This is a genomic window from Herbaspirillum sp. YR522 (assembly GCF_000282575.1).
GTDB lineage: Bacteria > Pseudomonadota > Gammaproteobacteria > Burkholderiales > Burkholderiaceae_D > Herbaspirillum.
The window spans coordinates 1-57,671 of record NZ_AKJA01000134.1 but is presented as its reverse complement, the minus strand read 5'-3'; the positions used below and the strand labels follow the sequence as shown (position 1 = coordinate 57,671).

The 57,671-nt window shown below is 65.8% G+C and carries 49 protein-coding genes (1 of these 49 running past the window's edge); 32 read left to right on the top strand and 17 right to left on the bottom strand.

From position 1 onward, the window contains the following. The 4 genes in view from PMI40_RS19300 to PMI40_RS19285 are tightly spaced (at most 40 nt apart) and all read left to right on the top strand, a layout consistent with a single transcriptional unit that may run on beyond the window. Nucleotides 1-840, top strand: partial view of a HAMP domain-containing protein gene (locus PMI40_RS19300; RefSeq protein ID WP_008118831.1) — the final stretch only. It extends 1,581 nt beyond the left edge of the window; only the last 840 of its 2,421 coding nucleotides appear in the window; its start codon lies beyond the left edge, outside the window; it ends in the stop codon at nt 838-840. A gap of 24 nt (nt 841-864) precedes the next feature. Beyond that, entirely contained in the window at nt 865-1,584 is a 720-nt protein-coding gene (locus PMI40_RS24580; RefSeq protein ID WP_008118829.1) for a methyl-accepting chemotaxis protein, read from the top strand. Continuing rightward, nucleotides 1,581-2,144 carry a hypothetical protein gene (locus tag PMI40_RS19290; protein ID WP_008118827.1) on the top strand — a complete coding sequence of 188 codons (564 nt, stop codon included), beginning with the start codon at nt 1,581-1,583 and terminating at the stop codon, nt 2,142-2,144. The genes PMI40_RS24580 and PMI40_RS19290 overlap by 4 nt, the downstream gene beginning before the upstream one ends. 40 nt (nt 2,145-2,184) lie before the next feature. Then, on the top strand, nt 2,185-2,553 hold the full coding sequence (locus tag PMI40_RS19285; RefSeq protein ID WP_008118824.1) for a response regulator: 369 nt from the start codon (nt 2,185-2,187) through the stop codon (nt 2,551-2,553). Between the two features lie 9 nt (nt 2,554-2,562). Here the strand turns inward: PMI40_RS19285 and PMI40_RS19280 are convergent, their stop codons facing one another. Continuing rightward, nucleotides 2,563-3,501, bottom strand: coding sequence for a PCC domain-containing protein (locus PMI40_RS19280; protein ID WP_008118823.1), 939 nt, complete (start codon nt 3,499-3,501; stop codon nt 2,563-2,565). Nucleotides 3,502-3,737: 236 nt separating this feature from the next. Between PMI40_RS19280 and bla the strand changes: the two genes are divergently transcribed. Then, nucleotides 3,738-4,634 (top strand): class A beta-lactamase, encoded by an 897-nt coding sequence (gene bla, locus PMI40_RS19275; protein WP_008118821.1) that lies wholly within the window; start codon nt 3,738-3,740, stop codon nt 4,632-4,634. Between the two features lie 12 nt (nt 4,635-4,646). Further along, entirely contained in the window at nt 4,647-5,756 is a 1,110-nt protein-coding gene (locus tag PMI40_RS19270; RefSeq protein WP_008118819.1) for a putative zinc-binding metallopeptidase, read from the top strand. Here the strand turns inward: PMI40_RS19270 and PMI40_RS19265 are convergent. Together PMI40_RS19265 and PMI40_RS19260 are read right to left on the bottom strand one after the other, a co-directional pair. After that, a complete protein-coding gene (locus tag PMI40_RS19265; protein ID WP_157221618.1) occupies nt 5,750-6,247 on the bottom strand; it encodes a spore coat U domain-containing protein in 498 nt (165 codons plus the stop codon). The two genes, PMI40_RS19270 and PMI40_RS19265, sit on opposite strands and share 7 nt — an antisense overlap. A gap of 233 nt (nt 6,248-6,480) precedes the next feature. Then, complete coding sequence (locus PMI40_RS19260; RefSeq protein WP_008118815.1) at nt 6,481-7,821, bottom strand: MFS transporter; 1,341 nt, start codon at nt 7,819-7,821, stop codon at nt 6,481-6,483. Between the two features lie 154 nt (nt 7,822-7,975). Here PMI40_RS19260 and cyoA point away from each other — a divergent pair, with 154 nt between their 5' ends. The 11 genes from cyoA to PMI40_RS19205 all read left to right on the top strand — a co-directional run bounded on the left by cyoA (nt 7,976) and on the right by PMI40_RS19205 (nt 20,698). Further along, a complete protein-coding gene (gene cyoA, locus PMI40_RS19255) occupies nt 7,976-8,905 on the top strand; it encodes a ubiquinol oxidase subunit II (protein WP_040502443.1) in 930 nt (309 codons plus the stop codon). Nucleotides 8,906-8,992: 87 nt separating this feature from the next. Continuing rightward, nucleotides 8,993-10,996, top strand: a complete 2,004-nt coding sequence (gene cyoB, locus PMI40_RS19250) for a cytochrome o ubiquinol oxidase subunit I (RefSeq protein WP_008118810.1) — start codon at nt 8,993-8,995, stop codon at nt 10,994-10,996. Beyond that, on the top strand, nt 10,989-11,615 hold the full coding sequence (gene cyoC / locus PMI40_RS19245) for a cytochrome o ubiquinol oxidase subunit III (RefSeq protein WP_008118807.1): 627 nt from the start codon (nt 10,989-10,991) through the stop codon (nt 11,613-11,615). Before cyoB ends, cyoC begins: the two co-directional genes overlap by 8 nt. Beyond that, nucleotides 11,612-12,097, top strand: coding sequence for a cytochrome o ubiquinol oxidase subunit IV (gene cyoD, locus PMI40_RS19240; protein ID WP_008118805.1), 486 nt, complete (start codon nt 11,612-11,614; stop codon nt 12,095-12,097). The genes cyoC and cyoD overlap by 4 nt, the downstream gene beginning before the upstream one ends. Continuing rightward, a complete protein-coding gene (locus tag PMI40_RS19235; RefSeq protein ID WP_008118803.1) occupies nt 12,094-12,921 on the top strand; it encodes an SURF1 family protein in 828 nt (275 codons plus the stop codon). The genes cyoD and PMI40_RS19235 overlap by 4 nt, the downstream gene beginning before the upstream one ends. Then, the gene (locus tag PMI40_RS19230; RefSeq protein ID WP_008118801.1) at nt 12,918-14,300 is read left to right on the top strand and encodes an ATP-binding protein; all 1,383 of its coding nucleotides are present in this window, start codon (nt 12,918-12,920) and stop codon (nt 14,298-14,300) included. The genes PMI40_RS19235 and PMI40_RS19230 overlap by 4 nt, the downstream gene beginning before the upstream one ends. Nucleotides 14,301-14,398: 98 nt before the next feature. Further along, complete coding sequence (locus PMI40_RS19225) at nt 14,399-14,935, top strand: response regulator transcription factor (RefSeq protein ID WP_008118799.1); 537 nt, start codon at nt 14,399-14,401, stop codon at nt 14,933-14,935. 150 nt (nt 14,936-15,085) lie between these two features. Further along, complete coding sequence (locus tag PMI40_RS19220; protein WP_081496496.1) at nt 15,086-16,243, top strand: ABC transporter substrate-binding protein; 1,158 nt, start codon at nt 15,086-15,088, stop codon at nt 16,241-16,243. A gap of 13 nt (nt 16,244-16,256) precedes the next feature. Then, nucleotides 16,257-18,140 carry an ABC transporter permease gene (locus PMI40_RS19215; RefSeq protein WP_008118794.1) on the top strand — a complete coding sequence of 628 codons (1,884 nt, stop codon included), beginning with the start codon at nt 16,257-16,259 and terminating at the stop codon, nt 18,138-18,140. After that, the gene (locus tag PMI40_RS19210; protein ID WP_008118792.1) at nt 18,137-18,907 is read left to right on the top strand and encodes an ABC transporter ATP-binding protein; all 771 of its coding nucleotides are present in this window, start codon (nt 18,137-18,139) and stop codon (nt 18,905-18,907) included. Before PMI40_RS19215 ends, PMI40_RS19210 begins: the two co-directional genes overlap by 4 nt. A 228-nt stretch (nt 18,908-19,135) precedes the next feature. Further along, entirely contained in the window at nt 19,136-20,698 is a 1,563-nt protein-coding gene (locus PMI40_RS19205) for a histidine kinase famiy protein (protein WP_051001851.1), read from the top strand. A gap of 25 nt (nt 20,699-20,723) precedes the next feature. Here the strand turns inward: PMI40_RS19205 and PMI40_RS19200 are convergent, their stop codons facing one another. Further along, on the bottom strand, nt 20,724-21,617 hold the full coding sequence (locus PMI40_RS19200) for a hypothetical protein (RefSeq protein ID WP_008118787.1): 894 nt from the start codon (nt 21,615-21,617) through the stop codon (nt 20,724-20,726). A 322-nt stretch (nt 21,618-21,939) separates the two neighbouring features. Between PMI40_RS19200 and PMI40_RS19195 the strand changes: the two genes are divergently transcribed. Next, nucleotides 21,940-23,325: a PLP-dependent aminotransferase family protein gene (locus tag PMI40_RS19195; RefSeq protein WP_008118784.1), complete on the top strand. Its 1,386-nt coding sequence runs from the start codon at nt 21,940-21,942 to the stop codon at nt 23,323-23,325. A 90-nt stretch (nt 23,326-23,415) separates the two neighbouring features. Here PMI40_RS19195 and PMI40_RS19190 read toward each other — a convergent pair whose 3' ends face one another. Both PMI40_RS19190 and PMI40_RS19185 read right to left on the bottom strand, forming a co-directional pair. Next, nucleotides 23,416-23,622 carry a hypothetical protein gene (locus PMI40_RS19190; RefSeq protein WP_008118782.1) on the bottom strand — a complete coding sequence of 69 codons (207 nt, stop codon included), beginning with the start codon at nt 23,620-23,622 and terminating at the stop codon, nt 23,416-23,418. Between the two features lie 128 nt (nt 23,623-23,750). Continuing rightward, entirely contained in the window at nt 23,751-24,539 is a 789-nt protein-coding gene (locus PMI40_RS19185; protein WP_008118780.1) for a lysozyme inhibitor LprI family protein, read from the bottom strand. A 208-nt stretch (nt 24,540-24,747) separates the two neighbouring features. Here PMI40_RS19185 and PMI40_RS19180 point away from each other — a divergent pair, with 208 nt between their 5' ends. After that, a complete protein-coding gene (locus PMI40_RS19180) occupies nt 24,748-27,186 on the top strand; it encodes a DNA polymerase II (protein ID WP_008118778.1) in 2,439 nt (812 codons plus the stop codon). 96 nt (nt 27,187-27,282) lie between these two features. On the opposite strand, the gene PMI40_RS19175 is transcribed toward PMI40_RS19180, so the two are convergent. Continuing rightward, nucleotides 27,283-27,465: a hypothetical protein gene (locus PMI40_RS19175; protein WP_008118776.1), complete on the bottom strand. Its 183-nt coding sequence runs from the start codon at nt 27,463-27,465 to the stop codon at nt 27,283-27,285. A 210-nt stretch (nt 27,466-27,675) separates the two neighbouring features. Beyond that, nucleotides 27,676-29,232, bottom strand: a complete 1,557-nt coding sequence (locus tag PMI40_RS19170; protein ID WP_008118775.1) for a M81 family metallopeptidase — start codon at nt 29,230-29,232, stop codon at nt 27,676-27,678. Nucleotides 29,233-29,429: 197 nt separating this feature from the next. Here PMI40_RS19170 and PMI40_RS19165 point away from each other — a divergent pair, with 197 nt between their 5' ends. From PMI40_RS19165 to PMI40_RS19140, 6 genes are read left to right on the top strand one after another with little or no spacing between them, the layout of a single operon-like run. Beyond that, nucleotides 29,430-31,538: a hydantoinase/oxoprolinase family protein gene (locus tag PMI40_RS19165; RefSeq protein ID WP_008118773.1), complete on the top strand. Its 2,109-nt coding sequence runs from the start codon at nt 29,430-29,432 to the stop codon at nt 31,536-31,538. Next, nucleotides 31,535-33,550 (top strand): hydantoinase B/oxoprolinase family protein, encoded by a 2,016-nt coding sequence (locus PMI40_RS19160; protein WP_008118771.1) that lies wholly within the window; start codon nt 31,535-31,537, stop codon nt 33,548-33,550. Before PMI40_RS19165 ends, PMI40_RS19160 begins: the two co-directional genes overlap by 4 nt. 44 nt (nt 33,551-33,594) lie before the next feature. Further along, nucleotides 33,595-34,713, top strand: coding sequence for an ABC transporter substrate-binding protein (locus PMI40_RS19155; RefSeq protein ID WP_008118769.1), 1,119 nt, complete (start codon nt 33,595-33,597; stop codon nt 34,711-34,713). After that, nucleotides 34,710-35,801 (top strand): ABC transporter ATP-binding protein, encoded by a 1,092-nt coding sequence (locus PMI40_RS19150; protein ID WP_008118767.1) that lies wholly within the window; start codon nt 34,710-34,712, stop codon nt 35,799-35,801. Before PMI40_RS19155 ends, PMI40_RS19150 begins: the two co-directional genes overlap by 4 nt. Then, a complete protein-coding gene (locus PMI40_RS19145; protein ID WP_008118764.1) occupies nt 35,798-36,673 on the top strand; it encodes an ABC transporter permease in 876 nt (291 codons plus the stop codon). The genes PMI40_RS19150 and PMI40_RS19145 overlap by 4 nt, the downstream gene beginning before the upstream one ends. Beyond that, nucleotides 36,663-37,481: an ABC transporter permease gene (locus PMI40_RS19140; RefSeq protein ID WP_008118763.1), complete on the top strand. Its 819-nt coding sequence runs from the start codon at nt 36,663-36,665 to the stop codon at nt 37,479-37,481. The genes PMI40_RS19145 and PMI40_RS19140 overlap by 11 nt, the downstream gene beginning before the upstream one ends. A gap of 62 nt (nt 37,482-37,543) precedes the next feature. Here PMI40_RS19140 and PMI40_RS19135 read toward each other — a convergent pair whose 3' ends face one another. The 7 genes from PMI40_RS19135 to PMI40_RS19105 all read right to left on the bottom strand — a co-directional run bounded on the left by PMI40_RS19135 (nt 37,544) and on the right by PMI40_RS19105 (nt 48,116). Further along, the gene (locus PMI40_RS19135; protein ID WP_008118760.1) at nt 37,544-38,587 is read right to left on the bottom strand and encodes a two-component system response regulator; all 1,044 of its coding nucleotides are present in this window, start codon (nt 38,585-38,587) and stop codon (nt 37,544-37,546) included. Next, complete coding sequence (locus tag PMI40_RS23450) at nt 38,584-41,529, bottom strand: MHYT domain-containing protein (protein ID WP_008118758.1); 2,946 nt, start codon at nt 41,527-41,529, stop codon at nt 38,584-38,586. The genes PMI40_RS19135 and PMI40_RS23450 overlap by 4 nt, the downstream gene beginning before the upstream one ends. 302 nt (nt 41,530-41,831) lie before the next feature. Further along, nucleotides 41,832-42,893, bottom strand: coding sequence for a porin (locus PMI40_RS19125; protein ID WP_008118756.1), 1,062 nt, complete (start codon nt 42,891-42,893; stop codon nt 41,832-41,834). Nucleotides 42,894-42,927: 34 nt separating this feature from the next. After that, the gene (locus tag PMI40_RS19120; protein ID WP_008118752.1) at nt 42,928-44,007 is read right to left on the bottom strand and encodes an ABC transporter ATP-binding protein; all 1,080 of its coding nucleotides are present in this window, start codon (nt 44,005-44,007) and stop codon (nt 42,928-42,930) included. Between the two features lie 14 nt (nt 44,008-44,021). Further along, on the bottom strand, nt 44,022-45,833 hold the full coding sequence (locus tag PMI40_RS19115) for an iron ABC transporter permease (RefSeq protein WP_008118749.1): 1,812 nt from the start codon (nt 45,831-45,833) through the stop codon (nt 44,022-44,024). Nucleotides 45,834-45,997: 164 nt separating this feature from the next. After that, the gene (locus tag PMI40_RS19110; RefSeq protein WP_008118746.1) at nt 45,998-47,104 is read right to left on the bottom strand and encodes an ABC transporter substrate-binding protein; all 1,107 of its coding nucleotides are present in this window, start codon (nt 47,102-47,104) and stop codon (nt 45,998-46,000) included. Nucleotides 47,105-47,147: 43 nt separating this feature from the next. After that, nucleotides 47,148-48,116: a tripartite tricarboxylate transporter substrate binding protein gene (locus PMI40_RS19105; protein ID WP_008118744.1), complete on the bottom strand. Its 969-nt coding sequence runs from the start codon at nt 48,114-48,116 to the stop codon at nt 47,148-47,150. Nucleotides 48,117-48,479: 363 nt separating this feature from the next. Here PMI40_RS19105 and PMI40_RS19100 point away from each other — a divergent pair, with 363 nt between their 5' ends. The 3 genes from PMI40_RS19100 (at nt 48,480) to PMI40_RS19090 (ending at nt 52,324) form a co-directional block, all read left to right on the top strand. Next, nucleotides 48,480-49,154, top strand: coding sequence for a response regulator (locus tag PMI40_RS19100; RefSeq protein WP_040502447.1), 675 nt, complete (start codon nt 48,480-48,482; stop codon nt 49,152-49,154). Next, complete coding sequence (locus PMI40_RS19095; protein ID WP_008118737.1) at nt 49,154-50,620, top strand: sensor histidine kinase; 1,467 nt, start codon at nt 49,154-49,156, stop codon at nt 50,618-50,620. The genes PMI40_RS19100 and PMI40_RS19095 overlap by 1 nt, the downstream gene beginning before the upstream one ends. Nucleotides 50,621-50,818: 198 nt before the next feature. Further along, the gene (locus PMI40_RS19090; protein ID WP_008118735.1) at nt 50,819-52,324 is read left to right on the top strand and encodes a DASS family sodium-coupled anion symporter; all 1,506 of its coding nucleotides are present in this window, start codon (nt 50,819-50,821) and stop codon (nt 52,322-52,324) included. Here PMI40_RS19090 and PMI40_RS19085 read toward each other — a convergent pair. After that, a complete protein-coding gene (locus PMI40_RS19085; protein WP_008118733.1) occupies nt 52,315-52,665 on the bottom strand; it encodes a hypothetical protein in 351 nt (116 codons plus the stop codon). The genes PMI40_RS19090 and PMI40_RS19085 overlap by 10 nt on opposite strands. Nucleotides 52,666-52,740: 75 nt before the next feature. Further along, complete coding sequence (locus PMI40_RS24450; RefSeq protein ID WP_238540986.1) at nt 52,741-53,175, bottom strand: hypothetical protein; 435 nt, start codon at nt 53,173-53,175, stop codon at nt 52,741-52,743. Here PMI40_RS24450 and PMI40_RS19075 point away from each other — a divergent pair. From PMI40_RS19075 to PMI40_RS19060, 4 genes are all read left to right on the top strand, one after another. After that, a complete protein-coding gene (locus PMI40_RS19075; protein ID WP_008118729.1) occupies nt 53,142-54,740 on the top strand; it encodes an ABC transporter substrate-binding protein in 1,599 nt (532 codons plus the stop codon). The genes PMI40_RS24450 and PMI40_RS19075 overlap by 34 nt on opposite strands. Nucleotides 54,741-54,751: 11 nt before the next feature. Continuing rightward, on the top strand, nt 54,752-55,729 hold the full coding sequence (locus tag PMI40_RS19070) for an ABC transporter permease (RefSeq protein ID WP_008118727.1): 978 nt from the start codon (nt 54,752-54,754) through the stop codon (nt 55,727-55,729). A 23-nt stretch (nt 55,730-55,752) separates the two neighbouring features. Next, nucleotides 55,753-56,583, top strand: coding sequence for an ABC transporter permease (locus PMI40_RS19065; RefSeq protein WP_008118726.1), 831 nt, complete (start codon nt 55,753-55,755; stop codon nt 56,581-56,583). Next, nucleotides 56,580-57,671: ABC transporter ATP-binding protein (locus PMI40_RS19060; RefSeq protein WP_008118723.1), on the top strand; the 1,092-nt coding region annotated here is incomplete at its 3' end. The genes PMI40_RS19065 and PMI40_RS19060, both read left to right, overlap by 4 nt.

The window sequence follows — 57,671 nt, the reverse complement described above, 5'->3', positions numbered from 1 at the left end:
ACGGCGGGCGAGGTGGTCGACGGCCGGACGCGTCACACCTTGCTGGTGGACCGGCGGCACATCCACGAAAGCCTGCAACGGCTGGAAAATGTCAATACCGCCAACCTGCATGAGCTGGTGGCGGTGCGCAATGCGGTGCGCCAGACCTTGCGCCTGCTGGGCACCGAGACCATGCAGCAGGTGCTGGCGCCGGTGACCGAGTCGTTGCCCCGGCTGGCGGCCGAGCTGGGCAAGACCACGCCGCGGGTAGAGTTGGAGGATAACGGTTATGTGGTGCACGGCTATGCCGCACCGATGCTGCAGAACGTGTTCATGCACCTGATTCGCAATGCGGTCGACCATGGCCTGGAACAGCCCGACGCGCGCGCTGCGGCCGGCAAGCCCGAAGCTGGCGTGATCCGCATCGAGATGGGAGTGATGGATGACATGCTGCACCTGGCCCTGTCGGACGATGGTCGAGGCCTGGCGATGCAGCAGGTGCGCCGCATCGGCATCGAGAAGAACCTGATCACGGTCGACCAGGCCTTGAGCGACGCCGAGATCGCGCGCCTGATATTGCAGCCAGGCTTCTCGACGCGTAGCGAGGTCAGCGAGGTGTCTGGCCGTGGCGTGGGCATGGATGCCGTGGTGGATTTCGTCACCCGCGAGCAGGGCCGCATCGAGCTGCGCTTTACCGACCATGCCGAGGGCGCGGCCTGGCGCAGCTTCCAGGTGGTGGTGATGCTGCCGCACAGCATTGCGGTAGAAGTCGACGGTATCGATGTTCCCTATCCGGTGGGCGAGGCCGACGCCATGGCCGAGTTGCCGTTGCCATCGGGCACCACGCCCCGGGTGGCGTGAGCCACGACCAGCGAGCAGATGATGATGATTGAAGTGGGTCTAGTCGTGTCGGGGATGTTGCTGGGGGCGGCGCCGCTGGCCTTGCTGCTGCGGCGTCAGCGCCGCCGCAGCGCCGGCCTGGTCGAACCTGAGCAGGTCGAGCAATGGCGGCACCAGGCCCAGGCCGCGCTGGAGCAACAGCAGCAGGTGAGCGCCCAGCGCGACGCGCTGGCCCAGCAGCTGCTGCAGCACGAACAGCGACTGCAGCAGATCCGGGTGGAAGGGCAGCAGGCGATGCTGCAGCTGGGCCGTGACAATGCCGGGCAACTGGCGCGCATGATGGAAAACTGCGATGCCTCGCACGACATCATCGGCCGCCTCTTGGGGTTGATGCGTACATTCGAGCGCTGGCACGACGACATGAACGTGCTGATCGCCCACAATTGCGAGATGCATCGCAAGAACGACGAATTTGCGCTGATCGTCAGCCAGGTGGTCATCGTCGCGCTCAACGCATCCATCGAGGCCGCCCGCGCCGGTGCCCATGGGCGCGGCTTCGCGGTGGTGGCCTCCGAGGTGCGCGAGCTGGCGCAGCGGGCCGAGAAGCTGTCCAAGAGCTATCGCGCCAACCTGTACCAGAACGACCTCATCACCACCACCACCTTCCAGGACCTGCAGGCCGGCGGCAAGATGATCGTCGGTGCCGTCATCGGACTGGAGCAGATCAATCGTCGCACGCGCGACAGCCTGGTGCAGGCGGCATGAGCCCGGCCGTACTCAGCCAGTCGGCGCAGGACGGCTTCGACCTGCTGCTGGGCCAGGCCTTGCGCGCCAGCCTGGTGCCGCCCGGGCAGGCGGCCGAGCTGACGGTGCTGTCCGACCTGGCCGGGATCGACGAGCGCCAGATGGTGGTGCTGACGGTGTCGTCGTATCTGTTTCGGGTCATGCTGATGTTCCATTTCACGCCTGACGTCGCCACCCGCGCCCACTTCGCGCGCCTGAACCAGGTCGCCCCGGGCGAGCTGGGTGACCAGGCCTTCATGGATGCCATCGCCGAATGCGGCAACCTGTGCTGCGGGGTGCTCAATCGCGACCTGGGCAACTTCTTCCCGCACCTGGGCATGTCGACCCCGAACGTGATCGACAGCCGTTGCGCGGCTTACCTGCAGGCATTGAATGCGACCCACGTGCGGCACCTGGCGGTGGACATACCGGATACCCGCCGTTTTCATGTGTCGTTGTGCATCTCGGCCCATGCCGACATGGACTTTGCGGTGTCGGCGCAGGAAATCGAAGTCGATACCGGCGAGCTCGAGCTGTTCTGAGCCGCCCACCCCCTACAACCGAACCGAAAGAGACAGGCCCATGGCACAGATACTGGTAGTGGATGATTCGAGCACGGTGCGCACCGAAGTGGGCGACTTCCTGAAGAAGAATGGCCTCGACGTGGCGCTGGCCGTGGACGGGCGCGATGGCCTGGCCAAGCTCAAGGCTGACCCCGGTATCAAGCTGGTGGTATCGGACGTCAACATGCCCAATATGGATGGCCTGACCATGGCCGAGAAGATCCGCGGCGAATTGGGGAACGCGGCGGTCAATATCATCATGCTGACCACCGAGAACTCGCCCATCATGAAGGAGCGCGGCAAGGCCGCCGGCATCAAGGGCTGGATCGTCAAGCCATTCAAGGGCGAGGCGGTATTGCCGACCTTCAGGAAACTGGTCGGCGCCTGAGGCCCGGCGTCACTGCTCCTCGAGCACCAGCTCGAAGCAGATCAGCACCGGGTTGCGCCCGCGTGCCAGCACGCCTTCCCATACCTGCCCGGCGGGGTTGACCAGCCCGATATCGAGGCGCGCGCGCAAGCCGTGGTCGGTGCGCACGACTTCGCCGGCGCGCACCAGGATCTCGGTGGCGCGATCGTCCAGCACGCGTCCATCCTCAAATTCGGCGCCGATGATGCTGCCCACGCTGCCGCGCACGATGGCGCGCTCGACGCCGTGCGCCTGGCAGGCCTGCTCGACGGCCATGGTCAGGTCCTGGTCGGGGCGGATACGCGCCAGTATCACCCGCGCGCCGGCATCCCCGTTGACCGGGCCGGCATCGCCACCGGCGTCCAGGCGGGTAGGGTAGAACAGAGTGAAATTGGTTTCGGGATCGTAGCGGGTAAGCATGGTGGCATCGGCCAGGCCCCATGCGCGCGCGCTGCAGTCGGCCCCGACGATGGTCTGGTCGGTCATCAGGTGGCCGCCCTGGCGCTGGCCGTCGCGACCGCGCCAGATGGCGTGGCAATGGACGAATGGCTCACCGTCGCGCCGGCCGTAGGTGGCGCAGCCGTACTCGATGAGCGTTCCCTGTTCGATCGCATGCGGGGCGCTGTAGAAGGCCGCATGCTGGTCGTCCACCGGCAGCGCCGGCATCAGGAAGTGATGCGCGCTCACGGCCAGGTTCTCGAAGCGTACCGTAGCGCCTTCGATGCCGGCATCGGCCAGCGCGGTGGCGATGGCGTCACGCAGCGACAGCCCTGCTGGCAGGGTGAATTCCAGTGTGCGCGCCGGGCCGGCCAGGCTGACCACGCGCTCGGGTTCGGGCGGGCCGGGATGGCGCACCGAACGGGAAAAACCAGGCTGCGGGGCGGATGAATCGGCGGGCAGGCGGGCTGCGGCGTGGGCAAGCGTTGGCATGGCGGTCTCCTGAGGCGATCGATTGGTCTTGTTTTTGTATTGAGAGGGCGTATTGTCGCAGTTTCGCGCCTGCCTGGCGGGCGTGCCGGGATGAATGTTTTTCAGGCGTCTCCCCGGCTGTCAGCGCAATGCTGATTTTTGCGCGCCGATGGAACTAAAAGGGCATCGCCGCGACTGACACGGGGTCGCGCCGCCCGGCCCGTCCCTCCAAGACCAACAAGACAAAGAAATCGAACATGACGCACTCTTCCAACCGCCGTACCCTGCTTATCGCCGGCGGCCTGTCGACCCTGCTGAACGCCTGCGCCGTGGGCGCTCCCAAGCCGGACAACAATACCGTGATCGCCCAGAAACTGGCCGAGCTCGAGAAGAAATCCGGCGGCCGGCTGGGCGTGATGGCCATCGACAATGCCGGCGGCGCATCCTCGGACCGTGTGGGGTACCGCCAGAGCGAGCGGTTCCCGTTTTGCAGTACCTTCAAGATCGTGCTGGTGGGCGCGGTGCTCAACCGCAGCCTGGAAGATTCGACCCTGCTGCAGCGCCGCCTGCGCTTCGGCGCCCGCGACCTGGTCAGCTATTCGCCGGTGACCGAGAAGGCGGTGGGCGCCGGCATGACCGTGTCGGGCCTGTGTGCGGCGGCGCTGCAATACAGCGACAACACTGCCGCCAACCTGCTCATTGCCGAGCTCGGCGGCATCGGTGCGGTCAATGACTATGCCCGCCGCATCGGCGACACCGAGTTCCGGCTGGACCGCACCGAGACCGCATTGAACAGCGCCGTCCCCGGGGACCCGCGTGACACCACGACCCCCCAGGCGATGGCGCAGACCATGCAAAAGCTGACGCTGGGCGAGTTGCTGCCCGCCTTGCAGCGGCGCATGCTGATCGATTGGTTGCGTGGCAACACCACCGGGGGCGCCCGCATCCGCGCCGCCGTAACGCGCGACTGGCAGGTGGGCGACAAGACCGGGTCGGGTGACTACGGCACCACCAACGACGTGGCCGTGATCTGGCCGACCAATGCATCGCCGGTGGTCCTGGTGATCTACTTCACCCAGACTGCCGAGAATGCGCCGATGCGCAACGACGTGGTGGCAGATGCCGCCCGTATCGTGATCGAACACTTCATCTGAAACGGCCATCCCGTGAAAACCTTCCATTGCGACAATTGTGACGCCCAGGTGTTCTTCGAGAACACCTTTTGCGGCAGCTGCGGCTGGATGCTGGGTTACCAGCCCGAACTGCAGGCCATCAACAGCTATTTGCCGGTGGAGCAGGAGCAAGAGCAGGAGCAGCCGGCGCAGTCGGCGCCGGCCAGCCAGCGCTGGCGCAGCGTGCGCAAGGTCAACGAGGGGCGGGTGTTTCGCCAATGCGTCAATTACTGGCGCGAGAACATCTGCAACTGGATGATCGACGAACAGGACCCCAACGAACTGTGTGCCTCGTGCCGCCTCACGCGTGTGATCCCGTCGCTGGAAGACGAGCGCAACCGGGTGCTGTGGGGGCGTCTGGAAACGGCCAAGCGGCGGCTGCTGCATTCGATGTGGACGCTGCGCCTGCAGCCGGTGCCCAAGGTCGACGACCAGGAAACCGGCCTGGCCTTCGAGTTCTTGCAGGACATGCCGCATGGCGAGCGGGTCTTGACCGGCCACGCCGACGGCGTCATCACGATCAACATCGCCGAGGCCGATCCCGCCTATCGGGAACGGGCCCGCGAACAGATGGCCGAACCTTATCGCACCTTGCTCGGCCATTTCCGGCATGAAAGCGGGCATTACTATTTCGATCGGCTGGTGGCCGGCACCGGCTGGCTGGAGCCGTTTCGGGCCTTGTTCGGCGACGAGCGCCAGGACTATGGCGAAAGCCTGCAACGCCACTATGACCAGGGCCCGCCCGAGCAGTGGAACGAGCAATTCGTCAGTTCCTATGCCAGCAGCCATCCGTGGGAAGACTGGGCCGAGACCTGGGCCCATTACCTGCACATGTTCGATACCCTGGAAACGGCGTTTGCCTGCGGCATGCAACTGCGCCCGCGCAAGGCGTCCGAGCAGTCCCTGGAGATCGCCCGTCCGCCGGCCGAAACCCGTTCCTTCGATGAACTGGCCAGCGAGTGGTTTGCGCTGACCTATGTCCTCAATAGCCTCAATCGCAGCATCGGCATGCCGGATTCGTATCCCTTCACGTTATCGACCCCGGTGCTCGACAAGCTGCGCTTCGTGCATGACGTGGTCACGCAGCCGGCGCCGGCTCAATAGGTCAGGGTGATGGTGACGGTGTCGGTGTAGATATCGGGCGCGGGCGCCTGGCCGGCGGCAATGCGGCCATAGACGGTATGGCTCTGCAGCAGGCCGGTGGCGGTGGCGGCCAGGGTATCGGTGCCAATGCTCGATCCCCACAGGTTGGTGCGCCCGGAATTGCGGTAGAGCGCATAGTCGAGGTGCCCGCCGCCAAGACCGGTGAGCTTGCGCACGGCGGTCGTGGCGCCGATGCCACTGCCGGCGTCCAGGCCGACGTTGTAGCTGGTGCCGAACGTACAGATCACGGTGATATTGCCGCTCTGGTCGACCTGGCTACTTGAATAGGCGCCGAAGGCGATCACCGAACCCACCACCAGGCAGGCCGAGATCACGGTCGATGCGACGTTGATATTGCCCAGGCCGCTGGCTGCGCTGGCCGGCTGGGTGCCGCTGAGCGCCATGACAAACACCAGTGGCATGCACAATGCCCTGAACTTGCTGTTTTTCATTTTTCGTTTCCCCTGGTCCTGCCACTGGCATCATTGCCGCGCTGGTCGTCGCCAGCGCTTTGCCCGGACAACTCGACTGTAGAGCCGGGGGCGGGGGGCAAGAATCAGGGTTTCTCCTAGCTGCGCGGCAATCAGGATCAGGGTTCTCCTGATTCGGCGCTAAAAACAACAGCACCAAAGAAAAACCCGAGGCACGGGCCTCGGGTTTTTGCCGGGTGCGAAGAAGACCGGCGTCAGTCGCGGGCCTCCAGCGCGCGGTTCAGGCTCAGCGCGGCCAGCGAGCCGACTGCCCCCGAAAGCAGGTAGAAGCTGACGTAGGCCATGCCGAAGTGTGCCGACAGTCCCAAGGCCACCAGCGGTGCGAAGCCGGCGCCCACCAGCCAGGCCAGGTCCTGGGTCAGGGCCGCGCCGGTGTAGCGGAAGCGGCGCTGGAAGTTGGCCGTCACGGCGCCGGCTGCCTGGCCATACGACAGGCCCAGCAAGGCGAAGCCCAGCAGGATGAAGGTGTTCTGGCCATGCTCGCCACCGTTCATCAGGGTCGGCACGAAGGCACTCAACACGGCGATGAGCAAGGCGAGCGTGCCCAGCGTGGTGCGCCGGCCGAAGCGGTCGGCCACCAGGCCCGACACCACGATACCGATGGCCATGATGAAGCCACCGAAGATCTGCACCGTCAGGAAGCCGGCCAGTTCACGCAGCGAATACAACTTGATCCACGATAACGGGAACACGGTCACCAGGTGGAACAGCGCATAGCTGGCCAGTGCGGCCAAAGCGCCGATGACGATATTGCGACCCTGGGTGCGGGTCAGCTCGCCGATGCTGGCCGGTTCCAGTTCGCGCTCGTCGAGCAGCTTGGCGTATTCGGGTGTGGAGACCAGGCGCAGGCGGGCGAACAGGGCCACCACGTTGATCGCGAAGGCAACATAAAAAGGATAGCGCCAGCCCCAGTCCAGGAAATCTTCCGTGGTAAGATTTGCCAGCATGTAGGCGAACAGGCTGGCGGCGACGATGAATCCGATCGGCGCACCAAGCTGGCCCAGCGCGGCATACCAGCCGCGCTTGTTTTCGGGGGCGTTCAGGGCCAGCAACGAAGGCAAGCCGTCCCAGGCGCCGCCCAGCGCGACACCCTGGCCCACGCGCAACAGCGACAGCAGTACGATGGCCCACACGCCTATATGATCGTAAGTTGGCAGCAAGGCAATACCGGCCGTTGAAAGACCCAGCAGGAACAGCGCCAGCGTCAGCTTGACCTCACGTCCGTACGCCCGCTGTATCGCCATGAAAATCACCGTGCCGAAGGGCCGGGCGAGGAACGCGAACGCAAAGATCACGAAGGCGTAGAGCGTGCCCTCGAGCTTCTGTTCGAAAGGAAAGAAGATGGCCGGGAACACCACCACCGACGCTAGCGCGTATACAAAGAAGTCGAAATACTCGGACGCTCGTCCGATCACTACACCAACGGCGATTTCGCCGGGCTCGATGACCGCATGATCGCGGCTCGATGGGGGGATGTCGGAATGCGGCTTGAATTCGCCGGAAACTTGACCGTTGTGGATACTGGTGCTTGCCATGGCTTGTCTCCCACTGTTAGAGGTTCAGTCGCAGTACGAAAATCCCATCCTGGCTGTGGCTATATGACAGGGTGGGACAAAACGTCCAATCGCCAACACACTTTATTGCCGTTACATTAGCATGCTCTGCTACATACGACTGGACTTTTCCTCCATGGTTTCTCAAAAACTGCGTCGCGGTTTGCTTCTGCTGCCGGCCCTGCTGTTGACAGGGTGCAACACCGTCGTGTTGAACCCGTCTGGCGACATCGCTTCCCAACAGGGACGCCTGATCGTCATTTCCACCATCCTGATGCTGCTCATCATCGTTCCGGTGATCGCGCTGGTCGTGCTGTTCGCCTGGCGTTATCGCAAGAGCAACACCGCCGCGCCCTACGAGCCGGAATGGGATCATTCGACCAAGCTCGAACTGGTGATCTGGGGCGCGCCCCTGCTGATCATCATCGCCCTGGGCCTGCTGACCTGGATCACCACCCACACGCTGGACCCGTATCGTCCGCTGTCGCGCATCGATTCGGCCCGTCCGGTCACGCCGCAGACCAAGACCCTCAAGGTCGAGGTGGTGGCGCTGGACTGGAAATGGCTATTCATCTATCCGGAACAGGGCATCGCCACCGTCAACCAACTGGCCGCGCCGGTCGACGTGCCGATCGAGTTCAAGATCACCGCATCGAACGTGATGAACTCGTTCTTCATCCCGGCACTGGCTGGCCAGATCTACGCCATGCCGAGCATGGAAACCAAGTTGCACGCCGTCATCAACAAGCCCGGCGAGTACGAAGGCTTCTCTGCCAACTACAGCGGTGCGGGCTTCTCGCACATGCGCTTCAAGTTCCACGGCCTGGACCAGCAAGGTTTCGACGACTGGGTCAAGAAGGCCAAGGCCGAGAGCGCCACCATGAAGCGCGCCGACTACCTGCAACTGGAAAAACCCAGCGAACGTGAACCAGCGCGCCTGTTCGGCACCGTCGACGCCGGTTTGTTCCACGATATCGTCAATCGCTGCGTCGCGCCCGACACGGTCTGCCTGAACAAGCAGATGTCCATGGACTTGAACGTGAAGCCCGGCCAGAAGCATGAGTGAGTGTCGTGAACCTGGTGTTCGCACTGGCGGCAATGGCGTGGCAACACGCCGCCGCGCCGAATTTTCCTTTTTCCCCGGGAAGTAAAGATGTCTGACAATTTTGACTTGATAAAGCTGATCTTCGGCCGTCTCAGTCTGGAAGCGATTCCACTGCACGAGCCGATCCTGCTAGTAACCTTCGCCATGGTCGCCATTGGCGGCGTCGTGGTGCTGGGTCTGCTGACCAAATATCGCCTGTGGGGCATGTTGTGGCGCGACTGGTTCACCAGTATCGACCACAAGCGCATCGGGATCATGTACATCATCCTGGCCATCATCATGCTGCTGCGCGGCTTCGCCGACGCGTTGATGATGCGTGCCCAGCAAGCGGTCGCCTTCGGTGACAATCCCGGCTTCCTGCCGCCGCATCACTACGACCAGGTCTTCACCGCCCACGGCGTGATCATGATCTTCTTCGTGGCCATGCCGCTGGTGACGGGGCTGATGAACTACGTCATCCCGCTGCAGATCGGTGCGCGCGACGTGGCTTTCCCGTTCCTCAACAACTTCAGCTTCTGGATGACCACCTTCGGCGCGCTGCTGGTGATGGCCTCGCTGTTCGTGGGTGAATTCGCCCGCACCGGCTGGTTGGCCTATCCGCCGCTGTCGGGCATCCTGTTCAGTCCGGATGTGGGGGTCGACTACTATATCTGGGCGTTGCAGGTGGCCGGGGTAGGGACCTTGCTCTCCGGCATCAACCTGGTGGTGACCATCGTCAAGATGCGCGCCCCGGGCATGAACATGATGAAGATGCCGGTCTTCACCTGGACCTCGCTGTGCACCAACGTGTTGATCGTGGCCGCCTTCCCGGTGCTGACCGCCGTGCTGGCCATGCTGTCGATGGACCGCGTCTTCGGCACCAACTTCTTCACCAACGACATGGGCGGCAACGCCATGATGTACGTGAACCTGATCTGGATCTGGGGCCACCCCGAGGTCTACATCCTGGTGCTGCCGGCGTTCGGCATCTTCTCCGAAATCGTCTCGACCTTCAGCGGCAAGCGCCTGTTCGGCTATACCTCGATGGTCTACGCCACCGTGGTCATCACCATCCTGTCGTACCTGGTCTGGCTGCACCACTTCTTCACCATGGGTTCGGGTGCCAGCGTCAACTCGTTCTTCGGCATCACCACGATGATCATCTCGATCCCGACTGGCGCCAAGATCTTCAACTGGCTGTTTACGATGTATCGCGGTCGCATCCGCTTCGAAGTGCCGATGCTGTGGACCATCGGTTTCATGATCACCTTCGTCATCGGTGGCATGACCGGCGTGCTGCTGGCGGTGCCGCCAGCCGACTTCGTGCTGCACAACAGCCTGTTCCTGATCGCTCACTTCCACAACGTGATCATCGGTGGCGTCGTGTTCGGCATGTTCGCCGGCATCAACTTCTGGTTCCCGAAGGCCTTCGGCTTCAAGCTCAACGATTTCTGGGGCCGTTGCTCGTTCTGGTTCTGGCTGGTCGGTTTCTACCTGGCCTTCATGCCGCTGTACGTGCTGGGCCTGATGGGCGTGACCCGTCGCCTGAGCCACTTCGACGACCCATCGCTGCAGATCTGGTTCGTTGCCGCCGCCCTGGGCGCTGGCCTGATCGCGCTCGGTATCGCCTCGTTCATCATCCAGATCGCCGTGTCCATCCGCGACCGCAAGAAACTGGCCGATGTCACCGGCGACCCATGGGATGCCCGTACGCTGGAATGGTCGACTTCGTCGCCGCCACCGGCCTACAACTTCGCGTTCACCCCGGTGGTGCACGACAACGACGCCTGGACCGACATGAAGAAGCACGGCTATCAGCGTCCGCTGGGTGAATTCGTGGACATCCACATGCCCAAGAACACCGGCGCCGGTTTCATCATCGCCGCCCTGGCAGCAGTGATCGGTTTCACCCTGATCTGGCACATGTGGCTGCCTGCGGCAGTGTTCTTCGCCGCGTTGGTGGTGGCCACTATCGTCCATACCTTCAATTACAACCGCGACTACTACATTCCGGCCGACGAAGTCGTCCGTGTGGAAGCAGAACGCACTCGCCTGTTGAGCAGCCATGTCTGAAGCCATCAATACCACGGCCGGCGCGACGCCAAGCTCGCGCTATTTCACCCGCCATCACCATCCTGAGAACGGCACCCTGCTGGGCTTCTGGATCTACCTGATGAGCGATTGCCTGATCTTCGCCTGCCTGTTTGCGACCTATGCCGTACTGGGCCGCAACTATGCAGGCGGCCCGACCGGCGCCGAACTGTTCGACCTGCCGCTGGTGGCGCTCAACACCGCGCTGCTGCTGCTGTCGTCGATCACCTACGGTTTCGCCATGCTGGCGATGCAAGCCAAGAAGAAGCAGAACACGCTGGTCTGGCTGGCCATCACCGGCCTGCTGGGCGCGGGCTTCATCTACTTCGAACTGTACGAGTTCCTGCACCTGATCCACGAAGGCGCCGGCCCGGCCCGCAGCGGTTTCCTGACCTCGTTCTTCGCCCTGGTCGGCACCCACGGCCTGCACGTCTCGTTCGGCATCATCTGGCTCATCGTGCTGCTGTTCCAGATCAACAAGCATGGCCTGACACCCGAAAACGGTCGTCGCCTGATGTGCCTGTCGATGTTCTGGCACTTCCTGGACGTGGTCTGGATCGGCGTCTTCACCTTTGTTTATCTGATGGGAGTCCTGCCATGAGTCGCGGCCACCAAGAACACCCGGCCCGCCCGATGGGCCACCATGACGAGGATCATCACGGCCACGAGGATCATACCGCCCACGGTTCGATGAAGGACTATGTCATCGGTTTCGTGCTGGCGGTGGTGCTCACGGCCATCCCGTTCTGGCTGGTGATGACCAAGGCGATCGAAAGCTCGGCCACGCTGGGCCTGGTACTGCTGGCGTTTGCGGCGGTCCAGATCGTGGTCCACATCGTGTACTTCCTGCACATGAACAGCAAGTCCGAGGGCGGCTGGAACATGCTGGCGCTGATCTTCACCGTGGTCATCGTCGGTATCACCCTGGCCGGTTCGCTGTGGGTCATGTACCACATGAACCACAACATGATGCCAACCATGTCGCCTGAACACATGGGCAATGAAACCGTTCCGCAATCGATGCAGCAGCAGATGCAGGACATGCCCGGCATGCAGCACGGCGCGGTAGCGCCCGCAAAATGAGCCAGGCGCCAACTAATGGCGTGCAGCAAGGCAAACAGCCCGCGCAAGCGGGCCTGAAATCCCGCTCAAGGACCAGCCTGGTTTTGCTGGCGCTTTGCGCGGGATTTTTGTTTGTCGTGTTCGCCGCGCTGGGAACTTGGCAGGTCTATCGCCTGCAATGGAAGCTGGACCTGATCGCCAAGGTCGATGCCCGGGTGCATGCCGCGCCCACCCCCGCACCTGGGCCGGCACAATGGCCGCAGGTGTCGGCCGCCAGCGACGAGTACCGGCGCGTGGCGCTCAGCGGCCGCTATCTCTACAGCAAGACCGTCGCGGTCCAGGCCACCACCGAGCTGGGTAGCGGCTCATGGTTGCTGACCCCGTTGCAGACCGAGACCGGCGAGCTGGTGCTGGTGAACCGCGGCTTCGTCTCGATCGCGCCGATTCGCCTCATTGCCAGCACCGCGCCCGATGCCCGGGCCAAGTCGAGCGTGACCGGCCTGTTGCGCATGAGCGAGACCGGCGGCGGCTTCCTGCGGGAGAACGCCAGCGCCGAGAACCGCTGGTACTCGCGCGACGTGCAGGCCATCGCCAGTGCCCGCGGCCTGGGCACGGTGGCACCATACTTCGTCGATGCCGACCGTGCCTCGTCGCAAGCCGACGCCGCCAACGCGCCGGATGCCGAGAAGCCGGTGGGGGGCCTGACCGTGATCGCCTTCCACAACAGCCACCTGGTCTATGCGCTGACCTGGTACGCATTGGCCTTGATGATCGCCGCCGCCGGTGTCTGGGTGGTGCGCGACGAGCGTCGTCGCGCCCGCGCGGGCGCGCCCGCCACGTTATGAGCGAGGGCGCGCCAGCGGCGGCGGGGCGCTCGCCCACGCTCAAGGAACGCTGGCAGCGGCTGCGCCAGGGGCAGGAGAACCCGGCCGGCCACAAGAACATGCTGCTGCTCATCCAGCTGCGCTGGCTGGCGGTGCTGGGGCAGATCTCGACCATCGCCTTCGTGGTGCTGGTGCTGGACATCCACCTGCCCATGCCGCACATGCTGGAGGTGCTGTCCTGCCTGATCGCCTTCAACATCGCCAGCCACCTGCGCTGGCACGAGCGGCGCCTGGTCACCAATGCCGAGTTGTTCCTGGCGCTGATGGTGGACGTGGGCGTGCTGACGCTGCAGTTGTACCTCAGCGGCGGTATCACCAATCCGTTCGCCTTCCTGTACCTGATGCAGATCATCCTGGGCGCGGTGCTGCTCAAGCCCTGGTCGAGCTGGGCCATCGTCGCCATCACCATGGCCTGCCTGGCCAGCCTGGCGCTGTTCTCGGAACCGCTGGCGCTGCCGCCGGACCACCGCAACGGGCTCTTCAGCCTGTACGTCGAAGGCACGCTGATCTGCTTCTTGCTCAATGCCGGGCTGATGGTGTTCTTCATCACCCGTATCAACAGCAACCTGCGCGCCGGCGACGCCATGCTGGCCGACCTGCGCCAGCGCGCCGCCGAGGAAGACCACATCGTGCGCATGGGCCTGCTGGCCTCGGGCGCGGCGCACGAACTGGGCACGCCGCTGGCCACCGTGTCGGTGATCCTGGGCGACTGGCGCCGCATGCCCGAGATCAGCCAGCGTGCCGAGCTGCTCGACGATATCAGCGAAATGGAAGCCCAGCTGCAGCGCTGCAAGGCCATCGTCAGCGGCGTGCTGCTGTCGGCCGGCGAGGCGCGTGGCGAGTTCTCGGTCAAGACCACCCTCAACACCTTCCTCGACACGGTGGCCGACGACTGGCGCCGCTCGCGCCCGGTGGTGCGCTTCGACTATCTCAATCAGATCGAGCAGGACCTGCCGGTCGCGTTCGACTCGGCCATCAAGCAGATGCTGGGCAATGTGCTCGACAATGCCTTCGAGGTCTCGCCCCAGTGGCTGGCGCTGGACGTGCGCTGCGAAGGCGACTTGCTGGTCATGGAGGTGTCCGACCGCGGGCCGGGTTTTCCCGAATGGATGCTCAACCAGATCGGCAAGCCCTATCAATCGACCAAGGGCAAGCCGGGACGCGGGCTGGGGTTGTTCTTCGTGGTCAACGTGGCGCGCAAGCTGGGTGGCAGCATACGCGCCCGCAACCTGGCCGAGGGCGGGGCAGCGGTGCACCTGAGCCTGCCCTTGTCGGCCATCAGCCTGGCGCCGCCCAGCGGACCGGGCGCGCCATCGGTGAATTCCTCGGCCCCGGCTTGAGGCCGCGCGAGGCGGCATGACACGGTTGTGTGCTTCTCAATGACCGATTCCGCAATACAATAGCGGGTTGCGAAAGTAGAAACACAAAAGGAAAGCCCATGCCGGCCGAACGCCTGCTCCTGATCATCGAGGACGATGCCGCCTTTGGCCGTACCCTGAGCCGCTCCTTCGAGCGCCGCGGCTACACCGTGCTGCAGGCGAGCAACCAGGATGAAGCCGCCGCCCACCTGCAGCAGCATAATCCGGGCTATGCGGTGGTCGATCTCAAGTTGAGCGGCAATGCATCGGGCCTGGCCTGCGTGCAGATGCTGCATGCCCACGACGACGCCATGCTGATCGTGGTGCTCACCGGATTCGCCAGCATCACCACCGCGGTCGAGGCGATCAAGCTGGGCGCCTGCCAGTACCTGGCCAAGCCCTCCAATACCGACGATATCGAAGCCGCCTTCGGCCACGTCGCCGGCATGTCCGAGGTCGAACTGCCGGCGCGCGCCACCTCGATCAAGACCCTGGAATGGGAGCGCATCCACGAGGTGCTGGTCGAGACCGGCTTCAATATCTCCGAAACCGCGCGTCGCCTGGGCATGCACCGGCGTACCCTGGCGCGCAAGCTGGAGAAGCAACGGATCAAGTAACAGCCGCCGGAAAACCAGCCAGCGGTTATCATTACGCCAAAATTTTCAGCCTAGCCGCACGGCCAAAGAGGAAACCACGTGACCCATCGCCCCTTCCGATTCTTCCCCCTGATCCAGCGCGGCCTGCTGCTGGCCGCCACCGCCGGTGCCATGGCCGTGTCGTCCGGTGCGCAGGCACAAGCCACCATCAAGATCGGCGAGATCAACAGCTACAAGGCGCAACCGGCCTTCCTCGAGCCTTACCGCCGCGGCTGGGAACTGGCGCAGGACGAGATCAACGCCGCCGGCGGCGTGCTGGGCAAGCAGATCGAAGTCATCGCCCGCGACGACAACGGCAACCCCGGCGACTCGGTGCGGGTAGCCGAGGAGCTCATGGCGCGCGAGCGGGTGGCGTTGCTGTTCGGTGGCTTCCTGTCCAATACCGGACTGGCGCTGACCGACTATGCCAGGCAGCACAAGGTGTTCTTCCTGGCCGCCGAGCCCCTGACCGACAAGATCGTCTGGCACAACGGCAACAAGTACACCTACCGCTTGCGCCCGTCGACCTACATGCTGGTGGCTTCGGTGGTGCGCGAGGCGGTCAGGCTCAAGAAAAAGCGCTGGGCCCTGGTCTATCCTAACTATGAATACGGCCAGTCTGCCGTGGCCAGTTTCAAGACCCTGATGAAGCAGGCCCAGCCGGACGTCGAATTCGTCGTCGAGCAGGCGCCGCCGCTGGGCAAGATCGACGCCGGCGCCGTGACCCAGGCGCTGGCCGACGCCCGCCCGGACGCCATCTTCAATGCGCTGTTCGCGGCCGACCTGGGCAAGTTCGTGCGCGAAGGCAATACCCGTGGCCTGTTCGACGGCCGTGAAGTGGTCTCGCTGCTCACGGGCGAGCCCGAATACCTGGATCCGCTGCGCGCCGAGGCGCCCACCAACTGGATCGTCACCGGCTACCCTTGGTACGCCATCAACACTGCCGAGCACAAGAAGTTCGTCGACGCCTATCGCAAGAAATTCAACGATTACCCGCGCAATGGATCGCTGGTGGGCTACAGCGCGCTGGTCTCGATCGCGGCCGGCATCAGGAAGGCCGGCTCGGTCGATGCCGACAAGCTGGCCGCTGCCTTCTCGGGCCTGCAGGTCGATACGCCCGTGGCGCGCATCACCTATCGCCCGCAAGACCATCAATCGACGCTGGGTGCCTTCGTCGGCCGTACCGGCCAGAAGGACGGCCGCGGCATCATGACCAGCTTCACCTATGTCGATGGGGCTACGCTGCAGCTGCCCGACGCCGAGGTCAAGAAGCTGCGCCCGGCCGACTGAGCGGACCGCCCCCATGACCCTGGCCAGCCTGGCCGTACAACTGCTCAATGGACTGGCCGACGCCTCGGCCATGTTCCTGGTGGCGGCTGGCCTGTCGCTGATCTTCGGCGTCACCCGCATCGTCAATTTTGCCCACGGCTCGTTCTACATGCTGGGCCTGTACCTGGCCTACACGCTGGTCGAGCGCCTGGGCGACTCCGCCGGCGGCTACTGGGTGGCCGTGCTGCTGTCGGCGCTGGCGGTGGCCGTCGTCGGCGCGGTGGTCGAGATGGCGGTACTGCGCCGCATCTATCACGCACCCGAACTGTTCCAGTTGCTGGCCACCTTCGCCCTGGTGCTGGTGATCAAGGATGCCACCCTCTGGCTGTGGGGGCCGGAAGACCTGTTCGGTCCGCGCGCGCCCGGCCTGGGCGGCGCCGTGGCGGTGCTGGGGCGGCGGCTGCCGCAATACGACCTGCTGCTGATGGTGATCGGGCCGCTGGTGCTGGGCCTGCTGTGGCTGCTGCAGCATCGCACGCGCTGGGGCACGCTGGTGCGCGCGGCCACCCAGGACCGCGAGATGCTGGGTGCATTGGGCGTGAACCAGGCCTGGTTGTTTACCGGCGTGTTTGCGCTTGGCTGCTTCCTGGCGGGACTTGGTGGCGCCTTGCAGGGGCCGCGCCTGCCGGCCAACCTGGCGCTCGACATGGATACCATCGGCAATGCCTTCGTGGTGGTGGTGGTGGGGGGCATGGGCTCCCTCGGCGGCGCCTTCGCCGCCGCCCTGTTGATTGCCGAGGTCAAGGCCTTGTGCATCGCCTTGGGCAATGTGTCGCTGTGGGGCCTGGAGATGTCGTTGTCGCGACTGACGCTGGTGGTCGAGTTCCTGGTGATGGCGGCGATCCTGGTGGGTCGCCCCTGGGGCCTGCTGGGGCGGCCGCTGGCCACGGCCCGCAGCAGCGTGGCCCATGTGCTGCCACTGCCGGGCGTGACGCCAGCGGCGCGGCGCTTGGGCCTGGTGTTGCTGGCGCTGCTGCTGGCCATGCCGCTGGTGGCCGGCAGCTTTCCCTACCTGCCGGTATTGATGATCGAAATCCTGGTGGCCTTGCTGTTCGCGGCCAGCCTGCATTTCATCATGGGGCCCGGCGGCATGGCTTCGTTCGGGCATGCCGCCTATTTCGGGCTGGGCGCCTACGCCGCAGCGCTGCTGGCGCTGAAGCTGCACTGGCCGCTGGCGGTGGTGCTGGTGGCCGGGCCGCTGGTGGCGATGCTGGCGGCATTGCTGTGCGGCTGGTTCTGCGTGCGCCTGGCCGGCGTCTACCTGGCCATGCTCACGCTGGCGTTCGCCCAGATCGTCTGGGCCGTGATCTTCCAGTGGGACGACCTCACCGGCGGCAGCAACGGCCTGGTCGGCTTGCGCCCGCCCGATTGGCTGGCACAGCCAGTGGCCTACTACTATCTGGCGCTGGCCTGCGCCGGGGCCGGCGTCTGGCTGCTGCAGAGACTGCTGCATGCGCCGTTCGGGCTGGCGCTGCGCGCGGCGCGCGATTCGGGCGTGCGCGCCGAGGCCGTCGGCATCGACGTGCGGCGGGTGCAATGGATGGCGTTTGCCGTCGCCGGCCTGTTCTGCGGGCTGGCCGGCGTGCTGTTTGCGTTTTCCAAGGGCAGCATCTCGCCCGAGGTGGCCGGCGTCAATCGGTCGGTCGATGGCCTGGTGATGGTGTTGCTGGGAGGCGTGCAGAGCCTGTTCGGCCCGCTCGCCGGCGCGGCGCTGCTGACCTGGCTGCAAGACCTGGTAGCGCGCGAGACCGATTATTGGCGGGCCCTGCTGGGCCTGGTCATCCTGGCGCTGGTATTGCTGATGCCGGGCGGGGTGGCGGGCCTGTGGCGGCGCGACAAGCGCGGGGAGGGGCCATGAATTCGTCGCCGCCACTGCTGCAGGTGAGCCACCTGGGCAAGTCATACGGTGGCGTGCGGGCGCTCGACGACGTGTCGTTCTCGTTGCCGACCGGGCAGATGCTGGCGCTGATCGGCCCCAACGGCGCCGGCAAGTCGACTTGCTTCAACATCATCAATGGCCAGGTCCGGCCCGATGCCGGCAGCGTGCGACTGGCCGGGGCCGAGATCGGCGGCCTGGCATCGCGCCAGATCTGGCGCCGGGGAGTGGGGCGCACCTTCCAGATCGCCGCCACCTTCAACTCATTGACGGTGCTCGAAAACGTGCAGGCCGCGCTGCTGTCGCATCATCGGCAACTGTGGCAATGCTGGCGTGCGGCCCGCGGCTTCCACCGCGACCAGGCCATGCATCTGCTGGAGCTGGTCGGCATGGCCGGGCAGGCCGGGCGCACCACTGCCGTGCTGGCCTACGGCGACGTCAAGCGGGTGGAGCTGGCGATGGCCCTGTCCAACCAGCCGCAACTGTTGCTGATGGACGAGCCCACCGCCGGCATGGCTGCCCGCGAGCGCGTTGAGCTCATGGCGCTGGTGCGCAGGCTGGTGGGCGAACAACGATTGTCGGTGCTGTTTACCGAACACAGCATGGATGTGGTGTTCGCCTTCGCCGACCACCTAGTGGTGCTGGCGCGCGGCGGCATCGTTGCCGAAGGGGACGCCGAGGCCATTCGCCGCGATCCGCAAGTGCGCCAGCTGTACTTCGGGACCGGCGCGACTTTCGACAATGCGTGAAGTTCCACTCGCCAGGCCACGGCCGCGCTTGCCCTAAATCAACTGGAACTGCCTAACCGATCACTGTCCAATTAGGAGAACAGCTCATCGTAAAGCGCCGCTAAGGGCGTGGATGGGCGCAAACAGCGAAAGTGAGGCCCAATGACAAAAGCAAGCTCACCCTTTCCATTGCTACAAGCGGCCGGCGAGTTCGGCGACGAGATCGGCCTGCGCAGCACGCCCGAAAAGATGGCCGGGCGCGACGATTCGCACGACATCTTCTTCGCCGCCGTCGAGTTGACCCGCATGCCCATGATCGTGTCGGATCCGCGACGGCCCGACACGCCGATCGTGTTCGTCAACGACGCCTTCATCAACATGACCGGCTACACCCGGGACGAAGTGATCGGCCGCAATTGCCGTTTCCTGCAAGGCCCCGAGACGGATCGCGCAGTAGTCAGGCAGATCGGATCGGCGCTGGCCGAACGACGCGAGATCGCCACCGAGATCCTCAACTATCGCAAGGATGGCTCGACCTTCTGGAATGCGTTGTTCATCTCGCCCGTGTACGACAGGGACGGGGAACTGGTGTACTTCTTCGGCTCGCAGCTCGACATCAGCCGGCGCCGCGATGCCGAGCAGGCCCTGGGCCAGGCGCGCAAGATGGAAGCGCTGGGCCAGTTGACCGGCGGTATCGCGCACGACTTCAACAACCTGTTGCAGGTCATCAGCGGCTACCTCGACATCATCAACCTGACCTTGCGCGCCAACGAGCCCGACCTGTCGCGCGTGGCGCGCAGCAGCGAGAGCATCCGCAATGCGGCCGGCAAGGCTGCCATGCTGACCCAGCAACTGCTGGCATTCGCCCGCAAGCAGCGCCTGGAAGGGCGCGCCATCAATCTCAACCTGCTCACAGAGAGCTTCACCGACCTGGTGCGTCGCACCCTGGGCGGCGATATCGACCTGACCACGCAACTGGCGCCGCAATTATGGAATTGCCGCCTCGATCCGACCCAGATGGAAGTGGCGCTGCTCAACATCCTCATCAATGCCCGCGACGCCATGAATGGACAGGGCCGGGTCCACATCGAGACCGCCAACGAGGCGCTGGTGCCGGGCGATGGCGAGCGTGCCTTGCAGCTGGGGGTGAAACCCGGCAATTACGTGTCGATCACGATTGCCGACAATGGGCCGGGCATCGCCCCCGATATCCTGCCGCGCGTGATGGACCCGTTCTTCACCACCAAGGAAGAGGGCAAGGGCACCGGGCTCGGGTTGTCGATGGTCTACGGTTTCGTCAAGCAATCTGGTGGTGCCATCGAGATTCATTCCGGCAAGACCGGTGGGACGACGGTCAAGCTGTATTTTCCATCGACCCAGGATGAGGTCGGCAACGGCTTCGAGGTCGACCGTCATGCTCCCGAACAGGGCGGACGCGAGCACATCCTGGTGGTGGACGACCGCATCGAGGTGGCGGAGCTGGCGCAGGCCATGCTGGAGAGCCTGGGCTATGGCGTGTCGATGGTCAATGCGCCAGCCGAGGCCTTGCAGTTGCTGCAGGCCGGCACCCATGTCGACCTGTTGTTTACCGACCTGATCATGCCCGGCAGCATCAATGGCGTGTTGCTGGCGCGCGAAGCAAGGCGACTGGCGCCCGATATCAAGGTCTTGCTGACCACCGGCTACGCCAGCGAATCGATCGAACGGCACGATGCCGATGGCGAATTCGCTGTCATCGCCAAGCCCTATCGCCACGACGAACTGGCGCGCAAGATACGTATCGTGCTTGATGGCGCCACCGGGGTGAGCTGACGCGGTGGTGTTGACGCAAGGCGTTCTACAGGATGAATCTGAGCGCGGCCAGCGCGGTAATGGTCAGGACGATCAATTTCTGGCTACGCACTTGCCGCTCACGCAGCACGAATGCCGCCATCAGCATCGCGAACAAGCCGGCGGCATTGAGTAGCGGCCAGGCCACTGCGGCGGCTGCACTGCTTACGGCCAGAACGAAAGTAAGCTGTGTGATGACGCTCAGGCAGCATCGCAGATAGAACAATCGATTCAAGAGTAGACCGTACCGTTGCGCTTGCCCGGCATCAGACCGAAAGGCCAGGGGCATGATGCTCCAGATCGTGCGCCAGCCGATTACCGCAGCCGCGAACAAAAGGCCGTATCGCCAGTCGCCGTCGATCTGGTGCGCCAGCAGGGGGGAAATGCCAGCCTGGAACACGAGGGCGGTACACATGAGCACGGTGGCCGCCTTTAACACCTTGCCCTGGTCCAGGTTGCGGCCCCGCAGTATGGGAAGGCACACCAGCGTAGTGGCACACGCAAAGCCTGCGGTGGTCCAGTCCCAATGGCCCGTCGTCGCGAAAATCGCCCCCGGGATGAACAGGTCCGACAGTTTGGCGGCGACGGTAACCTGGTTGACATCCAAGTAGCGGAATGCAAACGAGAAAGTGTAGGCGACCAACTGGACCACGGCAGCAAAAGCGGCGGTTTTCCAGCCGAGGAACACGGCTGCCAGATCGCCATGCAGCCCCAGCATCACCGCAGTCAGGACGATCATGATGGTGGGAATGGCATTGTTCCAGAAGTTGATGCTCCGAATCGAGAGCTTCCTCATGCCGATCTGATACCGATCGATGACATTCAGGCCCGCACGGCTCAATGCCGAGATAAGCGCCAGCAGCAGCACCGATTGGGTCGATTCAAGCAGGATGCCATTCATGTCAAGCTGCGAATTGTGACATCCATGCAGCGGCAATGAGTCCCATATGCTCTCCCGCATCGGCGTGTTGTGGTTGAGGATCGAGGCAGCAGCCTATTAGGCTGGCGGCTCGCGGTCGATCCTCGTCCATGCATCGGGTATAAAGTTGGCATTTTTACTACTGCGCGGAGATATCGTTTACCCGATGACATGGTCCGTGCGCACCACATCGTTTGAACGAAGGGCTAATGTATGGATTAATTTTTTATCTATCCATACTAGAATGCGATATGCAATGCATTAACCCATACATTGGCCGTGCCATCCGACCCGAGACAGTGCCATGATCGATAGCCAACACGCCCTCGGCTGGGCGCGCGGCTTTACCGCCAAGGGCGGCCCGCGCTACCTCCAGATCGTCGACATGATGGAGCAGGCCATTGCCGCCGAACGGTTGCGACCGGGCGACCGGTTGCCGCCGCAGCGCTTGCTGGCGCAGCACCTGGGGGTGGACCTGACCACGGTCACGCGCGCCTATACCGAGGCACGCCGGCGTCAGTTGCTGCAGGCGCGCGGTGCGGCGGGCACGTTTGTCGCCGCACCGCGGGTCGACCTGAGCCAGGTGGTCGACCTGTCGATGAACATTCCTCCACCGCCGGCGGGGATCGATCTCGACGACCTGCTGCGCCAAGGCGTGTCGCAGGTGCTGTTGCACAGCGACATCGACCTGCTGATGACCTACCACCTGGGCGGCGGCGGCCATGCCGACCGCGAGGCCGGGGCGATCTGGCTGCGCCCGATACTGGGTGCGGTCGAGCCCGGCCAGGTGGTGGTGTGCCCAGGGGCGCAATCGGCGCTGGCGGCGCTGATCCTGGCCCACACCGCGCCGGGCGAGGCTATCCTGGCCGAGCCGCTGGCCTATCCCGGGCTGCTATCGGCGGCCCGGCAACTGGGCCGGCGGCTGGTGGCGGTCGAGGTCGACCGCGACGGCATGCTGCCCGAGGCGCTTGCCGTGGCCGCAAGCCGCCAGCGGGCGCGCCTGGTCTACCTGAACCCGACCCTGAACAATCCCACTACCCACACCATGCCGCCGGCGCGCCGGGCGGCACTGGCCGAGGTACTGCTTCGGCTGGACCTGCGCCTGATCGAGGATGATCCGTACTGGCGCTTCAGCGCCCAGGCACCGCAGCCGATTGCCCACTATGCGCCGCAGCATGCGTTTTACGTGTCGACCCTGTCCAAGTGCCTGTTGCCGGGCCTGCGCACCGCTTACGTGGTGGTGCCGCAGGGCCGGCCACAGGACGCGCTGTTGAGCGCGTTGCGCTCGTTCGTGTTGATGTCGACACCGCTGATGACGGCACTGATGACGCAATGGATCCACGATGGCACCGCCGCGGTCCTGCAGGAAGGGATTCGCGCCGAGGCGTGGGCGCGCCAGGAGCTGGCACACCGCACGTTGGGCGATAGCAGCATGGCGCATGCCGGTGGCATCCATATCTGGAAGGCCTTGCCGGCGCACTGGCAGGCCGGGGAGTTCGTGCAGAAGGCGCGTGACCAGGGATTGGTGGTGGTGGCGCAGGACGCGTTCGCCAGCAGCGATACGCCGCTGGCCCCGGCGCATATTCGCATTTCGCTGGGGCGGGCCCGCAGTCGCTTCGAGCTGGTCAATGCGCTGCGCCGGCTGGCCGAGTTGACCAACCGCCGCAGTCAACGGCAAATCGTGATCTGATCGAACGAAGATACGCTCGGCAAAGGGCGGCAACGCGCCGACGTGCTGGCATTCATGCCAGGCCGGGTGGGCACCCGGTCAAGAGGGGTCTCAGGCAGCCAGCGGATGCGCCATGCAGCGCTTGGCCGCGGCCAGCAGTTCGGATTCGGCGTCTTCGGCGCTACGCGCCTGCAACGGCAGCGAACCCCGGCTGACTTCGGCGCGGTTCTTCAAGACCGCAAACGAACCTCGCCAACGACCGAACAGGTTGTCGGTCAGGTAGACGATGAGGTAACCATTGAATTCGATTTTTTTCATGATGTTCTCGCGGCAGGTCGCTGGGCGCCGGGCAATTCCCGTTGCGGCAATTGGATTATCAGGCCAAGCGCCGGCTCGCAATGTCATCCGGCATCGCAACATCCTGTAGGAAAAAACCCCGACTTCGATCAGCGCACCGCCAACAGGCCGTGACGGGCGTCGTTGACGATGATCGACGGCAGCGAATGGCTGTCGTTGGGCACGATCACGGTGTCGGTCTCGACATCGCCCGGTAGCGCCAGCAGGGCGATGTAGCGGCAATCGGCGCTGCAGGTCAGGCGCGCCACGGCGCTACCGCGGCTGGTCTCGATGACGTACTGGCCGTTTTCGACGCCGTAGTAGCGCACGCTGACCAGGGCGCCCCGGTGCTGCGTATCCTCATAGAAATACCGCCCTTGCTCGGCGCGCAGGTAATGCGGCCAGGGGGCGCTGCCGGGGGGCGCGATGTCGGCGATCTGGCGGTTCGACAGGCCCAGCTTGAGCGCGCCGGGGGCCGCGATGGGCGCCCCCGCAGCGCTGGGAGCGGGCAGGGCCGCCGGTGCCGACACCGGTAACCGGACGGCCGCTTCCAGGGACGTACCGGCGGGTGCCTGCAGTTCGGCCTGTCGACGTTCATACCAGCGCACCAGGCAGGCACGGTCGTGGCAATTCTGCTCGCGCCAGCGCCATTGGCGCTCCGATTCGGCGGTGAAGGCACGACGGTCGGCGGCCTGCTGGCGGGCGGCGCGATAGGCCTGGCCCAGGCGATCGTCCGCGGCTGACAGGAGCGCATCGCCGCAGATGGTTTTCTCGTTGGCCGAGCCGGCGCGGCGGCAGTCGAAGCTGGCCGCTGCCGCGCCGCACGGCAATGACGCCGCGGCAATGCCGGCCAGGGCGATGAATGTAATGAAGGCGGTGCGAAGAAGAAGTCGGTTCATGGCGCGCAGCAGGTGCGATAAGGAAACGGTGGAAGCCCGGGCGCAAGCATGGCATCGGCTTTTAGTCTTCAAAACGCCAAGTAGAGTGGTCTTTTTTGAAAAATCTTTGCAGCTGAAAAAGCATGTTGGCAAGCCTTTACAATGCCAGCGCGGCGACGCCGGCAACGCAGTAGAATCGCGCCAGTGCCAGGCGCGCACCAGAAACGACATGACAGGGATCGCAGTGCAGAGGCAGGATATCGGACCAATCGACGAGCAGCCGCCGTCGCACCCACAGCCGGTGCCGGAGTGCGCAGGCTTCCTGCTGACGCGCCATTGGCGCGACACGCCGGCCGGCGTCGAGATCGAGTTGTGGGTAGCCACCGACGACGGGCCGCGGCGGCTGTTGCTGGCGCCGCAGGAGGCGGTGGCATTCATCCGCACGCAGGACCTCGAGCGGGCACAGGCGCTGCTGGCCGGCGAGCCCGGTGTGGCATTGCGCGCACTGCCGGGCTTGAAGGACTTCGCACAGCACCCCGTGCTGGGTCTCTACAGTAACCAGTACCGCAAGTTGCTGAAGGCGGAAAAGCAATTGATGCAGTCCGGCATCACCGTCTTCGAAGCCGATATCCGGCCGCCCGAACGCTACCTGATGGAACGCTTCATCAACGCGCCGCTGCTGTTGTCGGGCCTGCCGGGCGCCGACGGCAGCCTGCATCAGGCCCGCGTCAGGGCGCATCCCGATTACCGGCCGCCGCTGCGGCTGGTGTCCCTCGATATCGAGACCAGCTGGCAGGGCGAGTTGTATTCGATTGCCCTGGAAGGCTGCGGCCAGCGCACCGTCTATGTCCTGGGCACGGCGCCGCAGCAGGGTGCCGCGCCCGACTTCGCCCTGCATTTCTGCGATAGCCGGGCCGAGCTGATCGCTTGCCTGAACCGTTGGATGGCGCGCCACGATCCGGATGCCATCATCGGCTGGAACCTGATCCAGTTCGATCTGCAGGTATTGCAGAAGCAGGCCGACAAGTACGGCGTGCCGTTGCAACTGGGGCGCGGCGGGCGCAAGCTGGAATGGCGGGAGCATGGCTTCAGGGCCAATCACATGCTGGTGACGGCGCCGGGCCGCCTGATGATCGATGGCATCGAGAGCCTGCGCTCGGCATTCTGGAGCTTTCCCTCGTTCAGCCTCGAAAACGTCGCCCAGACCCTGCTGGGCGAAGGCAAGGCGATCGCCACGCCGTACCAGCGCATGGACGAGATCGATCGCATGTTCGCCGAGGACCGGGTGGCCCTGGCACGCTACAACCTGAAGGATTGCGAACTGGTCACCCGCATCTTCGCCCACACCGGCATCCTGGCGTTCCTGCTGGAGCGTGCCGCCGTCACCGGCCTGGCGGTCGACCGCAGCGGCGGCTCGGTGGCCGCCTTCACCCACCTGTACCTGCCGCAGATGCATCGCAAGGGGTACGTAGCGCCCAACCTGGGCGATGCCGAGGCCATCGCCAGCCCGGGTGGATTCGTCATGGAGTCGCGTCCCGGGCTGTACGATTCGGTGCTGGTACTGGACTACAAGAGCCTCTATCCGGCCATCATCCGCAGCTTCCTGATCGACCCGGTAGGGCTGGTCGAAGGTACCCTGGTCGAACCCGAGGCCGATACCGTGCCGGGCTTCAACCAGGCCCGGTTCTCGCGCCGCAGCCACAGCCTGCCGGCCATCATCGCCCAGATCTGGCAGGGCCGCGACGACGCCAAGCGGCAGGGCAACCAGCCGTTGTCGCAGGCGCTGAAGATCATCATGAACTCGTTCTACGGGGTGCTCGGCTCGACCGCCTGCCGTTTCTTCGATTCGCGGCTGGCCTCGTCGATCACCCGGCGCGGCCACGAGATCATGCACCGTACCCGCGAGTTGATCGAGGCGCAGGGCTTCGAAGTGATCTACGGCGATACCGACTCCACCTTCGTCTGGCTCAAGCGCGCCCATGACGACCCATCCGCGCGCGCCATCGGCATCGAACTCACGCGCACCATCAACGCCTGGTGGCGCCAGCACCTGCAGGTGCAATACGGGCTCGACAGTGCGCTCGAGCTGCAGTTCGAAGTGCATTACCAGCGCTTCCTGATGCCCAGCGTGCGCGGCGCCGAGATCGGCAGCAAGAAGCGCTATGCAGGGTATGTGCGCGATGCACAGGGTGGCGACCGGGTGACCTACAAGGGGCTGGAGACGGTTCGTACCGATTGGACGCCGCTGGCCCAGCAGTTCCAGCAGGCGCTGTACCTGCGCATCTTCCGGGGCGAGCCCTACCGCGACTATATCGTCGGCTACGTGGCCGACCTGCTGGCCGGCCGGCTGGACGAGCAATTGATCTATCGCAAGCGGCTGCGGCGCCAACTCGATCATTACGAAAAGAACGTACCGCCGCATGTGCGCGCCGCGCGCCTGGCCGACCAGGTCAATCGCGACGACGGCCGGCCACTGCAATACCAGCAGGGCGGCTGGATCAACTACGTCATGACCACCGCCGGCCCCGAACCGCTCGAAAAGCGCAGCGCCGCCATCGACTACGGCCACTATCTGGAGCGCCAGCTGGCACCGGTGGCCGACGCCATCCTGATGTTCGTCGACGACAGTTTCGCCCGCATCACCTCGCCGCAGCAGGCGCTGTTCTGAATCCGGCCCGGTAGCGGACACGGGGCGCACGGACGAAAAAAAGCCGGGCTCCGAAGAGTCCGGCCGCGATGGCTGGAGGCGGGTATCGCGCCGGCTTCAATGCGCGTTGAAGTCCGAATCGTTCAGGCGCGGGCGCATGCGGCGCTCCGCCGGCCGGGGCGCGGCATATACCCGGCGCCAGATGAACAAGCCAAACGCCAGTGAACCCAGCACCACGTAGGCAGCGTAGAGCGCCAGCGCGGTTTCGGTGAAACGCATCAGGGTGTCAAGGACGTTCATTTGCTTACCTCTCGAGGAACAAGTTGATTCGATGGGTGCATCGTATGCCTGGCCCATGGCGTCGGCTATCAGGATATTTCCGATGCCGTGCGAGAGGATTTATTGGATTTCTGCCGAGAAACCACTGATTTCCGCCCGACGACGCTAAAAAGAACGAGATTCTGCGTGTGGCGGTGATAAATGGCTATCGAAGTTATTTGAATTTACGTGTTACTTATTGGCGCCTGTCAGCGCGTGGGGTTCGGGCGCCGATGCTGTGGTGCGCGGGCAACGGCGCATGCCGGCCGGCAATCGGGTCCATGGCAGTCGCGCCGGATCGAGCGCCAGCAGGCCGGGCGCGGCGCAGACCAGGACCGCCCGGGCCAGCGGCTCGAAGTCGGCCCGGAAATGCACCATGCTCTTGAGCACGATGATCTGCTGCTGCGCCGGCTCGATGCCGATGAAGCGCAGCAAGGCCAGGTCCAGCAACTGCACCGGCTTGGACACCACCACCACCTGCACGCCGCCGATGCGCAGGCAGGCGCTCGGTCCCAGCGTCAGGCGATAGCCACGAAACACGGAACCGGTGGCCTCGACCTCGCCCATGTGCAGTCTTTCCACCACGAAGCGGGCCTGCAAGGGGGTGTCGCCGGGCGCGCCCGAGCGCCCACCCAGGGCCAGGTCCAGCACCGCGCCCACGCCCGCGGCATGAGCCTGGCGCGCGGCCTGCGGGTCGACCAGCAGCCCCAGCACCGCCTGCGGCACATCGGCCGCCAGCAGCGCCTTGAGCACGCCGGTGGTATCGGCGCTACCGCCGGCGCCCGGGTTGTCCTGGGCATCGGCGATCACCACCGGGCCCGGACCGGCGTCGGCGCGGCGCAGGTGTCGCAGCGCCTGTGCCACGGCCTGGTCGGCGTCGAGGATGCTGCCGTCGAACCCGGCCTCGGCCGCCAGCACCGCGTCGAGCATCTCGCGCGCGGCGCGCTGGGCGGTCTCGTCGTCATGCGCATAAGCCCACAGGGCGGGCCCGCACTTGGCCACGTCGGCGGCCGGAAAGCCCATGGCAAAGGACAACTGCGCGGTGTGACGCGCTTCGATCCGTTGCAGCGTGCGGTACAAGTCGTCGGCGGGCGCCGCGCCGGTGCTCTGCCAGCACATCGGGATCAGGAAAGGTACCCGATGCCAGGCCATGTGGCCGCGGGCGGCACCGCCCAGGCGCCGCGCCAGCCATTGCCATACCGCCGCGCCGGTGGCGGCCATGTCGGTATGCGGATAGGTGCGATAGGCCAGCAGCAGGTCGGCGCTCTCGAGCATCTGCGTGGAGACATTGGCATGCAGGTCCAGGCTGGCCACCAGCGGTACCTGCGGCCCGATCGCGGCGCGCACCCGGCGCAGTAGCTCGCCGTCGGCGTCGTCGGCATGTTCGGCCGCCATGGCGCCATGCAGGTCGAGATAGACGGCGTCGACCGGCTGCCGGCGCAACCCGTCCAGCAGCAGCGCGGCCATGTTCTCGAACGCCTCCCGGGTCACCCGTCCGGCCGGCCCGGCGGCGCTCCAGGCCAACGGCAGCAGGCGCGCCAGGGCGCCGGCGCTGCGGGCGGCATCGACGAAGCCGGCGATCGGGATATTGCGCGGCGCCGCGCCTGGCGGCGGCAGCATCTGCGTCATCAGCGCCTCGCCCTGCAACAGGCCGGGCCAGGTGTCGGGCGCGAGGAAATCGGCCCAGCCGGCGGCGACCTGGCTAAAGGTGTTAGTCTCGTGCTGGAAGCCGCCGACGGCGATATGCATGATCTCGTCCTGTGATAGAGGTGTGGGTTTGGTCGATTCTGATCGACATTAAGTGAATAATGAACCGAATTCGAAGTTTGAATATCGAATATGCTAATTCGGAAATCGTATTTCTTCTAAACAGCACCACATCCTAAAATCGTGGCCTTTTCCTGCGCCAGCGTGTGCGCAGGAAGGTCTTTTGCGGAGCAATCGTAGTGAATCCAGTCCCCTCGGCAGGCGCACGCATCGGTATCGATGTCGGTGGCACCTTCACCGACTTCGTCCTGTACCATCCGCAACGCCAGCAATTTGCCTACCACAAGCAGCCCAGTACGCCCGCCGATCCGGCCCTGGCCGTGCGCGACGGGCTGGCCGCGCTGATCGCCAAGTGCGGCCTGGCACCGTCCGATGTGGCGGTGCTGATGCATGGCACCACCATCGGCTTGAATGCCATCATCCAGCGCCGCGGGGCGCGGGTGGCGCTGGTGACCAGCGAAGGTTTTCGCGATGTGCTGGAGATCGGTCGCGCGCGCATGCCGTCCTCTTTCGATTTCCATGCGACGCGCGAAGAGCCTTTCCTGTCACGTGAGAGAGTCATCGAGATCGGCGCCCGCTTCGACCGCAAGGGACAGGTCACACGCTGGCCGCACGCCGACGAGATCGCCGCCGTCGCCACGCAATTGGGCGCGCTGGGTGCCGACGCCGTGGTGCTGATGCTGATCAACGGTTACCTGCAACCGGAGCGCGAGGCCGAGCTGGCCCAGGCGCTGCAGGCGGCGCTGCCGGCTTCTTCCAGCGGCGTGGCGGTGCTGTCGGCGGCGCAGACCTGGCCCGAGATCCGCGAGTACGAGCGCACCGTGGTGGCCTCGCTCAATGCCTATATCCAACCGCTGATGCAACGTTATTTCGAGCGTCTCGAACAGCTGGCCGCCGAACTGGGCGTGAGCGCGCCGATCCTGGTGACGGCCTCCAATGGCGGTTCGCTGTCGCTGCGCGGCGCGCTGGCGCGTCCCATCGACACCGTCTTGTCGGGCCCGGCCTCGGGCGTGGTGGCGGCCGCAAGGCTGGCGGTCGAATCGGGCACGCCGGGCATCGTCACCTTCGACATGGGCGGCACCAGCAGCGACATCGCGGTGTCGCGCCATGGCCAGGCCGAGATGGTCACCCGCACCGAGATCGGCGGCTTGCCGCTGGTGCTGCCGGTGGTGGGCGTGTCGGCCATCGGCGCCGGCGGCGGTTCGCGCATCCGGGTCGATGCCCATGGCGTGCTCAAGGTCGGGCCCGAGAGCGCCGGCGCCGATCCCGGCCCGGCCTGCTATGGCCGCGGCGGCCTCGACGCCACCGTGACCGACTGCTACCTGGCCACCGGCGTGCTCGATCCCGACGCCTTCGTCGGCGGCAGCATGCAACTGTATCCGCAACATGCCTTGCAGGCCCTGGCGCAGGTGGCCCAGGCCCTGGGCCAGACGGACCAGGATGCGCCGGTACGGGCAGCCGCCGGCGCGCTGGCCATCGCCACCGCCCAGATGGCCTCCGAATTGCGCAAGAGCCTGGCCCAGCGCGGCCTGGATCCGGCCGAATTCGCCCTGGTGCCGTTTGGCGGGGCTGGTCCCACCCATGCCAACTGGCTGGCCGAGGAAGCCGGACTGAAGCACGTGCTGGTGCCGCAAAAACCGGGCACCTTCTGCGCGCTGGGCGCGGCCACCTCCGACCTGCGGCGCGACTTCGTGCGCAGCCTGCGGGTCGCCATCGATGATGCCAGCGCGGGCGAGGTCGGGCGCATCTGGGCGGCCCTGGGCAGCGAGGCCACGCAATGGCTGGCGCAGCAGGGCGTGCAAGAGGCCAGCGGCGCGCCGCAACTGCGCCATGCCCTCGACATGCGCTATGCCGGCCAGGCCTATGAATTGAACGTTGCCTTGCCCGAGACCTTGCCCACGCCGCTCGATGCGGCCGTGCTGCGCGAGGCGTTCCATCGGGAACACGAACGGCTGTATGGCTTTCGCGACCAGCAGGCGCCGGTCGAGGTATCGACCATCCGGTTGGCCATCGTCGGCCGCCTGGCCAAGGCCGCCAGCCCGCAGAGCCCGGCCGGCAGCGGCCGCCCGGTGCCGCGGGCGCGCCGCCAGGTGTACCTGCGCGGCGCCTGGCAGGACACCGGGGTGTTCGACCGTAGCGCCCTGGGCACCGGCGACCTGCTCGACGGCCCGGCCGTGATCGAGCAGGAAGACACCACCATCGTGCTGCTGCCCGGCTGGCAGGGGCACACCGACCAGCATGGCAACCTGCACCTGCGGCCTGCCTCGTCCCACGGAGAAGCGGCATGAAACTGGACCCGATCAGCATCGAGATCCTCGGCAACAAGCTGACTGCGATCGCCGAAGAGATGTGCCTGACCCTGCAACGCACCGGTCGCACCCTGTATGTCAAGGAGACCGCCGATTTCTGCTGCGCCCTGGTGGGCCTGGACGGCAAGTTCTTCGCCTATCCCCGGGCGCTGGGCGTGTCCGGCTTCGTCGGCCTGGATTGCAGCACCACCATCGCGGCGGTGGGCCCGCTGGAGCCGGGCGACGTGATCCTGACCAACGACCCGTATCGTTCGCGCGGACTGGCCACCCACCTGCCGGACCTGCAGGTGATCGAACCGTATTTCCATGAACGGCGCATCGTCGGCTATGGTTGGGGCTTCCTGCATGCCTCCGACGTCGGCGGCAAGGTCCCCAGCAGCATCTCGCCGACCAACCACGAGATCTTCCAGGAAGGGCTGCAGATACCGCCGTTGAAGATCATGCGGGCAGGGCGGTTGAATGAAGACGTCGCCTTGCTGTTTCGTGCCAACAGCCGCACCCCGGACGCCAACATGGGCGACCTCAAGGCGATGCTGGGAGCGCTGGCCACCGGCCGCGAGCGGGTCGCGCAAACGCTGGGCCAGCACGACGCCACCGCGTTTCTCGATGCCCAGTCCGACCTGGTCGAATACGCCGCCATGCGCGCCCGGGCAGTGCTCAGGCAAGTGCCGGCCGGGACCTACCGCTTCACCGATTACCTCGACGACGAAGCCGGCGCCGGCCTGCCGGTGCGCATCGCGCTGGCCGTCACGCTGGCCGATGGCAACATCACGCTCGACTTCACCGGCAGCGATCCGCAGGTGGCCGCGGCCATCAACATCCCCAGCCACGGCCTGCCGCATGCCTGGCTGACGCTGCGCATCCTGGCGCTGGTGGCGACCCTCGACAAGAGCGTGCCGATCAATGCCGGCCTGCTGGCGCCGGTCTCGGTGGTGGCGCCTGCCGGCAGCGTGGTCAATCCCTTGCCCGGCGCCGCCGTGGGGGTGCGCCATGCCGCCGCAGTGCGGGTCAACGACGTGCTCAATGGCGTGCTGGGCCAGGCCTTGCCCGAACTGATGCCGGCTGCCAGCGGCGGCACCATCATCCCGGTGGTGGTGGCCGAGCCCTCGCGCCACGGCCACGGACAGAACGTGCAGGTGGTCGAGCCGATGGTCGGCGGCACCGGTGCAAGGCGCGGTTTCGATGGCGCCGATGGGCGCGACAGCAGCATTTCCAACCTGTCCAACAACCCGGTCGAGACGGTCGAGGCCGAGACCGGGGTCGAGATCGTGCGCTATGGCCTGCGGCCGGATTCGGCCGGGGCCGGCCAGTGGCGCGGCGGCAGCGGCCAGGAAATCCGCTTCCGTATTCTGCAGGACGACAGCTCGGTACTGGCGCGCGGCATGGAGCGCCTGCGTTTCAGGCCCTGGGGTGCCCAGGGCGGCGGGCCGGGTGCGCCGGCGCGGCTGGTCTTGCAGCGTCCCGGCGAGAGCGCGCGCGAACTGGGCAAGATCGACCTGCTGCCGGTTGCGGCAGGCGACGAGATCCTGATCCAGACCCCGGGCGGCGGTGGCTGGGGCGACCCGTTCGCCCGACTGCCCGAGGCCGTGCTGGCCGACGTCAGGCGCGGCCTGCTCTCGGTCGATGCGGCCCGGCGCGACTATGGAGTGGCACTGCGTGCCGACCAGGGCGAACTCGGCCTGGACCAGGCCGCCACCGATGCGTTGCGCGCGCAACCCCGTGGCACACCGAGTCGCTTCGGTACCGAACGGGACGCCTGGGAGCGCGTGTTTCCGGCCGCGCTGCTGGACCGCTTCAATGACGCCCTGTTTGCCCAGCCACCGGCGGCGCGGGCACGCAAGCGCCGCCAGGCCTTCGGCGCGGTGCTGGGCGGACTGCCCGAGGGATTTCCCCGGGCGTTGGCCAGTGAGCCGGCGCTGGTGCAGGCGGCCGCCCATTTCGAACGTGAAGTCCAAGCCTGTAGCGTGCCGGCGATGCCGGCCGATGCCTAGAAGAACCCGACCGAATTGCGATCAAACAACATCTGGAGAACCGCGTGAAATCGATCCGACTTATTCCGACCCTGGTAGTTACGCTGCTGGCCGCAGCCGTCCTGGCCGCCTGCGGCGACAAGAAACCCGACGCCCCGCAAGCCAGTGCACCGGCAGCGGCACCGGCGGCCACCGACAAGGTGGTCATCGGCGTCTATGGCGGCGACTGGGAAAAGAACATCCGCGCCGCCGGCCTGGAACAATATGCCAAGGACCACCACATCCAGGTCGAGATCGTGCCCGGTGCCGATGCCGAATGGCTGGCCAAGCTGCGCGCGGCCAACGGCAACAACCCGGCCTATGACATCGTGGTGTTCCAGCCCGACTCGGTCCAGCGCGCCGCCGCTGCCGGCCTGCTGCAACCGCTGGATGCGACCAACATCCCCAACCTGGCCAAGCTGTATGGTTCGGTGCAGGACAAGTTCAGCCGCGACGGCAAGACCTACGCCGCCGCCTTCAGCCTGGGCCAGCTGGGCCTGGCCTATCGCACCGACCTGGTCAAGACACCGCCCAAGAGCTGGCTCGACCTGTGGAACCCCGAGTATCGCGGCCACGTGGCGATTTCGTCGCCCACCTATGCCGCCGGGCTGCAGTTCTTCGCCGGCCTGACCCATGCGCTGGGCGGTGAGCTCAAGAACGACGCCGATGTCGACAAGACCTTTGCCAAGCTGGCCGAGCTCAAGGGCCAGGCCGTGGCTTTCCCCGATAGCCCGGGGGCGATCCAGACCCTGCTCGAGCGTGGCGACGCCTGGGTGGTGCCGTACTGGGACGGTCGCGTGTTCGCCTTGCAGAAGAGCGGCTTGAAGGTCGGCTTTGCCTATCCCACCGACGGCCCGGTGGTCGGTGCGGCCAACTGGGTCATCGCCAAGGGCGCGCCCAACCTGGCCAATGCCTACAAGCTGGTCGACTTCCTCTCCAGCGACAAGGTGCAGAAGTCGTTCTCGGACGGCTCGCTGTATGGCATGACCAACCGGGACGTGCAGTACAACGACGACCTCAAGAGCAAGGTGCAGGTGGGCGAGGAAGCCTACAAGAAGCTGATCTGGATCGACTACGAGACCGCCACCCCCAAGGTCGCCGATTGGAGCACCCGTTGGGCGCAGGCACTGGGCAACGGCAAATGAGTGCCATCGACATCCATGGCGTGACCAGGCGCTTTGGCGCACTGCAGGCGCTGGATGGCGTGGACCTGGCGATCGCCCAGGGCGAGTTCTTCTCGCTGCTCGGTCCCAGCGGCTGCGGCAAGACCACGCTGCTCAACATCGTGGCTGGCTTCCTGGAACCCACCAGCGGCAGGGTAGTGATCGGCGGGCGTGACATCACGCGCCTGCCGCCGCACCAGCGTGACATCGGCATGGTGTTCCAGAGCTATGCGCTGTTTCCGCACCTGAACGTGTTCGACAACGTCGCCTACGGCTTGCGGGTACGGCGCCAGAAGGGCAGCGAGATCGCCGCCCGGGTCGACGAGATGCTGGCCCTGGTGCGGCTGTCCGAACTGGCCCAGCGCATGCCGCACCAGTTGTCGGGCGGCCAGCAGCAGCGGGTCGCGATAGCCCGGGCGCTGGCCATCCGGCCCCAGGTACTGCTGCTCGACGAGCCCCTGTCCAACCTGGATGCCAAGCTGCGGCGCGACATGCAGGCCGAGTTGCGCCGCCTGCAGCGCGACGTCGGCATCACCACCGTGATGGTCACGCACGACCAGCAGGAAGCGCTGGGCCTGTCGGACCGCATCGGCATCCTGGGCGGTGGACACCTGCAACAGGTGGGCACGCCGCTGCAACTGTACCGTGAGCCGGCCAACCGGTTCGTGGGCGAATTCGTCGGCCAGGCCAACCTGATCGCGGCCCGTCCCGAAGCCCCAGGCGTGTTCGCCGCGACTGGCCATTTCAGCGCCGAGGGCGTGCCGTTGCGGCTGGCCAGCGATGCCGTGGGCCACCCGGCGCCGCTGTTCCTGTTGCGTCCCGAGCGCATCGCACTGGCCCAGGCCGATGGCACCGCGCACGGCCCCAACAGCGTCGAGGGGGTGGTGCGCGAAGCCAGCTATGCCGGCGCCGAGCTGCACCTGACGGTCGGCCTGGATGGAGGCGGCACACTGTCGGTGGCCGCCACCGAGGGCTTGTTCGCCACGCTGCCGCAGCCTGGCGTGCGGGTGCGCCTGGCATGGCAGCCACGCGACCTGGCCGTGCTGCCGGACCAGGGAGCACAGGCATGAGCCGCGGCGCGGCCAGCGGCACCCCATTCGCCTGGTTGCTGCTGAGCCCGGGCATGCTGTTCCTGGCGGCGTTCCTGGTGGTGCCGGGCGTGTTGCTGGTGATGCTGAGCCTGCGCGACGTCGACGGCATGCTGATGATGTTGCCCAGCTACGGGGTATCGCAGTATCTGAAGGTGTTTTCCAGCGCCAATTACCTCGATGCGCTGCTGACCACGCTGTGGGTGGCGGGCCTGACGGCGATCCTGTGCGTGCTGCTGGCCTGGCCGGCGGCCTGGCTGCTGGTCAATACCCGCAGCCGCACCTGGCGCACGGTCCTGTACGTGATCCTGATCTCGCCGCTGCTCACCAGCGTGGTGATCCGTACCTTCGCCTGGATCGTGCTGCTGGCCCAGAACGGCCTGATCAACGACATCCTGCGCAAGCTGGGCATCATCGATTCGCCGCTGGCGCTGCTGTGGAACATGAAGGCAGTGATCGTGGCCTATGTGCAGGTGATGCTGCCGTTCGCGGTGCTGCCGCTGGCCACCTCGCTGGGCGAGATCCCGGCCGCGCTGCCGCGTGCCTCGCACAGCCTGGGGGCCGGCGCCCGTCATACCTTCCTGCATGTGATCCTGCCCCTGACCATTCCGGGCATGATGAGCGGCGCCATCATCGTCTTCGCGCTGGCCGCCGGCAGCTACGTCACGCCGCTGCTGATCGGTGGACGACTGCAGCCGCTGCTACCGATCAACATCTACCAGCAGGCGCTGCAGATTGCCAACCTGGCGCTGGCAGCGGCCTTGTCGCTGACCTTGCTGGTGGTGACCGCCGTGGTGGCCGCGGCCATGAGCGCGGTGCAAAAGAAATGGGAGCGTCGTGTCTATGGCCACTGATCGTGAATTGATGCCGCTGGACGCCGGTGGCCCCTGGCGCTGGATGGGGGCTGCCGCCGGGGCGCTGGTGTACCTGTTCCTGCTGTTGCCGGTGCTGGTGATCTTCCTGTCGGCGTTCAGCCCCGAGGCCTACCCGCAGTTTCCGCCCAAGTCGTTCTCGTTGCGCTGGTTCCAGGCCTTCGTCGACAACGGTGCCTGGCTGCGGGCCTTGCAGGTCAGTGCCTGGCTGTTGCTGGTGGTCACGCCGCTGACCACCATCCTCGGCACCACAGCGGCCTATGCGCTGGCGCGCCTGGAGTTTCGCGGGCGCGACCTGGTGCAGGCCTTCGTGCTGTCGCCGCTGATCATCCCGCAGGTGGTGCTGGGCATCGCCTTGCTGTATGTCCTGACCGGCGCCGGGCTGGCCGGCTCGATGCTCGGCCTGGCCATCGGCCACACCCTGGTGGCGTTGCCCTATGCAGTGCGTACCGTGAGCGTGAGCCTGGCCAGCATGGACCGCCGGCTCGAGACCGCATCGCAGAACCTGGGCGCCACCCCGGCCTATACCTTCACCCATGTGACCCTGCCGCTGATTCGCCCCGGCATCGTCGCCGGTGCCGTGTTCGCTGCGGTGACCTCGTTCGGCGAGGTGTCGGTCAGCCTGTTCCTGAGCGCACCGGGCACGGTGACCATGCCGGTGCGCATCTTCACCTACATCGACCAGACCTTCGACCCGGTGGTCAATGCCGTCTCGGCGCTGTTCATCGTGCTGGCGGTGGTGGCGCTGGTGCTGATCGAACGCACCATTGGGCTGACCAAGGCGATGTAGTCGAACAGCCAGCATCACCACTGCGATGCGGCGCCCCTGGAGCGCAACGGATGCACGAGAGATCAGGCAGTGGCGAACACCGGTGCACTCGGGGGTGCCGCTATCGCCTCTGGCTGATCCGCCCAGCGCGCCTTGATCGCCACGATCTCCGGTAGCCGGGCCACGAACAGCGGCACCAGCTCCGGGTCGAAATGCGACCCGGCCTCGCGTTGTAGCAACTGCACCGCCTGCTCGACCGTCCAGGCGGTCTTGTAGGGGCGCACGCTGGTGAGCGCATCGAAGACGTCGGCGATGGCGACGATGCGGGCGGCCAGGTGGATCCCGGTGCCGGCCAGCCCCAGCGGATAACCGCTGCCATCCCATTTCTCGTGGTGCTGCATGGCGATCACGCCGGCCAGGTGCAGCAGCCCGCTGTCGTGCTGGCCAATGATCTGGGCCCCGATCTCGGTATGGCGACGCATGATGTCCCATTCGTCGGCGTCGAGCTTGCCGGGCTTTTGCAACACCGCATCGGGAATGCCGATCTTGCCCACGTCGTGCATCGGTGCGGCATTGAGCAGCTCGTCGGCATCGGCCTCGCTGTAGCCGGCCGCCAGCGCCAGTACCCTTGTGTAATGGCTCATGCGCACCACGTGCATGCCGGTCTCGTTGTCCTTGTATTCGGCCGCCATGCCCAGGCATTGCACGATCTGCAGCCGGCTCTGGCGCAAGCTGTCCGATTGCACCAGCGACAGGTGGTTGCGCACCCGCGCCTTGACGATCACGGGGCTGAAGGGCTTGGTGATGTAGTCGACGGCGCCGATCTCGAAACCGCGTTGCTCATCGGCCGTGTCGCTCAGCGCCGTGATGAAGATCACCGGCAACGACGCCGTGGCCGGCTTGCTCTTGAGCTGGCGGCAGACGTCGAAGCCCGACATGCCCGGCATCATCACGTCCAGCAGCACCAGGTCGATCCTTTCCTGGGCGGCCAGCTCCAGCGCCTTGGCGCCGTCGCGGGCGAACAACAGCCGGTAGTTGTCCTGCAGCGTGTGCCTCAGCACTTGCAGGTTGGTCGGTTCATCGTCCACCAGCAGCAGCGTGGGACGGCTTTCGCGATACGATTTCATGCCTGTTCCTTGCCTTCTTCCAGATCCGCCACGAGCTGCGCCAGCAGGGCGCGGGCGCGTTCGAATTCAAACATGTCGATACTGGCTTGCAGTGCGTGGCCGACATCGGTGCGGCCACCGCCGTCGAGCCAGCCCAGCAGTTCCACGAAGCTGGCCTCGTCGAGCTCGCTGCGCGCGAAGTGCGCATCGAGCACCTTGATCAAGCGCTCGGCGTCGCCGCGCTGTTGCGGGCTGGCCTGCGCCGCCGCCGGGGTCTCGGCCGGATCGTGCTCGACCAGCGCCAGCGCTGCCTGCACCAAGGTCAATTCAAACCGCAACTGGGCCAGGCCCATCAGCAGATCCCCATCGCGCCGCTTGGCGGCCGACTCCAGTCGCGCGCTCAGCTGCGCCACCTTGGTCAGGGCCAGGTTGCCGGCCGCGCCACGGATGCCGTGCAGGCTGCGCGCAGCCAGGCTCCAGTCCAGCAGCGCCAGGTCGCTGCCGGTGGCCGGCAACGGGTGACGTTGCTGCAGGTCGGCCAGGAACGCGGCGATGGCGCCGGCCATGCGCCGCTTGCTGCCCCATAGCGACACCCCAGCTTGCCAATCGATCTCGGCATCCTGCGTGGCCGGTGCCACCTCGAGGGTGGTGGCGGGCTTTTCGATGCCCAGCACGCGGCGGATCTCGGCGCGCAGGCGTGGCAGGTCCAGCGGCTTGCTGGCAAAACCGTCCATGCCGGCCGCGCGCGCGGCACGCCGGTCCGATTCCATGACACTGGCGGTCAGGGCGATGATGGGAACCGGGCGGCGACCCGACTCGCGCTCCACGCCACGGATGCGACGGGCCGCGCTGAGGCCATCGACCCGCGGCATATGCACATCCATCAATACCAGGTCGTAGTGCGTGCCGTCGGACCATTTGGCGACTACCTCTTCGCCGTCGCTGGCGCACACCACCTGATGGCCGGCATCCTTGAGCAGGTGCGACAGCAATTCGAGGTTCTGCGGCACATCGTCGGCGATCAGCACCCGCATCGACGGCAAGCCGCTGCCCGACACCGAGCTGTTGTCGGCCAGCGGCTTGCTGCCGGCCTCCAGCGGGATCGAGACCATGAACAGGCTGCCCGCGCCGGGGGTGCTCTCGACCCGGATCCCGCCGCCCATCAACTCCACCAGCTGGCGCGCGATGGTGGTGCCCAGGCCGGTGCCGCCGAAGCGGCGGCTGATGCTGGCATCGGCTTGGGAGAACGGATCGAAGATGCGCTGCAACTGTTCCTGGTTCATGCCGATGCCGGTATCGGCCACGTCCAGCCGGACCGCGCCGCTGTCGACGAAGATCGACAGGCGGACCTGGCCGCTGGCGGTGAACTTGATCGCGTTGCCCAGCAGGTTGGTCAGCACCTGCTGGATGCGCAGCGGATCACCCTTGAAATACTGCACCGTGCCAGGGCGGTAATCCAGGAACAGTTCCAGGTTCTTGTTCTCGGCGCTCAGGCGCAGCGACGAGATGACCTGCTGCGCCAGCTCGCGCAGTGAAAAGTCGATCTGTTCCAGCGCCACCGCGCCTTTTTCGAGCTTGGTCGAGTCCAGCACGTCGTTGAGCAGGCCCAGCAGCGAGCGCGCCGACTGGTGCACGATGGCCAGGTGGCTGCGCTGCTGGGGTGCCAGTTCGCTCTTGAGCAGCAATTCGGTAAAGCCGATGATGGCGTTCATCGGGGTACGGATCTCGTGGCTCATGTTGGCCAGGAAGGCGGTCTTGGCCTCGGCTGCCTGTTCGGCCTTGTGCGCGGTCTCGCGCAGCGACGCCTCGAGCGCCCGGCGCTCGCTGATGTCGGTGACGAAGCCGACGAACAGTTGCGAGCCCGGCAGGTCGACCCGGCCCACCGCCAGGCGCACCGGCACCAGCCGTCCGCTGCGGTGCAGGCCGTTGACCTCGCGCCCCTGGCCGATCACCTTGGGCAGGCCGGTACTGAGGAAATTGCGCAGGTAGTCGTCATGCGATGAGGTGTCGGGCTCGGGCATGAGCATCTTGATGTTGCGCCCCACCACCTCCTGCGCGGTCCAGCCGAACAGGCGTTCGGCCGAGCGGTTCATTTCCTGCACGATGCCGCGGCCGTTGATGGTGATGATGCCGTCGACGGCGGTCTCGACGATGGCGCGGATGCGCGATTCGCTCTCGCGCACCTGGCGGAAGGTCTGGCGGTAGCGCACCAGGCCGTTGGCGGCGGTCACCAGCACCGTGATGGTGATGGTAAACATCGACAGCGCCAGCGAAGCAAAGGTGCTGTCGATGAAGAACGACCCCTGGCGCACGCTGGCCTGGCCGATGAAGCGCGCCGCCGCCATGCCGGTGTAGTGCATGCCCGAGATGGCCAGGCCCATGATGAAGCCGGCCACCACCAGGCGCGTCAGCTTGTGCATGCGGATGCCGCGCAACTTGAAGCGCACCCCGAGCGAAATCGTCGCCAGCACCACCGCCACCACGATCGACAGGGCAAACAGGGTGGGGTCGTAGCGCAACATGGCGGTGGTACGCATGGCCGCCATGCCGCTGTAGTGCATGGCGCCCACGCCGGCACCGACCAGCACGCCGCCGGCCAGCAGCTGGAGGTTGCCGACCTTGAGCTTGGAGAGCATGTTGAGGGCGATCCACGAGGCCGCCAGCGCCGGCATGAACGACAGCGCCGTCAGGCCCAGGCTGTAGTCGACCGGGGTGCACAGCTCGAACGACAGCATGCCGATGAAGTGCATGGTCCAGATACCGCCGCCCAGCGCCAGTGCGCCGGTGGCGATGGCCACATGGCGATGCCAGCGCAGGCTGGTCTGGCGCGCCACCGAGGCGGTCTGCAGCGCCATGGTGGCCGAGAAGATGGCCACCAGCAGCGACAGCACCACCAGGCCGATGTTATATGTGCCCGGCAGCTGGCTGCCGCCGATGGCGGTATCGATGAAAAAACCTGACATGGGCGTTCCCTGGACGAAGACGTGGCCGATCACCCCCCGGTGATTGCTGGCGCCGTCATTTTCCCTGAATTACGGTGCGCGTGGGGCAAGGTGTTTTTCAGCTGATGCGATTGTGCCCCAGCTTTTAAAGCACGGCTGTGGAATCGGGAATTGACTGATGTCAGAGAGGCAATGTTATGGGAGGTGACGCCGGGCATGTCTGGTTCGCCTTGCGCGAACATCGGCAACTGCGCCACACCCGCCGGGCAGGCGAGTGTGGGTAGGACGCAACCCGGCGGCCGCCGGTTCAGGGAGTTTCCGGCCTAGAAGCGGTGCTGCATGCCCAGCGTCACCCCGACCTGGCTGTCGGCAAAGCCGACGTCGTCGCGCGACAGGCCCACCAGCTGGTTGTTCTTGGCCTTGGCATAGCCGCCGCTGGCATACAGGTCGGTACGCTTGGACAGCGCATACTTCAAGCGCAGCGAGTACAGGATCGGATCGGCGTCGACCGCCAGGTTCTTCTGGTTCTGGTAGTAGACGGCGCCGATCAGGCTCAGTGCCGGCGTGAACCTGTAGGTCGCGCCGCCCCAGTAGAAGTCGCTGCGCAATGGCGTCGCGCCCGAGGCCTGGGTGCGCTTGTAGTAGCGATAGCCGCCACTGAGCTTGAGCGATTCCATGACCTGGTAGGCGGCGGCCAGGTGCGCCGTGGTGCTCTTGTCGAAGGCGCCGCCGGCCACCGCCGCCGTGCCGTTGACGCGATCATAGGTGGCGGCCACCGAGAACGGGCCGTTGTCGTAGCCCAGGCCGACGCCGTACTTGGCGCTATCCCTGGTGCTGCCGGCGACTTCACCGAAGCCGAACATCGCACCGATCTTCACGCCGCCGAACGTGCCCTGGTACTTGACCAGGTTGGACACGCCGGTGGGCATGCCGTCCTTGCGGGCGCCGGTGGCACCGGCCGAGGTCACCCACGAATACTGCGCCGAGTAACCCATGGGGTCGAACGGCAGGATGAAGTCATAGGTGGTGCTGAACGAACGTCCCGCCACGATGCGGCCGAGGCTGCCTTCCAGGCCGACCGTGGATTGGCGGTTGAACAGCTGGTTGGCATCGCCGTCGAGGCCGCCGGTATCGAGCTTGAACCCGTTTTCGAGCTGGAAGATGGCCTTGAGGCCACCGCCCAGGTCCTCGCTGCCGCGAAAACCGATGCGCGAGGTATTCATGGCGCCCGAACTGACGCGCGTGAGACTGCCGCCGCTGGCGCTGGCGTGGTTGACGTACTCGATGCCGGTGTCGATCAGGCCGTACACGGTCACGCTGCCCTGGGCGGCTGCCAGGCCGCTGGTGGCCGCCAGTGCGGCGACGGCCAAGTGTTTCTTCTGCATTGCTGGTCTCCTGGGTGAAAATTGTTGTTATGGTTCAGAACGCCCACAAGGCCTGTTCGGGCAATGTGAGCCAGTATTCGCCCGGCGCCAGTTTGTGCGGCGCGTAGGCACGCAAGCCCACCGTGGTGCTGTCGGCACTGTTGGACTTGAACAGGCACTCCCAGCGGTCGCCCAGGTACATGCAGGTCGACAGCGGCAGGCGGATGGCGTTATCGCCCTGGTGATCGGCGATGCGCACCTGCTCGAGGCGGATGATGCCGATCGCCTCGCCGCCGGTATTGGTGCCGCGCGCGGTGGCCTGCACGGTGCCGCCTTCGACCTGCAGCGTCACGCGCTGGCCGTCGCGCTGCAGGACCTTGGCCGGCAGCCGGTTGTTGCTGCCCATGAATTCGGCCGTAAACAGCGTGTCCGGGGTCTGGTACATGCTCTGTGGCGTGCCTTGCTGTTCGATGCGGCCGTTGTTGAGCAGCAGGATGCGGTCCGAGATGGCCATCGCCTCGCCCTGGTCGTGGGTCACCATCAGGGCCGACAGGCCCAGTCGCACGATCAGTTCGCGCAGGAAGGCGCGAGCCTCCTCGCGCAGCTTGGCGTCGAGGTTCGACAGCGGTTCGTCCAGCAGGATGACCTGCGGGTTGTAGACCAGCGCGCGGGCGATCGCCACGCGCTGCTGCTGGCCGCCCGACAACTGGTGCGGAAAGCGCTCGCCCAGATGGCCCAGCCCCAGTTGCTTGAGTACTTCGTTGACCCGGCCGGCGATCTCGCTGCCGCCCAGCTTGCGCAGCTTCAGGCCATACGCCACATTGTCGAACACGGTCTTGTGCGGCCACAGCGCATAGGACTGGAACACCAGCCCCAGATTGCGCTCCTCGGCCGGAATCTCGAGCTTCTTCTGGCCATCGTAGACGCGCCGGTCGGCGATATCGATGCTGCCGGCCTTGGGCGACTCCAGGCCGGCTACCGCCCGCAGCAGGGTGGTCTTGCCGCTGCCCGAGGGGCCCAGCAGGGCCACCACTTCGCCGCGTTGCAATTGCATCGACACACCCTTGAGGATGGGATTGGCCGAGGCGCCGCTGCCGTAGTCGAGATGAAGATCGTTGACGTTCAGTTCTGACATGATGATTCCTTGGTTTAATCGTGGAGCTTGATGCCGAAGCGCAGGGCAATGCCCAGGCCGATGGCCACCAGCGTGATATTGATGAACGACAGGGCGGCGACCAGCTCGACGGCACCGGCGGCCCACATCGAGACGATCATCGAGCCGATCACCTCGGTGCCGGGCGAGAGCAGGTACACGCCGGTCGAGTATTCGCGCTCGAAGATCAGGAACACCATCAGCCAGGCGCCCAAGAGGCCGTACCTGACCAGGGGCAGGGTGACGTCGCGGGTGACCTGGCCGCGGCGGGCACCGACCGCGCGGGCCGCTTCTTCCAGTTCCGGGCCCACCTGCAGCAGGGCGGTAGTGATCAGGCGCAGGCCGTAGGCCATCCACACCACCGAATAGGCCAGCCAGACCGAGAAGATGGTCGAGCGCAGCGCCCGCAACTGCGGCACGAAACTGTCGACCAGCCAGCGCGCGACATCGTTGTCGAAGCCCTTGAGGAAGTTGTCCAGCAAGGACGGCACGAACAGGAACACCCACAGGAAGGACAGGCCCGCCAGCAAGCCCGGCACCGCCCGCGGCACCAGCACGCTGTAGTCGAGGAAGCGGGTCACGCCATCGTTCTTGCGGTGCATCGCCAGCGCCACGGCGCTGTAGCACACCACCGCCAGCGCACCGCCGATGACGCCGATCAACACCGTATTGATGATGCCGCGCACCAGCGAAGGTTGGTTCCAGACATCACGGAAGTTCTGCAGGGTCAGCACCTCGAGCAGGTCGACGCCATCGCCCCAGTGCGACACGAAGGTACGCAAGGCAATGCCCGACAGCGGCACGATCACGGTAAATACCAGCCAGCCGGCGATCAGCGCGAAGGCGATCCAGCGCCACTTGCCCAGCGGCAGTGCCTTCTGGCGCGCGCCCTTGCCCTTGATCGAAACGTACTTGTTGGCCGACTTGAGCAGCCAGCGCTGCAGCATCACCAATGGCATGGTCACCGCCACCAGGCATACCGCCACGGCCGCCATGAGGTGATACGACGGCGTGCCCAGCTTGTTGGTCAGCTTGTAGAGATAGGTGGCCAGCACCAGGTGGCCTTCGGGGTCGCCCAGCACCAGCACCAGGCCGAACACCTCGAAACCGAGGAAGAACACCAGCACTCCCGAATAGGCCAGCGCCGGCATGATCATCGGCAGCGACACGTTCAGCGCCACCTGCAACGGCGAGGCGCCGGCCACCCGGGCCGCTTCCTCGACGTCCGAGCCCAGGCTCTTGAGGGCGGCCGAGGCATACAGGTACACATGCGGCACGTGGGTCAGGCCGGCGATGATGACGATGGCGGGGAAGGAATAGACATTCCAGGGGGCACCCTCGAAGCCGAACACCGACAGCAGGTTGCGCACCCACACCGTATAGAAGCCCACTGGTCCCATCGACACCACGTAGCCGAAGCCGATCACCATGGGCGAGACGAAGATCGGCACCAGCAGCATCGGCGCGATCCAGCCGCGCCCGGGCAGGTCGGTGCGCACCATCAGGAAGGCCAGCATGCCGCCCAGCGGCACGGCGATCAGCGCCAGCCCCGAGGCCAGGTAGAAACCGTTGACGAAAGCCTGCTGGAAGTCGGTATCGTCGAAGATGAACCGGTACGAGTCCAGCGTCAGCGTCTTGACCGGCGCGAAGAACGGTGCCGACAGGAAGCTCTGGTAGAAAATCAGCAGCAACGGTACGAAGATGACCAGTGCGGCCAGCAGCACGACCACGCCGCGTGGCCAGTTCAGGCGCGCCAGCAGGCCTGTCGAGCCGGCCTCGCTGCGCGCAGGGGAAGAAAGTGTTTGCATGATCTGCCATTCAAAAGTGCAACGATTTCGCGGGCATCCGGCCCGGATCCGGGCAAGCCTGCGGCCAGGGAGGTCGCCGGGGCGACTTCCCGACGGGAAGACAACATCGTGGAAAACCGATCCGGCCGCTCAACCGGATCGTGTGCGGCGACAGCCGCGGCGGATCACTTCTTGCCGGCGGCTTGCTTCCATTGCTTCAGGAACGCCAGTCGCTTGCCCTGGTCGAGGTACTCCAGCAGGCCGGTATCGACCGGCATCGGCTTCAATGCCGTGCCCAGCTGCTTGTTCAGTTCGGCCGACGTGGTCGCGCCGGTGACGTCGGCACGGATGGCGAACAATTGCGCATCGTTGGCGATGATGGTCTGGCCGCGCTTGGACAGGATGTAGTCCAGCCACAGCTTGGCTGCATTGATGTTCTTGGCCGACTTGTTGACGAAGATGACGCGCGACAGCACCAGGTTGTAGTCCTTGGTGAAGGCGATGCCGATCGACGGGTCCTTCTTGGCGCGGGTCAGGGCATACGGGCCCAGGATGTTGTAGCCGATCAGGTTTTCACCCGACGAGATGCGCTCGAGCATGGTGCCGGTGGACGACTGCACCCGCACCGCCACGCCGCCCAGGGCCCGGGCGAAATCCCAGAACTGCGGGTCGAGCTTCAAGTCGTGGGTGATCAGGCTGAAGCCGACGCCGGATTTCTCGATGTCGTAGGTGGTGACCTTGTTCTTGTACTTGTCGAGCTTGGTGGTGAGCAGCTTGGTGAATTCGGCATGGGTGGTCGGCACCTCGGCCTCGGGCACCAGGCGCTTGTTGTAGACGATGGCGGTCGGTTCGAAGGTGGTGCCGTAGGCGCTGTCCTTCCAGTTGGCCCAGCCCGGCACGGCGCCCGCCTCGGGCGACTTGTAGTTCAGCGCGTAGCCTTCCGAGGCCAGCTTCATCTGCAAGTCCATCGACGACGACCACATCACATCGGCCGTGGCGCCGCCGGCGGCAGCCTCGGAGATGAAGCGGTTGTAGACCTCGGTCGAATTCATGTCGTTGTACTCGACCTTGACGGCGGGGTAGAGCGCGCTGAAATCGCGGATCAGTGCCTCGGCCGCCTTGGAATCGGTGGTGCTGTAGACCACCACCTTGCCTTCCTTCTTGGCGCCCTCGACCAGCTTGGCGTAGTCGGCCGGGTAGCCGGCAGGGGTCTGGGCCGATGCGCCCGCAGACCAGGCGGCCAGCGGCAGGGTCAAGGCCAGGGCCAGGGTGATGCGGCGTTTTGCGAACATGTGGAGTCTCCTGAGTTATTGATGGTTGATGCCAGGGGCGCGGTCAGCGGACCAGCCCCAGATCCTGCGATTGCCTGCGATATTGCTCGACCACCCGATGGATGTGCTCGGTCAATGCGGCGCCGGTCATGGCAAACGGATACAACCCGCTGGCCGCGCGCTGGCGCTGGAATTGCTCGCTGGCCATGGTCTGCTCGAACAACGCCACCCAGCGCCGGTACTCGGCGTCGCTGACCTGGGCACTCATGTAGAAGCCGCGAATGATCGGCCACACCACGTCGAAGCCTTGCTCCCGGGCCGTGGGCACGCCCGACAGCGCGCCCGGCAGGCGTTGCTCGGCCAGCACCGCCAGCACCCGGAACTGGCCGTTGCTGGCATATTGGGTCGCCTCCGAGGCGTCGCCCGAGATCATCTGCACATGGCCGGCCTGCAAGGCGGTGAATGATTCGCCGCCGCCTTCCAACGCCACGAAGCGCAGGTCCCTGGGGTCGACGTTGGCGCGTCGCGCAATCATCGCGACCTTGAGCCAGTCCTGGCTGCCGATGGTGCCGGACACGCCGATGGTGATCTTGCCCGGGTCGCGCCGCATGGCCTCGGCCAGGTCGCGCAGGTTGCGGTAGGGCGCGTCGCTGCGCACGGCGATCATGCCGTAGTCGACACCGATGGCAGCCAGCCAGCGCACGTCCGACACTGCTGCCTTGCCGTACTTGCCCTGCGCCAGGTTGAGCAGCGAGCCACCCGAAAAGGTCACCAGCGTCTCGGGCCCGCCGCGTCGCTGCGACACCACCGAGCTCCAGGCCACCGCACCGATGCCGCCGGGCAGGTAACTGATCTTCACGCCCGCGCCCGGTGCCTCGCCGGTCGCCGGCAAGCTCTTGCGCATGACCTTGCAGGCGCCGTCCATGCCACCGCCGGGCTTGGCCGGGACGATGCACTCCACCGCCTGCGCGGCAAAAGCGAAGGACGTCAGCAGGCAAGCCAGCAGCAGGCAACGCCGCACGGACCCGGCCATGGCGCGGTTCAGGCGCGCGACGGGGCGTGGTACGGGTCGTGATATGGGGCCAGGTCCGGGTCCTGGACCCAGGCGTGGTTCGGGCAATACAGGGGCCGACGATGCAAAATCATGGCTTGTCTCCAATAATCGGTTTTTATTGATCTGATGTTGTGAGCGGATGCTACCGGGCCAATCTTTCAATAGGCTTTCAGTGTCGGGAAAGAGTCGCCACGGGCCCGTGGCGGCGGCTACTGCAACCCCGCCGGTTCTGTTAGCATCCGCAGCTATCGCGGGCTGCGCCTGTGTCTTGCGGTCGAATTGCGTCATCGGTTCGGTCCTGGTTGTCGCGCGCCCAAATGCCTTCTTTTTTTCATGGTGATCATGCGCATTCTATTGGTGGAAGACCACGTCGAGCTGTCCCGCTGGCTGGCCAAGGCCCTGCAGGACGCCCATCTTGGCGTCGAGTGCGCCAGCAACGGCGCCGATGCCGACAGCCTGTTGCTGACCCAGGAGTATGCGCTGGTCATCCTCGACCTGACGCTGCCTAAGATGGATGGGCTCGACGTGCTCAAGCGCCTGCGCGCGCGCGGCAGCCGCACGCCGGTGTTGATCCTGACCGCGCGCGGCGGCCTCAACGACCGGGTGCAGGGGCTCAACCTGGGCGCCGACGACTACCTGGCCAAGCCGTTCGAGCTGGTCGAGCTCGAAGCGCGGGTCAAGGCGCTGCTGCGGCGCGCACAAGGCAACGAAGCCGTCACCATCACCTGCGGCGCCCTCAGCTTCGACACCGTCGCCCGCATGTTCACCTACGGCGGGGCGATGCTGGCCCTGACACCACGCGAACATGCCGTGCTGGAGGCATTGATTACCCGCGCCGGGCGCACCGTGCCCAAGGAAAAGCTGTTCCAGGAAGTGTTTTCCCTGGATGACAACGCCAACGTCGACGCCATCGAGATCTACATCCATCGGGTACGCAAGAAACTCGAGGCGATCGAACAGGGGCGGGTGTCGATCACCACCTTGCGCGGCCTCGGTTACCTGTTGCAGGCGGCCTGATGCTGCGCCGACTGGCCATCGCCAGGCTGGGCAGCCTGCGCAGCCAGCTGATGCGCTGGTTGCTGGTGCCGCTGCTGGTCCTGGTGGCGGTCGACGCGATCTCGGTCTACTACAACGCGCTGGAAGTGGCCGACATCGCCTACGACCGGTCGCTGCTGGCATCGACCCGGGCGCTGGCCGAGCGGGTCTCGGTGGTGGACGGCCAGGTGGTGGCCGACGTGCCCTACGTGGCGCTCGACAGTTTCGAGACCGATACCCTGGGCCGGATCTACTACAAGGTCACCGCGCCCAACGGCGAGTTCGTGTCGGGCTACGACGACCTGCCGTCGCTGCCGGCCGACGTCAAGCGCTCCGAAGCCTATCCGGCGCTGGTACGTTTCTACCATGCCGACTATCACGGCCAGCCGGTGCGCATCGCCGCGCTGTACCAGCCGCTGTACGACGACAGCATGCGTGGCATTGCGCTCATCCAGGTCGGCGAGACCATGGATGCGCGGCGCGGCATGACGCGCAAGATCCTGTTCGATACGGTCTGGCGCCAAGGGGTACTGGTCGTGGTCGCGGCCCTGCTGGTATGGTTCGCGGTGCGCTTTGCGCTGCGCCCGCTGATGCAATTGCGCAGCGATGTCGAGTCGCGGGCGCCGACCGACCTGTCCGACTTCGATCCGCAGCGGGTCCACAAGGAAATGCGGCCCCTGGTGCTGGCCATGAACGGCTACATGGAACGGCTGCAGACCCTGATCAAGGGGCAACGGCGCTTCATCGCCGACGCCTCGCACCAGCTGCGCACGCCCCTGACGGTGTTGAAGACCCAGGCCGAGCTGGCCTTGCGCGAATTCGATCGCAGTCCGGCCGACCCCCGCGCGCTGCGCGAGCTGGTCCACAGCATTGCCGGCACCACCGATTCGACGGTGCACCTGGCCAACCGGCTGCTGACCCTGGCGCGCGCCGAACACGGCGCGGCCGAAGGCGGCATGATGCCGGTGGCGTTGGCCGAGGCGGCGCGGCAGGTGGCCCTGGAGCTGGCGCAGAATGCCGTGGCCAAGCACATCGACCTGTCGTTCGAGGCCAGCGACGAGGTGTCGATCGACGGCAGCCCGCTGCTGTTGCACGAACTGGTGGTCAACCTGCTCGATAACGCCATCCGCTATACGCCGCGCGGCGGCCGGATCGTCGTGCGGGTGTTCGGCCAGGCCATCGGCGACGACCCGCATGCGGTACTGGAAGTGGCCGACAGTGGTCCCGGCATTGCCGAGCAGGACCGCGAGCGGGTGTTTGCGCCGTTCTATCGCGCGCCCTCGGCGCAAGTGGCCAACCCGCACGGCGCCGGGCTGGGGATGTCCATCGTGCGCGACATCGCCTCGGCCCATCGCGGCGAGATTCGCCTGTCGCATGGCACCGATGAACAGGGTCGACCCCAGGGCCTGGTGGTCATGGTGCGCTTTGCGGCGTCGGCGCGCAGCTAGGGCGCCGCTCAGCAAATCGGGCTCGACGGCACCCGGACCCGACGCTGGCAAAGGCCAGGCTGCGAAAGTCGGCAGGGGGCCGGTTAAATCAACGCCAAGCCTGTCGCAGATCAAGCCCGGCCCCGGTTGCGGCCCCGGCGCCCATCGTCGCTGGCTACACTGCAGGCATTTCCTGTCATGCCTGCCCGGGACGAGACGATGCTAGCCAGACTCAAAGCGATGTTCCAGTACTTCAACCAAGCCGTGCCGTTCCGGCTGGTGCCCGCGCTCATCACCACCGCGGTGCTGTTGTCGCTGCTGGCCAGCCCCACGCCCAGCGGGCTCGAACCCGATGCCTGGCACCTGGTGGCGATCTTCCTGACCACCATCGTGGCGATCATCCTCAAGGTCATGCCGATCGGCGTCATGGCCATGATGGCCATTGTCATCGTGTCGCTATCGCAGGTCACGTCGAACTCGTCCAAGGGCGCCATCGCCGATGCCCTGGGCAGTTTCTCGAACCCTCTGATCTGGCTCATCGTGGTTGCCATCCTGATCTCGCGCGGGCTCAAGAAGACCGGCCTGGGCCAGCGTGTGGGACTGATGTTCATCGCTCGGCTGGGCCGGCGCACCATCGGTATCGGCTATGGCCTGGCCATCTGCGAACTGGTGCTGGCGCCGTTCACGCCCAGCAATACGGCCCGCGGCGGCGGCATCGTCCATCCCATCATGAAGTCCATCGCCAACGCCTTCGAGTCCGACCCTGCCAAGGGGACCCAGGGCCGGGTCGGCACCTATCTGGCGCTGGTCAACTACCATGCCAACCCGATCACCTCGGCCATGTTCCTCACTGCCACCGCGCCCAACCCGCTGGTGCTCAACATGGTGGCCAAGGCCAGCGGCCACGCGCTGCAACTGAGCTGGACCACCTGGGCCCTGTGCATGCTGCTGCCGGGCCTGGCGTGCCTGGCCCTGATGCCGCTGGCGATCTACCTGCTGGCCCCGCCCGCACTCAAGAGCACCCCCAACGCCATCGACTTCGCCCGTGCCGAGCTGGCGCGCATGGGGCCGCTGGGTGGCAGCGAAAAGGTCATGCTGGGCACGTTTGCCTTGCTGCTGCTGTTATGGGCCAACGTGCCGGCCATGCTGCTGGGCCCGGCCTTCACGCTGGACCCCACGGTGGTGGCCTTCGTCGGCCTGTTCGTGCTGATCATCACCGGCACCATCGACTGGGACGACGTGCTCGCCGAAAAGAGTGCCTGGGATACCCTGGTCTGGTTCGGCGCACTGGTCATGCTGGCCGAGCAGTTGAACAAGACCGGCGTGATCGCCTGGTTCTCGGGCGGCATGAAGGCCGCGATCCTGGCCAGCGGCATGGACTGGACGGCAGCCGGCATCGTCCTGCTGCTGGTGTTCGTGCTGTCGCATTATTTCTTCGCCAGTACCACCGCGCACGTCAGCGCCATGCTGCTGGCGTTCCTGACGGTGGGGGCGCAGCTGATCCCGCCGGCCTACCTGGCGCCGTTCATGCTGATGATGACTGCCGGGTCCGCCATCATGATGACCCTGACCCATTACGCCACCGGTACTTCACCGATCATCTTCGGCAGCGGCTATGTGGGCATGGGGCAATGGTGGCGGGTCGGCCTGATCATGTGCGTGGGCGAGCTGCTGGTGTTTGCCGGCGTCGGCGCCCTGTGGTGGAAGTTGCTGGGCTACTGGTGATCCAGGGGTGGCCAGTGGCCCAGCTGGTCGCCGATGCGTGGCTTGAGGTGTTCCCACACCCGATGCACGACGCGTGCGGTGTCGGCCTCGCCAAAGGCCTGGGCCAGTTCCTGCTGCACCTGGAAATGCAGGTACAGCAAGCCCCGCAACGACGCGAAGGCGTGCGCGCTGTCATGGCCGCAATCGCGGGCATCGTTATCCAGTACGCGCGCCAGCACGCCCGGCTCCAGGATGCGTACCTGGCAGATCGTGGCCAGGCGCACGATCTCCAGGTCCAGCTGTTCCAGGCTCGCGCTCCATTCCTGATGGGTGTGGCGTTCCGCGCCAGGTCTGTCCTGCATTGGCTTTCTCCGATGTCCATGTAAAACCCCGCCGCTGCCCGGGCAGCGGCGGGGACGGCACTGCACAACTCGATTCTAGTCCAGGTCCGGCACGATGCGGCCATCGATCCGGCCGTGCTCCATGCGCGCGAAGATGGCATCGATGTTGTCCAGCTTGTCCCAGCTGACGTGGGCTGCCATTTTGGCTTCGGCGGCTTTCATTGTCTGCGTCATATGCACGCCTTCGGGCGAGATGGGGCGGTCGGTTTCCTGCCTCGACACTATGCGCTGGCGTGCGCCTGCCGTGAATGCAGGCAATGCACGAAACTTGATCTGGGTTGGCTGCACGAACAAAAGCGGTCGGGGGGCGACATGGGCCGGTTTTTCCAACGGCCCGGCGCAAAACGCATTTGCTAATGCGAAATCGGTCGTTCCGCAAAGCAGCACGCGCCCCGTAATCTCCGCTCTGTTTTCAGAACCCCCTGTCAGGAAAAACAATGCGCGCAAATCGCCGGCAGTTCTTGCTGTCATCCGGAGCCCTCCTGGTCGCCTCGGCCTGGCCAGGCATCGTCTACTCGCAGAGCGAGCCGCGTCGCGGCGGGGTGCTCAATGTCCACCTCGGTTCCGAGCAGCGCATCCTCAATCCGTCGCTGCGGGCGTCCACCGGTGTCTACATCGTCACCAGCAAGATCATCGAAGCGCTGGTCGACCTCGACGCCGACGGCAAGCCGGTGCCGCAACTGGCTACCTCGTGGAGCACCTCGGCCGACGGCCGGACCATCACCTTCAAGTTGCGCCAGGGCGTGAAGTGGCACGACGGCAAGCCGTTCACGTCGGCCGACGTCCAATACAATGCGCTCGAGCTGTGGAAGAAGCAGCTCAATTTCGCCACCGCGCTGCAGTTGTACCTGCATGCGGTCGATACCCCGGACGCCCACACGGTGGTGTTTCGCTACGAACGCCCGATGCCGCTCGACCTGCTGCTGCGCGCGCTGGCCGACCTCGGCTACGTGGTGCCGCGGCATGTGTTCGAGGGCAAGAACGTGCTGGAGAATCCGGCCAACACGGCGCCGATCGGCACCGGCCCTTACAGGTTCGTCCAATACCAGCGCGGGCAGTACATCATCGCCGAACGCAATCCCGATTACTGGCGCCGTGGCCTGCCTTACCTGGACCGGGTGGTCTGGCGCATCATCACCGACAAGTCGGCCGCCACCGCCGCCATCGAGACCGGACAGATCCAGCTGAGCGCCTATTCGCAACTGTCGCTGGCCGACCTCGACCGGCTGCGCAAGGATCCCAGGTTCGAGGTGCGCAGCAAGGGCCTGGAAGCCAACGTATTCAACAACACCCTCGAATTCAACTTCCGCCGCAAGGAGCTGGCCGATGTGCGCGTGCGGCGCGCCATCGTGCATGCGATCGACATCGATTTCTTCATCGAGAACTTCCTCTACGGCCTGGGCAAGCCGGCCTCGGGGCCGATCCCGGCGAGCTCGTCGTTCTTCCCCAAGGGCAGCAAGCCGCCGTACCCCTTCGATGCCAAGCGCGCCGAGGCGCTGCTGGACGAGGCCGGCTACAAGCGCGGCCGCGGCGGCGTGCGCTTCAGCCTCAAGCTGGTGCCGATACAGAACGGCGAAGACGTGCCGCTGCTGGCAACCTTCATCCAGCAGTCGCTGGAGCAGGTGGGGATCAAGGTCGAGATCGTGCAATACGATATCGCCGGCGCGCTCAACGCGGTCTACAAGGACAATACCTTCGATATCGCCACCGGCTGGCACCAGTATCGCGGCGACCCGGCGGTCTCGACCACCGTCTGGTACCGCTCGGGCAGCCCGGCCGGCGCGCCCTGGACCAACCAGTACGGCTGGAAGTCGGACAAGGTCGACAAGCTCATCGACGACGCCGCCACCGAGATCGACCCGGCCAAGCGACGCGCGCTGTATGGCCAATGGGTCAAGACCGTGAACGACGAGTTGCCGATCTGGATGGCCACCGAGCGCGAGTTCTACTCGGTGCTCAGCCGCCACGTGCATGACAGCCACAACAACGCACGGTGGCCATCGAGCAGCTGGCACGATACGTGGATCAGCGCATAAGGGGGCAGGGCATGCGCTTTCTCGCCCTGGCCGCGCGCCGCCTGCTGGCGGCGTTGCCGGCCTTGCTGATCATCCTGGCCGGGCTGTTCCTGCTGCTGCAACTGGCGCCCGGTAATACCGTCGACGCGCTGGTGGCGCAGATGGGCGGGGCCGACGCCACCATGATCGCCAACCTGCGCCAGTACTACCAGCTCAACGACTCGGTCTCGGTGCGCCTGGGCGACTACCTGTGGCGCCTGGTCCACCTCGACCTGGGCCATTCGGCCATCTATGGCAAGCCGGTGGCCAGCGTGATTGCCGAGCGCCTGCCGGCCACTTTGCTGCTGATGGGTTCGTCGCTGGCCATCGCCTTTGGGCTGGGCATGGCGCTGGGCGTGCTGGCGGCGCGCCGGGTCAATCGCTGGCCCGACAACCTGATCTCGACCCTGGGCCTGGTGTTCTATGCCACGCCGTCGTTCTGGTTCGGCCTGATGGGTATCTTCGTGTTTGCCGTGTGGCTCGACTGGCTGCCCTCGGGCGGCTTCGAATCGATCGACCTCGCCTTGCACGGCCTGGCGCGGGTGGCCGACATCGCCTGGCACCTGACGCTGCCCACCATCACCTTGTCGCTGATCTTCCTGGCCATCTACCTGCGCATCATGCGCGCGGCGATGCTGGAGGTCTCGACCCAGGACTTCATCCGCACCGCGCGCGCCAAGGGCGTGGGCGAGACCGCCGTGGTGGCGCGCCACATGCTGCGCAATGCCTTGCTGCCGATGGTCACGCTGGTCGGCCTGCAGGCCGGCACCATGCTGGGCGGCTCGGTGGTGGTCGAGACCGTGTTCTCGCTGCCGGGCCTGGGGCGGCTGGCCTACGAAGCGGTGGTGCAGCGCGACCTCAACACCTTGCTGGGGATCGTGTTCGTCTCGGCCTTGCTGGTCATCGCCATCAATTTCGTGGTCGACATGCTGTATGCCCGACTCGACCCCCGCATCGCCGGCCCCCATTGACCTGCCGTCCTCCCGACATCGACATGAACCTGTTCAAACGCTACCTGCGCAACCCCGCCGCCGTGGTCGGCCTGGCGTTGCTGATGCTGGTGATACTGGGCGCGCTCGGCGCCGACTTCGCCTTCCCGCGCAATCCGCTGTCGCTGGCCGGACGTCCGCTGCAATGGCCGGGTGACAATGCACGCTTCCTGTTCGGCACCGACCAGGTCGGGCGCGATATCGCGGCGCAGATCCTGCATGGCGCGCGGGTATCGCTGGCCATCGGCCTGGTGGCCACCGCCATTGCCGCCTTCATCGGCCTGGTCATCGGTGCGCTGGCCGGGTTCTATGGCGGCTGGGCCGACGACGTGCTCATGCGCCTCACCGAGGCCTTCCAGATATTGCCCAATTTCCTGTTGCTGCTGGTGCTGGTGGCGGTATTCGGCTCCGAGATCCAGACCGTGGTGCTGTCGATCGGGCTGGTGTCATGGCCGCCGGTGGCGCGCCTGACCCGTTCCGAGTTCCTCACGCTGCGCCAGCGCGAATTCGTGCAGGCCGCACGCAGCCTGGGGGTGGGCGACTTCAAGCTGATCTTTCGCGAGATCCTGCCCAATGCGCTGCCGCCGGTGATCGTCTACGCCGGCGTCATCATGGCCGTGGCGATCCTGCTCGAGAGCGCGCTGGCCTTTCTCAACCTGTCCGACCCCAACGTACCGTCGTGGGGCAACCTGATCGGCGCCGGCCGGGGCGTCATCAGGGTCCAGTGGTATGTATCGGCCATCCCCGGGGTGGCGATCCTGGTGACGGTGCTGGGTATCTCGCTGGTCGGCCAGGGTCTCAACGACGCCCTCAATCCAAGGTTGCACCGCTCATGAACGCCATCGACACCACCGCAGGACTGACGGCACCGCTGCTGTCGCTGCGCAATCTCTCGGTCGCCTTGCCTGCCGGCGCCGACCGGGCGCTGGCACTGGACGACGTTTCGTTCGACCTGCGCGCCGGTGAAGTGCTGTGCGTGGTCGGCGAGAGCGGTTCGGGCAAGTCGCTCACCGCCAGCGCCTTGCTGGGCCTGCTGCCCGATGGCGTGCGCCGCGGTGCGGGCCAGGCGCTGTGGGAAGGCGGGCAGGACATCCTCGCGCTGTCGCCGCCGGCATTGCGCAGCCTGCGCGGGCGGCGCATCGGCATGATCTTCCAGGAGCCGATGAGCGCCCTGAACCCGCTGCACACCATCGGCCGCCAGCTGGCCGAGGTGTTCCAGGTGCATACGCAACTCAAGCGCGCCGAGATCGACGCCCGCGTGCTGGACCTGCTGGCGTCGGTGCAGATCGCCGACGCCCGGCGCACCTTGTGGGCGTATCCCCACGAACTGTCGGGCGGGCAGCGGCAACGGGTGATGATCGCCATGGCGCTGGCGTTGGAGCCGGCACTGCTGATCGCCGACGAGCCCACCACCGCGCTCGACGTCACCACCCAGGCCCAGATCCTGCAATTGATCCACGACCTGCAACGGCGGCGCGGTACCGCGGTGCTGTTCATCACCCACGATTTCGGGGTGGTGGCCGAGATCGCCGACCGGGTAGTGGTAATGCAACGCGGCAAGCTGGTCGAATCCGGCAGCGCAGCCGAGGTATTGCAGGCGCCGCGTCATCCTTATACCCGCAGCCTGATCGCGGCCGTACCGTCGATGGTGCCGCCGCCGCTACGGCAGTGGCCCGCAGGTGCGCCGGCCGCACTGGAGATCCACGGCCTGTGCAAGACCTATCGCCCGCGCGGCTGGTTCAATCGCCTCGGCCGCACCACCCATGCGGTGGCCGATGTCAGCCTGGTGCTGGCGTCCGGCTCCACGCTGGGCGTGGTCGGTGAAAGCGGCTCGGGCAAGTCGACCCTGGCGCGCCTGCTGCTGGGCCTGGTCGCCCCCGATGCCGGCAGCCTGCTGGTCAACGGCCAGCCGCTGGCGGCCGGG

Bases quoted from the DNA above. Each gene is read 5' to 3' on its own strand.
- PMI40_RS24580 (WP_008118829.1), top strand. From the start codon at position 865: ATGATTGAAGTGGGTCTAGTCGTGTCGGGGATGTTGCTGGGGGCGGCG.
- PMI40_RS19290 (WP_008118827.1), top strand. From the start codon at position 1,581: ATGAGCCCGGCCGTACTCAGCCAGTCGGCGCAGGACGGCTTCGACCTG.
- PMI40_RS19285 (WP_008118824.1), top strand. From the start codon at position 2,185: ATGGCACAGATACTGGTAGTGGATGATTCGAGCACGGTGCGCACCGAA.
- PMI40_RS19280 (WP_008118823.1), bottom strand. From the start codon at position 3,501: ATGCCAACGCTTGCCCACGCCGCAGCCCGCCTGCCCGCCGATTCATCC.
- bla (WP_008118821.1), top strand. From the start codon at position 3,738: ATGACGCACTCTTCCAACCGCCGTACCCTGCTTATCGCCGGCGGCCTG.
- PMI40_RS19265 (WP_157221618.1), bottom strand. From the start codon at position 6,247: ATGAAAAACAGCAAGTTCAGGGCATTGTGCATGCCACTGGTGTTTGTC.
- PMI40_RS19260 (WP_008118815.1), bottom strand. From the start codon at position 7,821: ATGGCAAGCACCAGTATCCACAACGGTCAAGTTTCCGGCGAATTCAAG.
- cyoA (WP_040502443.1), top strand. From the start codon at position 7,976: ATGGTTTCTCAAAAACTGCGTCGCGGTTTGCTTCTGCTGCCGGCCCTG.
- cyoB (WP_008118810.1), top strand. From the start codon at position 8,993: ATGTCTGACAATTTTGACTTGATAAAGCTGATCTTCGGCCGTCTCAGT.
- cyoC (WP_008118807.1), top strand. From the start codon at position 10,989: ATGTCTGAAGCCATCAATACCACGGCCGGCGCGACGCCAAGCTCGCGC.
- cyoD (WP_008118805.1), top strand. From the start codon at position 11,612: ATGAGTCGCGGCCACCAAGAACACCCGGCCCGCCCGATGGGCCACCAT.
- PMI40_RS19235 (WP_008118803.1), top strand. From the start codon at position 12,094: ATGAGCCAGGCGCCAACTAATGGCGTGCAGCAAGGCAAACAGCCCGCG.
- PMI40_RS19230 (WP_008118801.1), top strand. From the start codon at position 12,918: ATGAGCGAGGGCGCGCCAGCGGCGGCGGGGCGCTCGCCCACGCTCAAG.
- PMI40_RS19225 (WP_008118799.1), top strand. From the start codon at position 14,399: ATGCCGGCCGAACGCCTGCTCCTGATCATCGAGGACGATGCCGCCTTT.
- PMI40_RS19220 (WP_081496496.1), top strand. From the start codon at position 15,086: ATGGCCGTGTCGTCCGGTGCGCAGGCACAAGCCACCATCAAGATCGGC.
- PMI40_RS19215 (WP_008118794.1), top strand. From the start codon at position 16,257: ATGACCCTGGCCAGCCTGGCCGTACAACTGCTCAATGGACTGGCCGAC.
- PMI40_RS19210 (WP_008118792.1), top strand. From the start codon at position 18,137: ATGAATTCGTCGCCGCCACTGCTGCAGGTGAGCCACCTGGGCAAGTCA.
- PMI40_RS19205 (WP_051001851.1), top strand. From the start codon at position 19,136: ATGGCCGGGCGCGACGATTCGCACGACATCTTCTTCGCCGCCGTCGAG.
- PMI40_RS19200 (WP_008118787.1), bottom strand. From the start codon at position 21,617: ATGAATGGCATCCTGCTTGAATCGACCCAATCGGTGCTGCTGCTGGCG.
- PMI40_RS19195 (WP_008118784.1), top strand. From the start codon at position 21,940: ATGATCGATAGCCAACACGCCCTCGGCTGGGCGCGCGGCTTTACCGCC.
- PMI40_RS19190 (WP_008118782.1), bottom strand. From the start codon at position 23,622: ATGAAAAAAATCGAATTCAATGGTTACCTCATCGTCTACCTGACCGAC.
- PMI40_RS19185 (WP_008118780.1), bottom strand. From the start codon at position 24,539: ATGAACCGACTTCTTCTTCGCACCGCCTTCATTACATTCATCGCCCTG.
- PMI40_RS19180 (WP_008118778.1), top strand. From the start codon at position 24,748: ATGACAGGGATCGCAGTGCAGAGGCAGGATATCGGACCAATCGACGAG.
- PMI40_RS19175 (WP_008118776.1), bottom strand. From the start codon at position 27,465: ATGAACGTCCTTGACACCCTGATGCGTTTCACCGAAACCGCGCTGGCG.
- PMI40_RS19170 (WP_008118775.1), bottom strand. From the start codon at position 29,232: ATGCATATCGCCGTCGGCGGCTTCCAGCACGAGACTAACACCTTTAGC.
- PMI40_RS19160 (WP_008118771.1), top strand. From the start codon at position 31,535: ATGAAACTGGACCCGATCAGCATCGAGATCCTCGGCAACAAGCTGACT.
- PMI40_RS19150 (WP_008118767.1), top strand. From the start codon at position 34,710: ATGAGTGCCATCGACATCCATGGCGTGACCAGGCGCTTTGGCGCACTG.
- PMI40_RS19145 (WP_008118764.1), top strand. From the start codon at position 35,798: ATGAGCCGCGGCGCGGCCAGCGGCACCCCATTCGCCTGGTTGCTGCTG.
- PMI40_RS19140 (WP_008118763.1), top strand. From the start codon at position 36,663: ATGGCCACTGATCGTGAATTGATGCCGCTGGACGCCGGTGGCCCCTGG.
- PMI40_RS19135 (WP_008118760.1), bottom strand. From the start codon at position 38,587: ATGAAATCGTATCGCGAAAGCCGTCCCACGCTGCTGCTGGTGGACGAT.
- PMI40_RS23450 (WP_008118758.1), bottom strand. From the start codon at position 41,529: ATGTCAGGTTTTTTCATCGATACCGCCATCGGCGGCAGCCAGCTGCCG.
- PMI40_RS19125 (WP_008118756.1), bottom strand. From the start codon at position 42,893: ATGCAGAAGAAACACTTGGCCGTCGCCGCACTGGCGGCCACCAGCGGC.
- PMI40_RS19120 (WP_008118752.1), bottom strand. From the start codon at position 44,007: ATGTCAGAACTGAACGTCAACGATCTTCATCTCGACTACGGCAGCGGC.
- PMI40_RS19115 (WP_008118749.1), bottom strand. From the start codon at position 45,833: ATGCAAACACTTTCTTCCCCTGCGCGCAGCGAGGCCGGCTCGACAGGC.
- PMI40_RS19110 (WP_008118746.1), bottom strand. From the start codon at position 47,104: ATGTTCGCAAAACGCCGCATCACCCTGGCCCTGGCCTTGACCCTGCCG.
- PMI40_RS19105 (WP_008118744.1), bottom strand. From the start codon at position 48,116: ATGGCCGGGTCCGTGCGGCGTTGCCTGCTGCTGGCTTGCCTGCTGACG.
- PMI40_RS19100 (WP_040502447.1), top strand. From the start codon at position 48,480: ATGCGCATTCTATTGGTGGAAGACCACGTCGAGCTGTCCCGCTGGCTG.
- PMI40_RS19095 (WP_008118737.1), top strand. From the start codon at position 49,154: ATGCTGCGCCGACTGGCCATCGCCAGGCTGGGCAGCCTGCGCAGCCAG.
- PMI40_RS19090 (WP_008118735.1), top strand. From the start codon at position 50,819: ATGCTAGCCAGACTCAAAGCGATGTTCCAGTACTTCAACCAAGCCGTG.
- PMI40_RS19085 (WP_008118733.1), bottom strand. From the start codon at position 52,665: ATGCAGGACAGACCTGGCGCGGAACGCCACACCCATCAGGAATGGAGC.
- PMI40_RS19075 (WP_008118729.1), top strand. From the start codon at position 53,142: ATGCGCGCAAATCGCCGGCAGTTCTTGCTGTCATCCGGAGCCCTCCTG.
- PMI40_RS24450 (WP_238540986.1), bottom strand. From the start codon at position 53,175: ATGACAGCAAGAACTGCCGGCGATTTGCGCGCATTGTTTTTCCTGACA.
- PMI40_RS19070 (WP_008118727.1), top strand. From the start codon at position 54,752: ATGCGCTTTCTCGCCCTGGCCGCGCGCCGCCTGCTGGCGGCGTTGCCG.
- PMI40_RS19065 (WP_008118726.1), top strand. From the start codon at position 55,753: ATGAACCTGTTCAAACGCTACCTGCGCAACCCCGCCGCCGTGGTCGGC.